The 57,671-nt window shown below is 39.4% G+C and carries 43 protein-coding genes, 5 pseudogenes and 1 other annotated feature (1 of these 49 running past the window's edge); of the genes and pseudogenes, 9 read left to right on the forward strand and 39 right to left on the reverse strand.

Annotated features, from left to right (window positions below; translation table 11 throughout):
• The 20 genes from H140_RS13935 to H140_RS0104875 form a co-directional block, all read right to left on the reverse strand.
• Nucleotides 1-297 (reverse strand): DUF6531 domain-containing protein (locus H140_RS13935; protein WP_228127156.1); only part of this gene is annotated, 297 nt, incomplete at its 3' end.
• Nucleotides 298-377: 80 nt separating this feature from the next.
• Complete coding sequence (locus H140_RS15085; protein ID WP_019672525.1) at nt 378-1,055, reverse strand: lytic transglycosylase domain-containing protein; 678 nt, start codon at nt 1,053-1,055, stop codon at nt 378-380.
• 136 nt (nt 1,056-1,191) lie between these two features.
• Entirely contained in the window at nt 1,192-2,235 is a 1,044-nt protein-coding gene (locus tag H140_RS13945; protein WP_019672526.1) for a TadE/TadG family type IV pilus assembly protein, read from the reverse strand.
• Nucleotides 2,232-2,576 (reverse strand): DUF192 domain-containing protein, encoded by a 345-nt coding sequence (locus tag H140_RS13950; RefSeq protein ID WP_167320785.1) that lies wholly within the window; start codon nt 2,574-2,576, stop codon nt 2,232-2,234. The genes H140_RS13945 and H140_RS13950 overlap by 4 nt, the downstream gene beginning before the upstream one ends.
• Nucleotides 2,577-2,589: 13 nt before the next feature.
• Complete coding sequence (locus tag H140_RS0104800) at nt 2,590-3,471, reverse strand: type II secretion system F family protein (protein ID WP_019672528.1); 882 nt, start codon at nt 3,469-3,471, stop codon at nt 2,590-2,592.
• Between the two features lie 7 nt (nt 3,472-3,478).
• Nucleotides 3,479-4,318 carry a type II secretion system F family protein gene (locus H140_RS0104805; RefSeq protein WP_019672529.1) on the reverse strand — a complete coding sequence of 280 codons (840 nt, stop codon included), beginning with the start codon at nt 4,316-4,318 and terminating at the stop codon, nt 3,479-3,481.
• A 13-nt stretch (nt 4,319-4,331) separates the two neighbouring features.
• On the reverse strand, nt 4,332-6,035 hold the full coding sequence (locus tag H140_RS0104810) for an ATPase, T2SS/T4P/T4SS family (RefSeq protein WP_019672530.1): 1,704 nt from the start codon (nt 6,033-6,035) through the stop codon (nt 4,332-4,334).
• Nucleotides 6,036-7,376: a type II and III secretion system protein family protein gene (locus tag H140_RS13955; RefSeq protein WP_019672531.1), complete on the reverse strand. Its 1,341-nt coding sequence runs from the start codon at nt 7,374-7,376 to the stop codon at nt 6,036-6,038.
• A gap of 19 nt (nt 7,377-7,395) precedes the next feature.
• On the reverse strand, nt 7,396-8,328 hold the full coding sequence (cpaB, locus tag H140_RS0104820; RefSeq protein ID WP_019672532.1) for a Flp pilus assembly protein CpaB: 933 nt from the start codon (nt 8,326-8,328) through the stop codon (nt 7,396-7,398).
• On the reverse strand, nt 8,325-8,528 hold the full coding sequence (locus tag H140_RS0104825) for a hypothetical protein (RefSeq protein WP_019672533.1): 204 nt from the start codon (nt 8,526-8,528) through the stop codon (nt 8,325-8,327). The genes cpaB and H140_RS0104825 overlap by 4 nt, the downstream gene beginning before the upstream one ends.
• A gap of 1 nt (nt 8,529) precedes the next feature.
• Nucleotides 8,530-9,147, reverse strand: a complete 618-nt coding sequence (locus H140_RS0104830) for a hypothetical protein (RefSeq protein WP_019672534.1) — start codon at nt 9,145-9,147, stop codon at nt 8,530-8,532.
• On the reverse strand, nt 9,144-9,881 hold the full coding sequence (locus H140_RS0104835) for a TadE/TadG family type IV pilus assembly protein (RefSeq protein WP_019672535.1): 738 nt from the start codon (nt 9,879-9,881) through the stop codon (nt 9,144-9,146). Before H140_RS0104835 ends, H140_RS0104830 begins: the two co-directional genes overlap by 4 nt.
• Nucleotides 9,878-11,266 carry a hypothetical protein gene (locus H140_RS0104840; RefSeq protein WP_019672536.1) on the reverse strand — a complete coding sequence of 463 codons (1,389 nt, stop codon included), beginning with the start codon at nt 11,264-11,266 and terminating at the stop codon, nt 9,878-9,880. The genes H140_RS0104835 and H140_RS0104840 overlap by 4 nt, the downstream gene beginning before the upstream one ends.
• An 81-nt stretch (nt 11,267-11,347) precedes the next feature.
• Nucleotides 11,348-11,632 carry a hypothetical protein gene (locus H140_RS0104845; protein WP_019672537.1) on the reverse strand — a complete coding sequence of 95 codons (285 nt, stop codon included), beginning with the start codon at nt 11,630-11,632 and terminating at the stop codon, nt 11,348-11,350.
• A gap of 251 nt (nt 11,633-11,883) precedes the next feature.
• Entirely contained in the window at nt 11,884-12,642 is a 759-nt protein-coding gene (locus tag H140_RS0104850; RefSeq protein ID WP_019672538.1) for an IS5 family transposase, read from the reverse strand.
• A gap of 169 nt (nt 12,643-12,811) precedes the next feature.
• Nucleotides 12,812-16,015 carry a tyrosine-type recombinase/integrase gene (locus H140_RS0104855; protein ID WP_019672539.1) on the reverse strand — a complete coding sequence of 1,068 codons (3,204 nt, stop codon included), beginning with the start codon at nt 16,013-16,015 and terminating at the stop codon, nt 12,812-12,814.
• Nucleotides 15,978-18,404 (reverse strand): hypothetical protein, encoded by a 2,427-nt coding sequence (locus H140_RS0104860; RefSeq protein WP_019672540.1) that lies wholly within the window; start codon nt 18,402-18,404, stop codon nt 15,978-15,980. Before H140_RS0104860 ends, H140_RS0104855 begins: the two co-directional genes overlap by 38 nt.
• Entirely contained in the window at nt 18,404-18,964 is a 561-nt protein-coding gene (locus H140_RS0104865) for a hypothetical protein (RefSeq protein ID WP_019672541.1), read from the reverse strand. The genes H140_RS0104860 and H140_RS0104865 overlap by 1 nt, the downstream gene beginning before the upstream one ends.
• Nucleotides 18,961-20,280 carry a DUF1376 domain-containing protein gene (locus H140_RS0104870; protein WP_019672542.1) on the reverse strand — a complete coding sequence of 440 codons (1,320 nt, stop codon included), beginning with the start codon at nt 20,278-20,280 and terminating at the stop codon, nt 18,961-18,963. Before H140_RS0104870 ends, H140_RS0104865 begins: the two co-directional genes overlap by 4 nt.
• A 62-nt stretch (nt 20,281-20,342) precedes the next feature.
• Complete coding sequence (locus tag H140_RS0104875; RefSeq protein ID WP_019672543.1) at nt 20,343-20,609, reverse strand: helix-turn-helix domain-containing protein; 267 nt, start codon at nt 20,607-20,609, stop codon at nt 20,343-20,345.
• A gap of 247 nt (nt 20,610-20,856) precedes the next feature.
• Here H140_RS0104875 and H140_RS15090 point away from each other — a divergent pair, with 247 nt between their 5' ends.
• Nucleotides 20,857-21,771: an XRE family transcriptional regulator gene (locus tag H140_RS15090; protein WP_156819085.1), complete on the forward strand. Its 915-nt coding sequence runs from the start codon at nt 20,857-20,859 to the stop codon at nt 21,769-21,771.
• A gap of 877 nt (nt 21,772-22,648) precedes the next feature.
• Nucleotides 22,649-23,122 (forward strand): annotated as a pseudogene (locus H140_RS16200) (IS3 family transposase); the annotation flags it as partial.
• Nucleotides 22,937-23,053 (forward strand) — a sequence feature (AL1L pseudoknot). (Overlaps the previous pseudogene by 117 nt.)
• 38 nt (nt 23,123-23,160) lie before the next feature.
• On the opposite strand, the pseudogene H140_RS13965 reads toward H140_RS16200, so the two are convergent.
• Nucleotides 23,161-23,685 (reverse strand): annotated as a pseudogene (locus tag H140_RS13965) (IS1 family transposase); the annotation flags it as partial.
• A gap of 105 nt (nt 23,686-23,790) precedes the next feature.
• Nucleotides 23,791-23,967, reverse strand: a pseudogene (locus tag H140_RS16480) (IS1/IS1595 family N-terminal zinc-binding domain-containing protein); the annotation flags it as partial.
• 224 nt (nt 23,968-24,191) lie between these two features.
• Between H140_RS16480 and H140_RS13970 the strand changes: the two are divergent.
• Nucleotides 24,192-24,383 (forward strand): excalibur calcium-binding domain-containing protein, encoded by a 192-nt coding sequence (locus tag H140_RS13970; RefSeq protein WP_019672547.1) that lies wholly within the window; start codon nt 24,192-24,194, stop codon nt 24,381-24,383.
• Between the two features lie 474 nt (nt 24,384-24,857).
• A complete protein-coding gene (purU, locus tag H140_RS0104905; RefSeq protein ID WP_019672548.1) occupies nt 24,858-25,760 on the forward strand; it encodes a formyltetrahydrofolate deformylase in 903 nt (300 codons plus the stop codon).
• Between the two features lie 211 nt (nt 25,761-25,971).
• Here purU and H140_RS0104910 read toward each other — a convergent pair whose 3' ends face one another.
• The 3 genes from H140_RS0104910 to dxs form a co-directional block, all read right to left on the reverse strand.
• On the reverse strand, nt 25,972-26,604 hold the full coding sequence (locus tag H140_RS0104910) for a hypothetical protein (protein WP_019672549.1): 633 nt from the start codon (nt 26,602-26,604) through the stop codon (nt 25,972-25,974).
• A 49-nt stretch (nt 26,605-26,653) separates the two neighbouring features.
• Nucleotides 26,654-27,487, reverse strand: a complete 834-nt coding sequence (locus H140_RS0104915; protein WP_019672550.1) for an inositol monophosphatase family protein — start codon at nt 27,485-27,487, stop codon at nt 26,654-26,656.
• 114 nt (nt 27,488-27,601) lie between these two features.
• The gene (gene dxs, locus H140_RS0104920; protein WP_019672551.1) at nt 27,602-29,779 is read right to left on the reverse strand and encodes a 1-deoxy-D-xylulose-5-phosphate synthase; all 2,178 of its coding nucleotides are present in this window, start codon (nt 29,777-29,779) and stop codon (nt 27,602-27,604) included.
• 862 nt (nt 29,780-30,641) lie between these two features.
• Between dxs and ribA the strand changes: the two are divergent.
• The 3 genes and pseudogenes from ribA to H140_RS0104935 all read left to right on the forward strand — a co-directional run.
• Nucleotides 30,642-31,295: pseudogene (gene ribA / locus H140_RS13975) on the forward strand (GTP cyclohydrolase II); the annotation flags it as partial.
• Nucleotides 31,296-31,508: 213 nt separating this feature from the next.
• Nucleotides 31,509-32,495, forward strand: a complete 987-nt coding sequence (gene hemF / locus H140_RS0104930) for an oxygen-dependent coproporphyrinogen oxidase (RefSeq protein WP_019672553.1) — start codon at nt 31,509-31,511, stop codon at nt 32,493-32,495.
• 142 nt (nt 32,496-32,637) lie between these two features.
• Nucleotides 32,638-33,087, forward strand: coding sequence for a c-type cytochrome (locus tag H140_RS0104935; RefSeq protein WP_019672554.1), 450 nt, complete (start codon nt 32,638-32,640; stop codon nt 33,085-33,087).
• Nucleotides 33,088-33,294: 207 nt separating this feature from the next.
• Here H140_RS0104935 and H140_RS0104940 read toward each other — a convergent pair whose 3' ends face one another.
• From H140_RS0104940 to pilM, 13 genes and pseudogenes are all read right to left on the reverse strand, one after another.
• On the reverse strand, nt 33,295-34,242 hold the full coding sequence (locus H140_RS0104940; RefSeq protein WP_019672555.1) for a mechanosensitive ion channel family protein: 948 nt from the start codon (nt 34,240-34,242) through the stop codon (nt 33,295-33,297).
• Between the two features lie 211 nt (nt 34,243-34,453).
• The gene (gene gloA, locus H140_RS0104945; protein WP_019672556.1) at nt 34,454-34,999 is read right to left on the reverse strand and encodes a lactoylglutathione lyase; all 546 of its coding nucleotides are present in this window, start codon (nt 34,997-34,999) and stop codon (nt 34,454-34,456) included.
• A 249-nt stretch (nt 35,000-35,248) separates the two neighbouring features.
• A complete protein-coding gene (locus tag H140_RS0104950; protein ID WP_019672557.1) occupies nt 35,249-35,893 on the reverse strand; it encodes a carbonic anhydrase in 645 nt (214 codons plus the stop codon).
• A 329-nt stretch (nt 35,894-36,222) separates the two neighbouring features.
• Nucleotides 36,223-37,641 (reverse strand): glutamate synthase subunit beta, encoded by a 1,419-nt coding sequence (locus H140_RS0104955; RefSeq protein ID WP_019672558.1) that lies wholly within the window; start codon nt 37,639-37,641, stop codon nt 36,223-36,225.
• A gap of 174 nt (nt 37,642-37,815) precedes the next feature.
• Complete coding sequence (gene gltB, locus H140_RS0104960) at nt 37,816-42,372, reverse strand: glutamate synthase large subunit (protein WP_019672559.1); 4,557 nt, start codon at nt 42,370-42,372, stop codon at nt 37,816-37,818.
• Between the two features lie 871 nt (nt 42,373-43,243).
• Nucleotides 43,244-44,266, reverse strand: coding sequence for a hypothetical protein (locus H140_RS0104965; protein WP_019672560.1), 1,023 nt, complete (start codon nt 44,264-44,266; stop codon nt 43,244-43,246).
• Nucleotides 44,267-44,348: 82 nt separating this feature from the next.
• Nucleotides 44,349-45,422: a 3-dehydroquinate synthase gene (aroB, locus tag H140_RS0104970; RefSeq protein ID WP_019672561.1), complete on the reverse strand. Its 1,074-nt coding sequence runs from the start codon at nt 45,420-45,422 to the stop codon at nt 44,349-44,351.
• A 68-nt stretch (nt 45,423-45,490) separates the two neighbouring features.
• The gene (gene aroK / locus H140_RS0104975; protein ID WP_019672562.1) at nt 45,491-46,045 is read right to left on the reverse strand and encodes a shikimate kinase AroK; all 555 of its coding nucleotides are present in this window, start codon (nt 46,043-46,045) and stop codon (nt 45,491-45,493) included.
• A 299-nt stretch (nt 46,046-46,344) separates the two neighbouring features.
• Nucleotides 46,345-47,841, reverse strand: a pseudogene (locus H140_RS0104980) (type IV pilus secretin PilQ); the annotation flags it as partial.
• Nucleotides 47,842-48,201: 360 nt separating this feature from the next.
• Nucleotides 48,202-48,864 (reverse strand): pilus assembly protein PilP, encoded by a 663-nt coding sequence (locus tag H140_RS15095; protein ID WP_019672564.1) that lies wholly within the window; start codon nt 48,862-48,864, stop codon nt 48,202-48,204.
• Between the two features lie 2 nt (nt 48,865-48,866).
• Nucleotides 48,867-49,682 (reverse strand): type 4a pilus biogenesis protein PilO, encoded by an 816-nt coding sequence (gene pilO / locus H140_RS0104990; RefSeq protein ID WP_019672565.1) that lies wholly within the window; start codon nt 49,680-49,682, stop codon nt 48,867-48,869.
• On the reverse strand, nt 49,679-50,347 hold the full coding sequence (locus H140_RS0104995; protein ID WP_019672566.1) for a PilN domain-containing protein: 669 nt from the start codon (nt 50,345-50,347) through the stop codon (nt 49,679-49,681). Before H140_RS0104995 ends, pilO begins: the two co-directional genes overlap by 4 nt.
• Nucleotides 50,335-51,645, reverse strand: coding sequence for a pilus assembly protein PilM (gene pilM, locus H140_RS0105000; RefSeq protein ID WP_019672567.1), 1,311 nt, complete (start codon nt 51,643-51,645; stop codon nt 50,335-50,337). The genes H140_RS0104995 and pilM overlap by 13 nt, the downstream gene beginning before the upstream one ends.
• Nucleotides 51,646-52,430: 785 nt before the next feature.
• Between pilM and H140_RS0105005 the strand changes: the two genes are divergently transcribed.
• The gene (locus H140_RS0105005; protein WP_019672568.1) at nt 52,431-55,205 is read left to right on the forward strand and encodes a penicillin-binding protein 1A; all 2,775 of its coding nucleotides are present in this window, start codon (nt 52,431-52,433) and stop codon (nt 55,203-55,205) included.
• A 188-nt stretch (nt 55,206-55,393) separates the two neighbouring features.
• Nucleotides 55,394-56,407, forward strand: coding sequence for an oxygen-dependent tRNA uridine(34) hydroxylase TrhO (trhO, locus tag H140_RS0105010; RefSeq protein WP_019672569.1), 1,014 nt, complete (start codon nt 55,394-55,396; stop codon nt 56,405-56,407).
• 347 nt (nt 56,408-56,754) lie between these two features.
• Here the strand turns inward: trhO and topA are convergent, their stop codons facing one another.
• On the reverse strand, nt 56,755-57,671 hold the 3' portion of the coding sequence (gene topA, locus H140_RS0105015; protein ID WP_019672570.1) for a type I DNA topoisomerase. Its footprint extends 1,741 nt past the window's final position; 917 of the gene's 2,658 nt are visible here — the last part of the coding sequence; its start codon lies off the right edge, out of view; the stop codon is at nt 56,755-56,757.

The raw sequence follows: 57,671 nt of genomic DNA on the forward strand, positions 1-57,671 counted from the left end.
TGAGTTGTAGTAACGATTCAGCCTTAGGGCGTATTCGCCGCCTGTGGCTTCTATGTCTGTTGCTGATTCAAACTTATTACCTGTGAGTAGGTTGATGGGGTTACCGCCTGCTCTGTTGGTATCTGGATTATCTTGATTGGTTGGGGTCGGTGCAGGACACATAGGTGTGCCGTTTGTACCTATTCTGTTACAGGCCGTAATAGTGTTCGAAGCGGCAGAGAGAGGGTTGGCGGCATTACTTATATTAGCAATAGCAAGCGATAAGAGAATACTGGCGGTAAGTGTCATTAATCGCATTGCTAAATTCTAACCCTTTTTTTAATTTTACTTAATATTACAAGGTTGTTGATGGGTTGTCAGATTTTTTATGCAATTAATTATTCATTAAGTGAGAGGTATAACACTCGGCTTTTATTTGAGTTATTAGTATTTGACTCAGCTTGTTGATTCATTTTAATAATCTTCTCTTTTGATACTCCTTTTGCTAATAGCGCTTGATCTAAATAACTATTGTACGATTTAAGCACATTTAAAACATAGTTTTGGGTTTCGGAAAATGGTGGTATACCTCCGTACTTAGCGACATTACCTTCTCCTGCATTATAAGCAGCTAAAGCAAGATGTAATTGGTTGTTATATTTATTCAGTAAATAAGATAAATGCTTTGTTCCTACAGCTATATTGTGTTGTGGATTAAATAAGTTGTATCTCCCATAACTGGCCGCTGTCGTTGGCATAAGCTGCATTAGGCCTCGAGCCCCTTTAGGAGAAACAGCATGAACATTGAAACCTGATTCTTGTTTAATGATGGCTTTTATCAAGTCAGGTGGTACATTATGTTGAGCTGCATAGTGATTTATTATATTATCTAATGGACTATATTTAATCTGCGGTTTGTTTGTACTGTCGTGTACACTATTTTGTACTGTCGCTTTAGTCTGATTAGTGCTTTTATTCATATCAATAAATTGTATGCCAGCAAAGCTAAGCGAACTAATACATATATTTAGTAAAAAAAACATTCCTTTTTGCACTACTTTAAAACTTAAGATCATAAGCCTACTCTATTATATTTATATCAATAAAAATATTTGATATGCCTTTACGATAGGTCAAACTAAGAACAACATGAAAATAATTAATAATTTATATAATTTAAAATTATAAAACTAGATAACTAATCGTAGGCTTTTAAAAATCTTGATTTAATATACCTTCATCTTCTGACAAATCGTAAGAACTCGCTCCTGCAGGGCACTGATAATTAGACTGGAAATCAGAGAATAAATCTGTGTCGAAGACGCTCCCAGACTCATCAATCCCCTCAAGTACATTATTAATTTGATCTGCCCCAATTGTAATAATACCTAGTGCTATTAAAATCTTAACCCAATCTCTATTACTAACACTCTCATCCTTACCATTTATCAGAATGTCATTAATAATCTCTTCTCTAGACATATTTTCATATTTGCCAGGAAGATTTACTTGTGTTAAGTCTGGGAGTTGATGCCCACTCGTTTGTGGGGAGTCAGTATTAGCAGGATCATATGACCCAGTTTTTAAACCATTTTGAACAGCAGGACTTAACATTTGGGAAGATACATCTACCACAACAGGAACTCTATTTGCTGCAAATAGCATAGTATTAAAAGCATCTTGTGGTCCTGATAACAAATCATAGGCTTGTGCAAACATATTACCTACTAAAGGTATCGACGGTTTATAACCATAGGTAATCCTAAGCTTCAATACATTTGCCTCTTCAATGGTAATACCTGATGTTTTACCTTGAGTGTCTTTTAGATTTTCAATATCGGTTTGTTTATTAGGTATGACTTTGTGATCTGTTTTTAATAATTTTTGTAAGGTTTCGTCGTTAAAGTCATCGAAAGCTTTTTCATTAGGATTAATAATTTCTACCTTCATAAAAGGTGTTTCGGAGGTTGTAATAGTTTGCAACAACCGTGCCGAATCAGAAACTCCTCCGTTAGAACCATTGCCTGCACTTAGATAAGGTAAAAACCCTTTAAGCAGACCTGCTTGAATAGCCTTAGGGTCAGCATTTTCGATAGCTCCTGCTCTAGCAGCTTCATAAGACGCATAGGTTAAGTTAGTCTTAGCATTGTACATTAGAGTATATTGGATACCAGTCATACCTAGAATAAATATTATAGGACCTATGGTTATGAACTCAGTTAAAGTAGCGCCCCGTTGTTTTTGATTAAGCTTCATACTAGATCCTCCGTGAACTTATGGCCAACTATATGAGGCTGAATGATTCCCCTTTTAGATGCTAACTCAATGACTTTTTTAGTTTTAGGTGGAGCCAGACAAATACGATTAGGTCTTACTTTATTTTTAACAGAAATAACAAAATCATCTTTATCAAGAAAGATAATATTAATAGAATACAGCATACCTATCGTATGAATAGAAGTACAAGGGCTTATTAAAATGCACTCATCAGACTCTAAGCTCTTAGTAAATAATAGCCCTTTTAGTCGTGATAAAAATGTAGTGGCTTGAATTATTTTCATACGCCCAATAACAGTTTCTTTAGTGATTACTTTCACAATATAGGCCCTTTTATAAGAAAGCATCTTTCATCATGACATAAACTGGGAATCCGATAACAATGAAGGTACAAGGAAAAATAAAAGCAACTAATGGAAAAAGTAATTTTACGGGCGCTTCCATTGCCATTTTCTCAGCTTTTTGAAATCGTTCAATTCTACGTTGTTCTGCTTGACTTCTGAGTATTGGTCCTAGATTCATACCCATCTTTTCAGCTTGAATAATTGAAGACACCAAACTTTTTACCGACTGATCATCAACTCTAGCGCTCATTTTTCTAAATGCTTCCGACCTACTTACTCCAGTTTTAATATCTCTCACAACTTTTTCAAACTCACTTCTAACAGGGCCATTAGGACTTTTATCCACAGCCTGTCTAATCGCGCCATTTAAATTTAACCCTGATTCCACGCTGAGAGTAATCATATCAAGAAAAAAAGGCATATCTTTGGAGATTTTATTATTTCTTTTTTTCTTTATTTCTTTAAGCCAAAGGTCAGGGTACATATAACCAAAAATACTAACTAAAAAAACCAAAATCAAATTTTGATTAAACAAATATAAAACTAATATGGCAAAAAAAGTAAGAAAAAAGCAACTAAAAATCTTACTCGCAATAATATGCGAAGGCTTAAACTGATATTCCACTCCAGCATGGATTATTTTCTTTTCATACCTCTCATATGTTTGTTCATTAACATAAGGTGATACATAGAAGGCAATAACATTTATAAAAAAACTAAAGGCTTTATAAAAGATGGGTGGGTCATCATAATGCTCTCTATCATCATTTGGTACGCGAAACATGAAGTAAAGCAAACACCAAACTAATACAAAGACTATTAGAGTAATAAACCCAATTAAAATATATATTTGAAGTGAATAATTCAGCATACTTAACCTAAATATCTATATTGACAATTTTTCGAATAAAAATAATACCAAGTACTTCAAATATAATTAAAGCTAATAGAGCCATATACCCCTCTTTAGTTGTCCATAATTGAGACATTGCCTCTGGCTCCATCTTTGATAAAACAATAATTAATAGTACAGGCATCAATCCGACTACCCATGCTTGCATCTTTCCTTGTGAAGTTAGTGCTCTTATTTTGCCTTCAGCTTGTTCGATACTTCTAAGTGTTCGTGCCACATTTTTTAGTGCATCTGACAACTCCCCTCCTGTTTCTACAGATGTTCTTATCACTGAAACTGTTAAAACTACAGAGTTTAGAGGCATTCTTTTTGCAAAGTTCTGTAAGGACTGATCAACTGAAACTCCAAGCTTTTGTTCTCGAACCACCATACTTACTTCTTTAGACAAAGGGTTTGGAAACTCTTCTGCGATCATTGAAAAAGCACCAGATAAACTATTCCCTGCTAATAATGAGCCAGCCATTAAATCAATAGCATCCGGAAGTTGTTTTTCAAATAAAGAAATTCTTTTATTTTTGATATGCTTAATAACAAAATAAGGGAGAATTAAAACAATAATCACAAATGCTAAAATTAAAACATAATTGCTTAATAAATAAAAAGCCAGAAAAATTAGACTAATAGCACCAGTTATATAGGCTATAAAATAGGTATTAACTCTATTTTCAGGAAGACTATAATCAATTGATTTAGATAGTATTGATATTTTTGATCTTGTAAAAGACCCTGACATATTTTTAGAAAAAAATATATAAAATATGTAGAAAATCACTGCAAGTAAAACAAAAAACCCAAAATAAAGCATGTGAATTCCCTACTTATATCTTAAAGTAATCAGTTTTCATATCAATACCACTATCAATCAGGTCTTGATAGAAAGCAGGGATTGTTTCAGTAGATCTATACACACCTTGAACAACTCTGTCTTCATCATATCCATTTTTTTTATATTCAAATATATCTTGTAGTTGAATCGTATTTCCTTCAATCCCAGTTACTTCAGTAATATGAGTTATTTTCCGACTACCACAAGCAAAACGAGTCTGCTGCACTATAATATCAATAGCTGATACTATTTGCTCTCGAATGGCTTGTAGAGGTAAGTCCATACCTGCCATTAAAACTAAAGTTTCTAGTCGAGATAGTGCATCCCTAGGCGTGTTAGCATGCAATGTGGTTAAAGAACCCTCATGACCTGTATTCATAGCTTGTAACATATCTAATGATTCGGCACCTCGACACTCACCTACAACGATTCTATCAGGCCTCATCCTTAATGAGTTTTTCACAAGATCACGGATAGTTATTGAGCCTTTACCTTCAGCATTCGCAGGCCTAGATTCTAATGCAATTAAGTGATCATGGTCTAACTTAAGTTCTGCCGCATCCTCGATAGTTATTATCCTCTCACCATTAGGGATAAAGTTTGACAAAACGTTTAGTAATGTTGTTTTACCAGATCCAGTTCCCCCTGAAATAATAATATTTCGCCTATGTTTAACACAAGACTCAAGAAACTCTGCCATATTCGACGAAAGACTATCCATTTCAACTAAATCTTTAACTTTTAATCTCTTTTCTGGGAACTTACGAATCGTGATTGTAGGCCCCTTTAATGCTAATGGAGGTATGATTGCATTTACCCGAGAACCATCTTTTAATCGAGCATCAACCATAGGTGAAGACTCATCAATTCTTCTTCCAATAGGCGAAACAATTCTTTCAATAATATCAAGAACTGCTTGGTCGCTACTAAAAACAGAGCCTGTTAGAAGAATACGACCTTTTTTTTCAACATATATCTCACTTGCAGAGTTAACCATAATCTCAGAAACATCTTTGTCTGCTATTAAAACCTCCAAGGGCCCTAGCCCAATCGCTTCATTTAACACTAAACTTTTAATACGCTCTATATTTTTTCTATCTACTGTTAAATCGTTTTCAATTATTTTATTTAAGCAATTAAGTGTTGTTTCATATAGCTCTTTATCAGACATTTTAGAAACGTCTTGCCGCTCTAAGTCCATAGTCTCAATTAACTTTGCATGCAGCTGTTTCATAAGCTTCATTTCTTTTTCAAGCTCAGCTTTACTATCCACATATTTAGTGAGACCAGTTTCAATAGGCTGGCACAGAGGTTCTGTCTCTTTTCCCTTGAAAGAGCTCTTCATAGGATTAACTGTAGAATCGAACATATCTTCTTTTTTCAATTCATACGATAATTCCTCAGCATCTATACTTAGAATAACAAACCTATACTTTCCAATATCTATTTTATCCCCTTCTTCTAAGGGACCATACATATCGACTTTAGAACCATTAACATATGTACCATTAGCACCTCGATCAAGATCTTCGACTACATAACCAGCAGGCAGCTTTTTAATTACTGCATGCTCATTCGATGTCAACCAACCTTTTATTTGCAGGTCAGCCTGTAAACTTTTACCTATAACTATTTCATCATTATCGAAATCAACAATAGACTCCTTATCTTTATAAAACACCTTAATCTTTAACATTTATTTTTGTCCCTCTTCAAAATAAACTCTATTATTTTCACTCTTGAAAAAGTCTACTGGTAACAGTTTATTATCCATATTTAAGCTCTCTACCATTTCACTAGCTTTACTTGTAATGGAATTAGAAGGGTTCTGTTTTTCACTGTAGATAAATGGCGTAACTATAAATAATAATTCAGTTTGTGCGTTTACTTTACTTTCGTTTTTAAAAAGCCTACCTAAAAACGGCGTTTTATGAAGTCCTGGAACCTGTGAATTAGTATCAGACTGTCTATTATAGTTCAATCCGCTCAATACAAGAGTTTCCCCATTTTGTAAGCTAAAGTCCGTTGTTGTTTTTCTAGTCAATAGTCCAGGTACATTATCAATTTGAACCGCATGATCAATTTCACTTATCTCTGATTTTATATTTGCTAATATACTTCCATCATTTTGTATAATAGGAGACACATCTAATTTAATACCATAGTCTTTAAAGTCAACTGAGGGAGTACCAGTAGCTGAAGCACTTGAATACGGCACTTGTCCACCAGATAAAAACTCCGCATTCCCACCATTTCTACATGACAAGACAGGGTGTGCAATGAGCTTAGCCGTTCCTTCACTTTCCATTAAGTTGATACGGCTTGTAATAGAAGATATTAAACCAGCATAAGTTTGAAATGGTCTTATATGTGGCCCAGGAGGGATGCCGTCAAAATCAATCCCTCCAGGTTGTGATTTATAAGCTTTACTTTTCTTAAACTCTCCAATAACACCTACTCTTGGACCATCTACTTGTGATGACCACTCAATTCCTAAATTTTGACTAGCACTTCTGGTTACTTCAACAATTTTAACGTCAAAATACACCATTCTTGTATCATTCGAATCAGCAGTTTGATTATTAGCACGTGTAAGATTTGTAATATATTTATACTGCGATAAAAAGTTATCAATTTTACTCTTATCGAACTCACTAATATTCTCTCCCTCTACAACTATTGTATCACCAACAATATTAGCAGAGATCTGTGGATATTTAGCAATAAAGTATTTGATCTCATTAAACATTCTGGGCAGATTAGCAGGATATACATGAGTATTTATACTTTGAACAGAGTTTTTTCTCCAAACTTTAATAGTTGTATCACCATTTTTTATTCCTGTTAATAGCACACCTTTTTTACCAATTGGTAAAGCATTAATAACCTCATCACTTCCAACAGCAACATTAGTAATACTATTATCATTAATGAATTCAGATTGGCCTACATATAGTGTCATAACCCCACTGTTGACATCTGCTAGTGCGAAAGTCGATATACCTACTAAAATGGTACAAATTGATTTTTTAAACATATTTTACTCTTTGATAATACTAATTTTTTAGATGTCTATTTCCATATATTACGTCAATAGATGGTTTAGGGGTGGGGGCAACTTCTACATTAGTCTCTTCAGTATTTTCTTTTAACTCGAACATTTTTTCATTTATATCTTCTACATATGAGTCAGGTATCGAAGGAGGAGAAGGAGGAACAAAAGTTTCAGGTTTATCGAATGTTTTTAAATTTAGTTCGCGTTGTAAAGTTTGTAGGCTAACAACATTATCTGTATAAGTCATATCATTAGGATTTCTTAATACGGCTGATAAACGTCCCAGCTCTAGTGCTGTTGTAATCTTAGAAACGTCGTCTAAATCTAGATCTAAAGTAATAGTTCTAAAACTATCATTATAATTTGTGTCTGTAAGGTAACTATTACTAGTACTTAGTGAATCACCTGTTGCTAATACACGTACATTTTGCATTAATGGAGCAGCAACAATATTACCATTTTTTTGATATGTAAGAATAAGGTCAATATGGTCATTAGGTTTTAGCATTGATGATATCGAGCTTTCATCATCAACAGGTATAGTTAGAGCTCTTCTCCCTGGGGATAATCTACCTGATAACTGCCTACTCTCATCAGTATCAATAGACATCCATGTTAAAACATCACCTCTCTTAACATCATTCAACAACAATGCACCCTCAATATTTTCAGCTTGATCAGGAGTAATTGCAGTAGACTGCGCAAATTCTACTGGTATATCGTTTCTTACAGCAAACTGAGAACTATCAAAAGGGTCTATGATTGTTCCTTTTGGCAAGTCATTATTAGCTACAATATAACTAACAGTATCAGTGCTCAGAGAGGACTCTATTTTTTTATCAACAATTACTTTGAGTAATACCGCACATATTAATGCAAGTAATATCGACAATAATAACGCTATAACGTTTTTATTTAATTTAATTTTTTTCATTTTCTCTCTGTATCTGTCAGTGCATCAACATCATCTAAGTGACTAATTGATTTAGAATAATTTGTATGTCGAGTTTGAAAAGCCTCATGCATCATGCTCCACAAGTTTTTATCTCCTACCTGGATACCAAATACAATAGCTATCACTACTAATGTTGCTAAGAGGTACTCAACTGCAATATTACCTTTTTGACTTTTCATGTTATTTATTAACCTCAATATTAATCATAAAGTCACCACGATAACTTAGTTTAGATATTTTAATAGATTGTTTAAACTTAGGAGTTGATATTTTATAATCAGTAAACCCAACAATGTTTTTTTTGCTAATAGCAATCTTATTGAGTTGGCTTACCAAACGTGCGTACTCTGATTTTGTATAGCCTTGAAGATTTATAGTACGGGAAATAGTTTTATAATCTTCAGTTTGAAGATCCAATGAAGCTTTATTCATAAAAAGATGAAGAGGGTGAGTAATATACTGTCTGTTGTCAGTAGAAGAACAAGTCAAATAACCGGATATAACTTGGTTACCAATAGATTCAAACGTAAGGGTTGCAACACTTGCTTTATCAAATACTGATAGAACGTTTCTATTTAGAGAGTAAGATATATTTTTATTCTTAAGTTTTGCTTTTAAGCAATCAATATTACATTCGCTGCTAAAGGTATAATAATCTAAGGGTTTATTGTTAATAATAGCATTCTGAAACAAATGCGAAGATGAGAATCCTTGTATAACTCTAATGTTATTGCATACATGGCTAAATGCGGGAGAGGAAACCAGCACACATAAAGCAAAAGCTATAAGTCTATTCATGGTTTAAACTCTACAAGTCGGTCATCTGGAACTTCATTATGGTTAACTTTTACATCTTCAACCTGATGATCGGAAAAGACACTATCTATCCAGCCAGCACTTAAATCTATTCCTTTTATAATAGTGTTATAGAATATATTGGTAGCTTTCTTTTGTGCATCATTGTTATAAGGAATAACTATGTCATTAAAGTTATCCATGTTATCCTGTATTTCTTTTTGATCCCTAGCGGTTAAGGTTTGATTATCAACGTACAAGCTTTTTTTGATAGTTAATGACTCTACTATTTCAGGTATAACATTTAAATTCTCTAAAGGTAAATTGATGCTGACAGCCCCTTTTTGATCATATAAGCCAAATTTATATAGATCTTCAATCTTATTCCATGAGTCATCGCTATTATCAGGAGCGTAGTTTATAGTGACTGTGTTATTTCTATATATTTGCTGGTTATCCTTTCCCTTTCCTAATTTTGCACCTCGATGATTAAGTTTTTCATTATCTACAACCAACGCTGTTTCACCAAAATATCTATCACTAACTTCTTGACTAAGTAGCTCATTATTAGTATTACCTTCCCGTACCCGCCAAGCAGCATAATCTAAAGCTTGAATACTCATTATATTTGCATTCGCTATTTTAGCTAATATTGGAATAGCCAATACTAAAGCTATTAAAACGCTTACCGATACTGCAAATTCTACTGCCGCTTGCCCTGACTCGTTTACTTTCATCGTGTTCTTCCTTCAGCGATAGCTTCTGGACTATTATTAATCAGTCTGACTTGCCAATAAGGATTTAACAAGCTAGCTTTTTCAAATTTGCCATTATTAAGAAAGGTAGATGATCCACGCCTATCTTGAAGTGGACGCTCAAAATAAACCTCTGCTGATGAAATAGCGGATATATTATCATTTGAAACGATATCAAGCTCTCTCCCGACTTTAAATTCTGCGGCACCACTAGTAGTATCAAGCAAATCTGAACCCTTAGTGATACGTATAGATAAAGGCAAAGTTGGCTCGTCTTGAGCTAAAAATTTTGGATCCAAATCCCAAAAACGTGGAATTCCAGTTTCTCCCCAACCTATTCTGTTATTTGATCGAGCATCCCAACTCGGAGTAAATTGATGGCTTCTATTAGAAGCATCCCTATTCTTTAAGACATTTGAATAACCTGCTAGATTTCCTCTATCATTATCACCACCATCATTACGAACCAATGCACTTCCGTAACCTATTTGGTCTTCACGATGTTTCCAACTTAATCCAGTCCATTTAATTTTTAACTTTTCATAATGAAGAGACATGGTATCCACGCCTTTCCATTGATTTAAATCATTACTAACCTCCGTTCCTCCTCTTCTATGTAGCTCAAAACCTTTTTTATTCCATGTACGAATCCATCCAGGTAAGTTCCATTGACTGTCTACTCTTCGCTCTCGAGTAAAAGGGTCTCTTGAAGCTAAAACCACATCTTTTAGTCTTTGACGACCTTCATAAGGATCAGAGCTATTACCTTGATATTGCTTAATAAAGTTACCATTAAAAGGGTCGTTTACAGAAAAATGAGAGGATAAAGGTAATGCTTCAGCTTTGAAGTCAGTTCCTATAGAAGAGTTTTGCAATGTCTTAGTTGGTATTTTACGGATCTCTATAATAGACGTATTATTTAATAAGTTTTGTTGTTCAGATACACTCTTTGTGGCTACATTGTTAGCAATAATAAAAGGTGCAGATGCTTCTGATGCCTGCCCTAGCGAATTAGTAGCAGTTACCAATCCTGAATATATGGTATTACCATAAACGGGTATTAAATTGATCCATTGTGTATGCTCTGGAATAGGCTGAAAGTGTTCTGCCCAACTTGCAACACTTACCGCCTGAGCCGTAGCTAATTGATTTGCAATTTTAGCTTTATTCATATAAGCATTGGCATTAAGGAGTTGTGCCTGCTTCACAGCTGTATTATAGGAAGCATGATCTGCAAGCACTTTTGCCTGGGTACGTTCTGCTAAAAGCTGAGATGTATTAAATAAATAGATAAGAGCTATAGCTAATACTAAAGTAAAGGCTAACATTAGTACTAATGTTTGTCCTTGTTGTTTAGATTCATTCATCGCTATACCTGTTAAATAATCAATACTTTCTAAAAGCTGCTTTTAGTAACATTTCTTACTTAAGTCTAGCTGCTTATACTACTACTGACCATTATTAGTAAAATCAGCCATGCCTTTTTCTTCTTTCCCTTGAGTTCTAGCTTTACCTGCCGCAGTCTTAGCGTTATTAGTATCAGACGCACCATCTTGACCTGCTAACTCCTGAGCAGCAGCTGCAGCTTGACTACGTGCTGTCTGACCAAAGTACTTAAAAGAACCAATTGCTGCAATTGCAATAAGTGCTACTATGATAATGTATTCAGTCATACCTTGACCACGTTGTGACTCTGGATTAAGGCGGCGTAATTTTGGATTAGAATACTTCATTGCTAACTCTCCGAAAGTTAATGTAATTATTAGGTGATGCTATATTGCTTAACTGATTTTATTTTAAAACTTAAAACTATTCAACAATTTTTTAAAATAATTAACTATTTATATTTTTTTAAATATAATAGAGCTTACGCACTATCATAACAAAACAAGTTATGATAGTAAGAGCTTATACTTAGGTCTCAAATGAGACCACTGGTTATCGACCAAAAAACAAACGTTTGCAACAATAGGCCTAAACAGCTTCAAATAAGTGGCAGCCAGATATAAACACAAGCAAGAATAACAGCAGCTTCATAACTGGCTTTAAGCTTATCATAGCGAGTAGCTATTCCTCTAAAGTGCTTTAATCTAGCAAATGCATTTTCAACTAAATGGCGGCAACGATATAAATACCAGTCCATATTTTCATTACTGCTTTTTGAATTTGATTTAACAGGTATAACCACTGTAGCATTATAATCCATAATGCAATTTCTAATATCTTGGCTATCATAACCCTTATCAGCAACAACTGCCTCAGTATCATCTTTGATCGCTCGTTTGATGAGAACATTTGCCATTTGTGAGTCATGCAGTTGACCACCAGTCACTTCAATATGAACAGGATTGCCACAAGCATCAACCACTAGATGAATCTTGCTGCTGTTACCAGCAACGCTTTTACCAATGGCTTCATCTTGATGACTAGTTGCTCCAGAACTGTGCTGATGCGCTTTGACGACACTACCATCAATAAACAACCATTCACTATCGTAGTCTTGCGTTATTATTGACATAAGCTTTTGCCATTTACCTGTAATACGCCAGTAGCGATACTGTTGATAAATAACGTACCATTTACCAAAATACTCTGGTATATCACGCCAGGGACAACCAACCCGTATTCGGTATAACATTGCTTCAACGGTCACTCTTAAATTAGGCTTGTCATATACGTTTATTTGACGCAAAATAGTACGTAGCTTGTGCCATTGTTCATCTTTGAGCATAGTGCGAGTCATAAGCAATACCTTTGTTTTTGTTGTGGTAAACATGAACTTGAGGTGTTGCTTATCTTTTTTCAATATCCCAACTCTATACATGCCCTAAAACAAAGTCATACCAAAATATGATAATACTGACTTTGTTAATCTATTAATTAAATCTACTCTCTTTATAAACATGGTCTGTTTAAAGTAAAACCATTAACACATAACCTAAATATTTAAGTACACCCGACGACGCAAGATATTCACCGCTAACAGCTAAATTTTTGTCAGATCTTTTATGCTTTTTCTGAACAACTTTCACTTCAAACCCATGATAGTTCTTACGTACCCCAGTACGTATCCTATTATCTAAACTAAGTTCTCGTTTTAAATCAGTAACAGCCTTCTCATCTGATGCTCTAACCTGCCAGCGTGATGGGTTAATAAGCTTACACCCTATATGCATAAACTGCTTTAGCATGTCTGTTTGATTGGGCTTAACTCCAAAATGCAGGAATGAAGTGTTTAAACTATGTTTATTGGAGAATATCTCCATGAAAGTTCTAAGTGCCTCCGGTTCATTAATAGACATCTGATAAGCTCTATCCAGTGCTTTAACTAAAATCTCTTGATTTGACTTGCCCCGTGGTGAACTAAGCAATAACCTATCATCATCAAATATAGACTCTGCTTTTTTGTAGATTGTTTTGGCTTGATTTATATTGATACCATGGCGCAAAGCAATCTCATCAAGTTTACTGGTTCTACTTTCTGGCATAACACACTGCATCTCTTCTAAAAATGCAATCACATCATCATACTTCGCATGTATATAAATAGATGATTTTGGCACAGTCATATCTGTAGACTTTAGAATATCTTTAGGCTGGCAGGTGACACCTCTTTCACCGCTACTGAAATTATTAACAAACAGTTCATCAACTTTAGATGATAGCTTTTTAATTAGATGATCTCGTATCCTATCTAGCCTTACCTGCTTAGTGCTAGCATCATAAGCGCTTTTATCTTGTCTATATACTGTTTGATAATCAATGCCAGTTACCATTTCAAATATTGTTAAAGGCAGCTCCAGCTTTGATTGACTGATTTTCTCACCTGCCAGCAAATGGGCAGTATGAATATAGTATTCGAAAGTTGTATCACACATCAGATGCCCAGCTAAACTAGCTAGCCCAAACCATGCCCCTTGATACTCATTGCTGGCAAGTACGCCTTTCCTAATTCGTTCACAATGCTGACTGTCATAATCTGTCATTGCTTGCGCCAAAGGTGATTGTTTCAGCACCAAAGCCAGCTGGCTAATAGCAGTATGCCGTAAGCTATGAAAAGTAAAGTCATGCTCACCTAATGATCTATCCCAAAGCTGTTTAACTAAATTACTAAAAAATGTGTCAGGTAATGGATGATCGCCATTACCTAATGAGAACAAATAGCGACGTTTAAGCCTCTTTTGTTCATGATATAAACTGACAAAATCTTCAAGCTCTTTTGCTTTAAGCAAGCAGTGAATAGGAATACAGCGTTTTGCACTGCTACTCTTTAGTCTACGGTGACGGTTGGGTTTAAGCCATATAACAGGTAAGGCTATTGGTTGGTTTTCATGATAACTATATATATCTGCAATATCATCTAGCTTAATACCAATAAGCTCTCTAATTCTCATACCCGTTTGATATGCTAAACTCAAAACGACTAGGCAGAGCCTTCTTTGCTGGATATCTAAATTTGATTTATAAATATCATCTCGCATGGCTTGATAAACTATAGGCGAGACAATGTTAGCTTTAACCACTTGACGATTATTGCCGTAAGGGAAGTACACATACGGAGCATCAAAGTGCTTGCGTTGATGATCATGAAAATCACGAAGTCTGCCATAAGTGAATTTTTGCGTGTCTTTAAACTTGTCGAATATCGAAAGAGTATCAATATCTTCTACTTTATCAGCATCTTTATTGTCGTCTTCTAAATCAAGATTGTCAGCTACAAACTCAGAGTCCTTTTTTAAAATCGAACGCTTACGCCCATCTTTTATTTTACTAAGGATGATTTGTTCATAGATACTTTCAAAATCTTCATCCTCCCAAAACTCTAATGACTCATTCATAGTCAACATTAGCCAATCACGTCCGATACAACCAACATATTTATCAACTGTGTCTAATCGCTTACTGTTATCTGTTAATAATTCTGACGCCCAACTGAGCAAACGTTGTGCATTAGGCTGACTAAACTCTTCCAATAACCTGTCAACTGTACTAATGGCTTCTGCTCTTGTCCCTTTTAAAGCATCTTGTAAGCTTTTGACTAGGTTTTTACTAAAAGCTGGGTAATCTTTAGGTACCGCCCTACTCTCTTTACTATGGCTATAGTCAGTAGATAATAAGTTATCCCATATCAGTGGTTCATGCTTTCTAAAAATCGTCTCTCGATTATAAGTAAATAACTTCTGTGGTGGTAATGCTGTGGTTTTAACCTGATTCTGCATCACAACAGACAAAGCACCATCAATATTACACCTGTCTGTTTGTCGCCATTGATAGTTAGCATATTTGATTAGTTGTGAAAGGTTCGGTTTTTCAATATCTTTGTGTTCAAGCTTTAACTTTTTAGATAAACCTTTAATATTAGTATTGAAGTGTTTTATATTTTTCTTGTTAATGGTTTTATTAGCTAACGCATAGATAAAGGTTAAAGTAAGATCGTCAGGAATATAGTTTAGATAGCGCTCTAATCCATCGTCTAAAGCGCTTTCATCTGGTTGGCAACCATAATTTGCATCCTTGATGGCCAATAGTATAACGGCAACCTTTTTGAATTTATTTGGCGCGATTGCATCGTTGGTAAACTCATATGGCATTTGTATATAGTTTAAGCTCTGTTCACTAAGCAACCAGTCATAGAAGGCCTTTAATCCTTTAATATCGTTTAGCCCGCCATAGACAATACTGCAATAGAGCGCCCCCTCTATTAAATCATTGGCGGTGAACTTCTTCTTATGTGACCAAATATCTAGCATGGTTTGTATACTATTAGCCACCTGTGAGCCTTTTACAAACCAATCATATCCAATCGTTAAATCATCTCGCTCTGCTATGATAGGTAGAACGGGTTCATCTAAGTTAAGGTCATACTTCTTGTTATAACTACGTATACACTCTAAAAAACCTTTTCGTGCTAGGTAATACTGGTGAGCCGTATCAAAGTTTTCTTCTAACTGCTCATTTATTGCTTGATAGTGTTCTGATAAATCTGTACTTGAAGATATCGATAAGCAATGTTCATCAAAGTACTGCATAACTATTTGTTTAGCATCATCCTTGATATTCTGATGCGTCTGTTTTTTATTATGTAATCTTAGTTTGTGTGCGACGATCTTGTGCATACAATGTTACCTCAACTTGTTTAAGATTTAATTGAATGGCAACGTTATCTAAATGAGTAGATAAAGCTTTTAGCTCGTTTATAGATAATGATGACATTGGATGCATAATTTCTTGATCTGGGTGCTCGTGACCGTATAGGCCAAAAATGAGATGCTCTGGTACTTTATCAGTGAGCATAGTCCTGAGTTGATGTCGTAACCAATTATCCTGATGAGTCAGAAACTCTCTAGTCTGATAACGCACTTTACTCGCATTAATACCAGCGAATTTTCTTGGATTTCTATCAAACAACATAATCAATGGTTGTTTTGAGTTCTTTATCTCATCGAAGGGGAACTTATGATTTGTATAGAAAGTGTTATGTATCGCAGAGAATTCTGCTAAGTAAACAAGATAGTTTTTGATAGCTGTGAGTAGAAAATCGCTCAAGGGAATCAATCGTCCGCAAGCTTGATTGTTACGTTCTTCTTTATCTGATATCCACATCAGTTTTCGAGTAAAATCGATTTGATTTAAGACACCTGGTGCATGAACAGCAGGGCGCATACCCGTTTGAATAATAATGATATACCACAGCCAAACACTGTAGCAGTTAAACTGTTCAATATACCTGTCATGTCGAATATCCAAGCCATGCCTTAGTTTTCCGTTATAACTCTCTACAGCAGAAGCTAGCCTACCGAAAAATGCTTGGCAAGTATTCAACCTTAACGGCATGTTACTTCCCACATATTGTTTTAAATGATTACTTCTAATGCCCTGTTTAGTTAAAAAACGTAGCTTGTTCTTACTTTCATCATCGCAATACTCAGTTAAAAGACTTATAGCATGGTTATAAGTCTTCTCTAGATTTTTTGTACTAATACTTATGTAATAAAGTGGTGAGCTGTGTCTAACATCAACACCAGTGATAATGTCAGCGTGTAGTAGCTGATTGAGATCGTTTCTAATAATAGTGTGTAAGCTGTTGTCGATATGCTGATTACTAAGAGCTGGCAGGCTAAGTTGTACTTTTAAATCTTTAAGCAGTTTATTCACATCTGAACTATCAACTACAAACTTTTCTTCAATCACTGACTGTAACTGTGATGGTAACGGTAATTTAAATTCGTTATCCTTACTTTGTCTATGCTCCATTAAATGACTACGACGGTTTGCAGTGACATCAATAGTAATACTCAATATGTAGTTGTTTAATCTCTGCCCACCTTTCTCATAGGCTAACCACTCACGTTGACTTACCTTTAGTTGTAACTGCTTAATCACCTCTTGAATACTGCGTCCACTTAATAGCGATAATATTAATACCGCATAAACTTGTCGCTCTTTATCACTTACTACCAAGAATAGTGACCAAACTCTAGCAAACAACATCTGATAACTTAACAAACTTAGCTGGCGAGTGTTGGTTGGAAATGCAAATTGGTTACGTCGGGCATGGCGATAATTACTCTTTAAAGACCACTGCTGTAATTCAGAGGATTTAGCAGTGTTTTTACTCGGTTTAAAATCATTATCTAGTAATGCTAGCGGATAATCATCTGCAAAACTTTCAGCTAACGCAACGTTATCATGTTTATGTTTAGTAGGATAAGACTTTGTCAGTAATGGCTCATCATCTGTCTTTAAAGAAAGCTTTACTTGTTTATTGGCTTTAACTCTATGTTTTGCTTTTTTATTACTACTGAATCGATTTTTGCCATGAAACTCTTTATCCTCAGCAACAACTTCATAAGCCCGTCTTATTTGGCCAATTTTACTCGTCAAATTATTGTTATATCGCTCACCAATTTTCTCATTTTTCTTAATCGTCTCCTCATATTGTTTCAAGCTAGCCAGCACGCTCTCTAAACTCTCGTGTTTAACATGTATATCAATAAGCGTATCTAATATTTGAGCTTGTGGACTGCCATGCTTCAGTCCCATGCGAACTCGAATGCCAAGCCGGTCAATCTTGGCGTAATGCTTGTCATTCCTAGAGGTAATCATAAATATAATTTGCAGGTAGCTACTCATAAACAGCCACGCATCACTACCTTTTCTTACTTTACCGTGAGCTTCGTAAAATACTACCAGCATATACGTGACTGCCCAGGTATCGCTACATTTATTTCTAATAATATCTTTACAAATATCCTGACAACCTTGAGTAGTCAATATATCTGTATTAATAACATGTCGATGTTGATCAACTATAGCGCCTAGATAAGTTAACGAACATTCTGATAGATAATTTGATAGACAAAAATCAACGTTTAAGTTGATGGCAGCTAAAAATAAACTTTGAATCACTTCACAGCTTGGCGAGTCTGCTGGCACGAGTTTATTGATGAGTGTTTGTATCTCATCACTCTTCAAATAAACTTTATTTATTAAAGAGTGACTCACTACGATACCTCACTTAGCCAATCCATAGACGTCGGCAACCCTATCAAGTCTTCTTCGGTAGCTGTTCGGTACTGTTGATACTCGTAATGATGTTGGCTAATACCAGCAAACTGGCAATAGTTTTTAATACTTAACTCTGATAATCCCATTAACTCGCAAATTATTTCCTTGGGTGCCAATTTTTTTAAAGCGTTATATAGGTCTGAATGATGAATGTTTGCTAAATGACATAGCTGAAGAACCTCACACCATGCTAACCGAAGTATATCTTGACTATATTCAGGTGTGATTAAACAGGGGTGACTGATACTCTCCTCGAAGCGTAGAATTTGATGCACTCTATTAAAGTCATTTATAAAACAATAGTGCTCTTGTTTATCAAGCACTAAACGCAATGGTGGGCGATAGAATTTATCTAACTCTTGTAGGTTTACATAAGCCATTAGTGGTCTACAACGTTGCCAAGCTGCTAATGCTTTCTCAGCATCTTTATGCACGCTAAGATTGAACTTGTTGAAGCTTAGTAGTTTTTGCTTTGGTTTTAAATTATTACCTTTCATCTTAAATCAACCCTGCTTGAACAATTTCCTGCTGACACTAATCTGTCGTATGTTTCATCTTTCGACTCTCCAGCTGCTTGATGTTTATCAATATAAGCGTATGTTTCGTCGGAGGTCATTTCAGGTAATACTGCTTTCCTGCATCCATTTAGTACAACCTCTGTCTTAGGATTAAATTTAGATGAGTTATTCTGAGGGCATGAATGACTGGGATGATAACCATCACCCATAAATTGCTTAGCATTTTGGTCTGTTAACTTATTAGCTGGCCATGCCTCGTTATCGATGTTAAAGCGTTCTTTAACTTTTTCTTTATTACCATCGATCGTTTTGTTGTTCTCAATTTCACGTTTAAGCCATTGATGCCATCTAGTTATTCTTAAGTTTTCTGTAGTTAAGGGCTTGCCCTGTCTTGCTTTGTCAGAGTAATATGCCTTGAAGTTTTCAAGCTCTAAAACATACTTCTTTTCTGTCATATCAAGCTTTAAATCTTCTTGTAATAGCCTTTCCCTCATAATATCGATAGAGGGTGAGGTCCAGTTCTCAATTCCAATATCCTTCGTAGCCAGGTCACCTTTATCTGTACTTGGGCAAGTATACGAATTAGCTGAGATACTAGAATTACTCCTATCCGTGTTTTGTGTGTGTGCCTCTCTCTCAATGGTTATTTGGTTATTCGTTTCATGTTCTGGGTTACTGTTTATAGCTTCTTTTTGCGTGCCTATTGTGTGACACTCTGTGTGACTCACTGTGACCTCGTTGCATGATAACTTAGCATCATCTAGATGTTGATTATAAAGCTTTGTTAGCTCTTTTAGCCCCTTAACGCCTTTATGATCAACCCGTGCACCTGTTAGATATTTACGCATTTCTTGCTCTTTTGCGCGTGACTTAGCTTTTCTTTCAGCAGCTGTTAAAGGTGTATTATCCTCAATACCATCATTTTTGGTTGTGACATTCGTGCCGTTTAAGTTTTTGATATCATCATCCCAATGCTTAGACCTATAGTTTTTTAAAATACGATCCCAACTTGGGTGTTTATAGGTTTTTGATCGTTTATCAAGCTTAAACTTATCTTTTAATATAAGTTCTAATGCCTGTTTATCATCATCACTTCTACAAGATAACCTATGCTCAAGTAGCTCTATATCAGAAGTAAAGGGTTTACCGCCTTTTAAATAGTTCGTACGCATATCAAGATAGACGCTTTTTTGTACACGCGTCATATGTTTCGTTTCAATCTCCCAGTCTCCGAAATTGTGCATGATATAATGCATAACTCCAGAGCCAGTAGATAATGCTTGCGAATTGCTCATTGCTAGTCCTTTTTAAAAAAATCTATATTCAAGTTCAGTTTACTAATCCATGTCAGAAGCATTTAGTTTGAAGTACATGACTTCTCGCAACTATCAAGATATGCATCAAGATGCTTTTTACGATACATAACATGCCTGCCCACTTTGCTGTATGTAATTCCGTTTGACTGATGACATCGCATGTGCTGCAAAGTGTGCAATGATTTTCCAATGTATGCCGCGGCAAACTCTGGAGAAAACGGTGTGTTTTCATCCGCCTCTGCAACTTTTTGCTTCAGAAGCTCTTTTTCATCATTTGTATATTCTGACCAATTCTTTTTACGTAGCATGATTTAATTCCTGACAAATATAGGAGGTTATGTTTAATAGCACACACATACAGTTTACTTAAGAAACTTTTAATAACAATACAAGTTTCTTATAATTACATAAAAACAACAAACTATGCGTAAATCTGAGATTCCCCCCTAATATCTATAAGAAAGACTTAATGCAAGACCTTTTAACTGTTTCTCCGATAAGTTTCTTATGATATAATCTCTTAAAGAAACTTTTCGGTACTTGTGGAGTGATATCTTGAGTAATGATTTAAAGCAGATTGCTAATAGAATTAGACAATGCATGAAAGAAGAAGGACTTAAGCAGGTTGATATTGTAAAAACAACAGGAGTCTCTAAGGGGAGTGTATCGAAGTGGTTATCTGGAAAAGCTAAACCAAGTGGAGAGTCTTTACTGCGTCTTTCGCAAGTTTTAGATACATCAGAGTATTGGCTATTACACGGTGAAGATCCTTATACAGGGTATTCAAATATTGACGATGCTCAAGATTATTTCAACGCATTAGATGAGAATAATAGAGATCTTTATATTAAGGAGCTAGGTTTAGACCCAAAGCTTCCGTATAGCATCAGATTTCTTAAACAACAGTATGAGCAACTTGATAGTGATCGTCTTGATGAGATTGAGGCGGCCTATACGAAGTCGCTTGAGCAATTAGAACCATCTGATGAACAAATCGCGGAGCTTGAAGATAGGGATTGGGATTGGGAACTAGAAAGTGAAGATGATTTTAAAAATAAAGAAATTCTTGATCGTATTAAAAACCACTCAACTGTAGATGACTTTATAGATAACTATCAATATTCAGATGAACTAGCTCAACCACAGTCGCAAGTTGCGCGTCGTGCTCATGCCCGTTTAGAAAAAACTCTATTTTATAGACAAACAGACCGCAGTATGGAACCTATTATCACAATTGGTGCACAGTGTTCCATTGATTTAACAAGGCGCCAGATTAACAATGGTCAGCTATACCTAATACTAAGACATGACTTCCTAGGTATAAGAACTTTGTTTATCCAGTCTGATGGTAGCTTGCTACTGAAACCTAAGAACTCAGACTATCCAGACGAGAGCATTTCAAAATCAGAAGTTAATAGCTTGCAAGTGATAGGGCATGTATATGCTTGGACTAATATCAATCCTTGGTAAAGTCTCTTATGGGCATTTATCAACTATAACGTGAAACTGTTACTTAAGACTATATAAAAGATGGCAATAATTTCTTAGATACTTACGGCTTAGTTGTTATCTATATTGGATACAGACAACATGATTAGAGTTGTGTTTAGGTTACACTTGAGTTGTGAGCATATTATGGATACTTAATCACGGTTTCTTTTATTTTAGTTAAACGAATTTTATTACTAAGAGATGTCGTCTGCCTGTATATTTAAATGGCTTTTTTAGTATTCTTAACTAAATAATAGTCCGTCGTATGAATCATCTGCACTATACAATTACTAATACCAAGTTTCATAATTAAGCTTTGAATAATGTATTACTCTTTATCTTGATACTTTTTTGATACTTGAAAAATATTGTTACATATTTTTATTTATAGGTTAAAGTTGCTAGTTACACTATAAGTATTTGATTATTAAATATTTTTACACCCAATAATTGATTGTTGTCGTTAGGTATAGCTAACTATATTAATCAACTAAAGGATTCAAAATCCGTTGCCTTTAAAAGCGTGTCGGTTCGAGTCCGACCACCGGTACCAATATTAAAAACCCTTACAGATTATAGTCTGTAAGGGTTTTTTATTGCCTGCTGTTTTTTTAACGCTCCTCATTAGCAATGTACACCGTGGTTTCACTCGGGCATAGCTCTTGTCTCCCGCGTGTGCTCCGCACAGTTGCTTATCCACACTCATATGCCAAAGATTATTGAGAGTGTGAAAGATATTTATGACGTTGATATCTCAATTAGCTTCGTTTCAAGGGTTACGTAGAACATCTTAGATGATATTACAGTGAACCGCCCCGAGATTGTCGGAGACTCAACGCTCCAAGAGAATACGACAATGAAAACACGAAACTATACCCCCGAAATGAAAGAGCGAGCCGTCCGAATGCTAATTGAAGCTAAAGACGACTACCCATCCACCTGGTCATCCATCAAAGCCATAGCGCCTAAATCCTAAAAATTAGGATAGGTTGCACGCCTGAGACACTACGATCATGCATAAAAAGCACATAGATAAAACCATTCCTGCAAATATTCAAGCTCAAAGCCAAGCCGAGCGTATCAAAGCGCTTGAACGTGAGAACAGAGAGTTAAAGCAAGCCAATGAGATTATAAAGAAAGCTGCCGGTCTTGAAGCCCAGGCGGAGCTCGACCGCAAACCCAAATAATGGTTGATTTTATTGACGATCACAAACAACAATATGGAGTCGAGCCAATCTGTAGAGTATTACCGATTGCTCCATCCACATACTATCGTGCTAAAGAGCTAGAATTGAGTCCTGAAAAACGTTCACAGCGTAGTCAGCATGACGACTTCTATCTGGTGGTGTTTCAAAAAGTATGCCGACATTAGACATACCCATAATTGATGTAAAAGAACAGCATATCGAAGGTCTTAAAATGGTTATCGAGCTTTTTAGAGAAACCACAAGTTTTTCTAAAGGCTCGTCTTAATCTTTGTCTTATTCGGCAGTTATTGCCTTCAATACCGATAGTATGTTTTTTACCAATTCGTTTATTGTCAGCTTTGAAAGCAGTGATAAAGCTGTCCCAGTTGTCCATAGCTATATACCCATAGTCAACTTTAAGCTGCATGAGATGGGCTCTAAGCTTCTTAGCTGTCTTTAAGTTACGCTTGCCCCATACATAAGCTACTATCTCACCTGTGCTACGGTCATAGGCATAAATGAGCCAAACTTTACGCTTCTTCTTGCCTACATACGTCCAAAACTCATCGACTTCAAGTCTTCGGTAGTACTGTCGCTTCGGGGTGAGTTGGTATGTCCAACCTTGTATTGTGTTTAGTATCTTACCTATGCTCACAGTAGCTATTTCAGCAATATCTCGAATGCCGCAGCCTCTAACTAATACCTTTTCTAAAAAACAACCTATCTTTGCCAAACTTGCTAAACCTACTATTTGTAGCATTTGTACTCGTTTTCCTCGATATCTTAATTTTCAGATTTGGTATAACATTAACCTAATTCTGCTTTCTATGGTTGAATGACAGCCTTGATAGGTTAAAGCATGGTCGCCAATAAATTGGCGTTTACAACTCTTACATTGGTAGTTTTGCTTACCATAGCTTTTTTTACCGTTTTTCTTTACACTTGTACTGTGACAGTCGGGGCAGTTAAGTTCTATTTGTGTCTTCATAACCTCAAATATAACATCTGCTTTGGCTGTCACAACTTCTTTTCTACTTCAGCATACTTTTTGAAACACCACCTTTTTATGAACTCACTAGCAATAAAGAGTGTAGTTTGTTGAACATAATTTACTCCCACTCTAGACACCCTATCCCCACTTGATATAATTAATCTACCTACTTTAAGTAGTATTCTTTTTATAATTTAACGATTGGTTATAGGATGAATGGTATGAAAAAAGTATTGATGAGCACACTTTGTTTTGCACTATTATCAATAAGCTTTTCTGCACAGGCAGCTAGAGTTAAATGCGCCGACTTTAAGTCGCAAAAAGAAGCCCAGGCCTATTTTGATGCAAAGAAACCTGGGTATAAAAGCCTGGATCGAGACAAAGATGGTATCGCTTGTGAAGCACTGAGATAGAACCAGTCATATCATTGATTTTTAATATCAATACCCCACTCTCAACTAATTACAATCCCATGTAGGCTGGTGCTTTTAGCCCAGAAAAACCTAATTATAGCTAAATATGCTGGGCTAAAGCCACAGCCTACGCAAAGAGTTGAGATTGGGGTATCAATATAACCTACTCGATGAGTGGGTTATTTGATTTCTAAGCCTAATCAAATACGACAAGTAGCTTATACCAAATCTAAAAATTAAGCTATCGAGGAAAACGAGTGCAAACGCTACAAGTAGTAGGTTTAGCGAGTTTGACAAAGATAGGTTATTTTTCAGAAAAGGTATTACTTACTAACAACGCCATATCTATCAATTGCTGGTACAATATAAGGATAACTTACCAACTTATTTATTATTAACAAAGTAGTTTTTAGTGGTATTAATCTTAAATTACTTCTGCTATTCCCTCACATAATCAATTAACACGAGTAAGATATGTCAAAGCTCATCTCAAATGATAAAAAGTCAAACAACAATGCTAACGCTTTCGATACCGCAACTCTCTTAATAAAATGCCGCGACCAAGCGGGTATCGTCCAAGCGGTATCTGAGTTTATATTCCGTTACGGTGCCAATATCATCACCTTAGATCAATACTCGACCGCCCACGAAGGCGGACAGTACTTTATGCGCTTAGAGTTTGCCTTATCTGGCCTAAGCGATATTATGGAAAACTTTAAAGCCAGCTTTGATCATACGGTTGCCAAGCGTTATGAGATGGAGTGGCGCTTGCATAACAATGCCATCAAAACCAAAGTAGGTATCTTAGTCTCCAAGTTTGACCATGCCCTACTAGATCTGCTATGGCGTCATCAACGTGGTTTATTAGATTGTGATATCACCTGTGTTGTGAGCAACCATGAGGATCTACGTCAAGCGGTAGAAAACTTCGGTATCCCCTTCCATCACGTGCCAGTCACCAAAGCGACAAAGGCAGAAGCGGAAGAGAAAATCCATCAAATTATGGCTGATAATGACTTATTAGTGTTGGCCCGTTATATGCAGATTTTATCTGAAGATTTTGTAGATCGCTGGCCGATGCAGATTATCAATATTCACCACTCTTTTTTACCTGCTTTCGTTGGAGCTGATCCCTATCGTCAAGCCTTTGATAAAGGAGTTAAGCTCATCGGTGCAACTGCCCACTATGTGACAGCCGACTTGGACCAAGGTCCTATTATTGAGCAAGATGTGCATCGTGTTACTCACCGCCAAGGCGTGACCGAACTGCGTGCCATTGGTCGTGATGTTGAGCGCAATGTGTTGGCACGAGCGGTCAACTGGCATGTGCAAAATCGAGTGATTGTAGCAGGAAATAAGACAGTAGTGTTTAATTAAGTTTAGAACTTACGTACGAGTAGATATTATGGCAACTGGTAATCATTTATGAATCCTCTGAAGGTAGAGAAAAACGCTCCATAAATAATAACCAGTCGCTTTTAAAGCCTTAAAATCGTATTTTTGGGTAAGTCCTAAAGTTGTGTTTCATCAAGTGATGATAAAAAATAAGCCCTGCTTTAAAACAGGGCTTATTGTTGGTATTTACAATCTAAATATAGCGACTGCCGTTAGCTGGCTCAATTAGCAAGCGTACACCCATTTCAGAGACATCACAGACATAGACCTGATCATTGATGACGATGACCGTACGTTGTGGTTCTTTTTGCATAACAAAGCCAGATACTGCCTCGTTAATCAAATCCGACACTCTGGCGCTGGCTTCTTTTTGACTAAGCTTAGAGTTTAGGGACTGTGCAGAAGCGGCAACCAGTTGAGTTAAGCGAGCCGCCTCTTCAGAAATGGTATCGTCAAAAGGCATGGTATAGGTGAGCTTTTGTAACTTATCTGTTTCGCTACTTTCACCGACCATGCTGATTTTATATGAATAGTCACTAATAAAGACGTTATCCGACTCACCCTCAACCACTTGCGTCAAGGTTTCACCTTCAAAGTCGGTACCAGCTAGTAGCTCGCTGACTTTATTACCATAGTCAGTGATACTAATGTCAAAGCTTGGTTTGACATTAGCATGAGCGTCATTTTTATCAGTTGCATCATGCCCATGTGCGACAGTAGGTGCTTCACTTTGTGCCTTGTCTGTATTCACATTATTGTCAGTTTGCCCACAGCCAACAAGCAACGAGCTAGCTGTGATGAGTATGGCTAAGATGGCTTTTTTCATGATTGTGTCCTATTTGCCTCTTGAGTGTAACAATAATATTCTACATCACTTAACCACGTACCGCATTGCCCCACGTTGGTACAACCATTTTCATCAATGGTTTTAATAACTTCACATTACACGCAAAGATAGAGCCTGTTTGCATGGCGTTATGAGCACCATTATGATCGACCACGACACCACGTGCTTCATTGACAATAAGCTCGCCAGCTGCAATATCCCAAGGCTTTAACTTCATTTCAAAGTAACCATCAAAGCGGCCTGCTGCCACATAAGCCAAATCTAGAGCAGCTGAACCTAAACGGCGCACTTGCCCACCCTCTTCAGCAATCTTTTGCAAGGTTGCAAAATGCTCTTTGGCATAAGACACCACTTTATCACCTTCTTGGCGCTCTAGAGGATGGCCCGTTGTAAATAGACCACCTTCAATAGTTTTGCGTTGACTGACTTGTAAGCGGCGTTGGTTCAAACGCGCACCTTTTCCACGGCTGGCAGAAAACATCTCATCACGAATAGGATCATAAATAACACCATGCTCAGTCACGCCATTATGCTGTACGGCAATTGAGATACAAAAGTGAGGGACACCATGCACAAAGTTATGAGTACCATCTAGTGGATCTATAATCCAACACCACTCTGCATCACTGCCTTGACCTTGTTGCAGACCAAACTCTTCACCCAAAAATGAATGGTTTGGGTAATTGTATTTTAATGTCTCTATTGTCAACTCTTCACTAAAGCGGTCAATCTTAGTGACAAGCCCCTCAAGACCTTTTGACTCTGTATTAAGTTCAATTTTATGACGATTGTTGTGTGCTTTTAATAGCTCAGCACCAACTTTTTCAGCAGCACGAGCTGCTATGACGACCATGGGTTCCATAATTTTCCTATTTACTTTGACTAAAACAGTTGAAAGCTTAGCTGCTAATGGCAGCTAAGGGTTGTTGATTGAATGCTTAAGATTTTATACCATCAATTTAAGTCGCTTGTTGAGTTAAGTCGCTTGTTGAGTTAATGTATGCAGATTGAGTAAGGACTGTAAGCTCTTAATAACACCCACAGCGTCCAAACCACAGTCTGCTAACTGCTGCTCATGGCTACCATGGGCAATAAACCTATCAGCAATACCTAGATTGCGTACCTGTGTCTGATGCAATGTTGTCGCATTGTGATTCAGTAGATACTCATTGACGGCACTACCAGCACCGCCCATGATTGCATGCTCTTCTAAAGTCAAGATGTACTGACATCCTTCTGCAAGTAGACTATCGATAAGATCAGTATCTAGTGGTTTCACCCAGCGCATATTAACCACAGTGATTTCAATTGGCATATCACTTACAGTGGTCTCAATAAAAGATTGGGCCGCTGTATTTGCAGTCGCAACTAATGGCCCAAAGGCCAGTAAAGCAACTTTTATTTGCTGTGCGTCAGACCCAGTGCTTGAGGACTGATGCACAGCGTCGATTTGTGCTTTACCGATTGGATAGACTTGTACTGGCTTGCTAACTGCCACCCCTGGACCAGTACCACGAGGATAACGCACAGCAGCTGTACCTGGGTAGTCATAACAGGTGTTTAATAGCTGGTAACACTCATTTTCATCTTTTGGCGTGGCAATAATAATATTTGGCACACAACGCATATAAGCCAAGTCAAATACACCTGAATGGGTCGCACCATCTTCGCCAACCAAGCCAGCGCGGTCTATCGCAAAAGTAACATCCAAATTTTGCAGTGCAATATCATGGATCAACTGATCATAGCCCCGCTGTAAAAAGGTAGAATATATAGCTACAATTGGTTTCACACCTTGGGTTGCCATACCGCCCGCCAAGGTAACCGCATGCTGCTCTGCAATCGCAACATCAAAGAAGCGATCTGGGTACTGCTGAGCATACTCTGTCATACCAGATCCTGACTCCATCGCAGGTGTGATAGCCATTAAGTTATCATCAGTCGCGGCCTTGTCACACAAGAACTCACCAAACACTTGTGAGTATTTCTTTTTTGGCAATAGAGTAGTTGACTTACTGGATGTCGCTTCTGTTTTTGTACCGCTATTGGTGGCTAACTTACTAATGGCATGATAGGTAATCGGATCTCCTTCGGCTGGGATAAAGCCCTTACCTTTAATGGTATAGACATGCACCAACACTGGACCTGACACCTGCTTAGCACGCTCCAAAACTCTGAGCAATTCAGGTAAATCATGGCCATCAAAGGGACCAAAATAGCTAAAACCTATGGCTTTAAATAGATTATCTGCGACTTGAGGAATATCGCGTACTTGCTTGTGACGAGCTCGGCGATCTGATAATGGAATTTCAGGACGGGGGACAATATTAGGCTTGCCTTCAGTGGTAATATCGACTTGATAACCAGATTCCCATAACATGGCAAGATGACGTGAAAAGCCACCAATCGAGCAAGAAATGGACATATCATTGTCATTGAGGATGACCATTAAGTCTGCGTTTTGTTGCACTGCATCATTCATGGCTTCAAATGCCATACCCCCAGTCATAGCACCATCACCCACCACACAGGCAACCTTGGCATCTTGCTTTAGATGACGAAGCGCCAGACTCATACCAAGACCTGCAGAAATGGCAGTTGAAGAATGACCGACACCGAAGGTATCATACTCTGACTCTTGGCGCTCAGGAAATGCAGTCAGTCCATCTTTGGCGCGAATAGTAGTCAAACGCTCTCGGCGACCAGTGAGCACTTTGTGTGCATAAGCCTGATGCCCAACATCCCATACCAGTTTATCTTCAGGAGTATCTAGTAGATAGTGTAGCGCTATGGTTAACTCCACCACACCTAAGTTTGCCCCAAAATGCCCACCACTTTGCCCAGCACAATACAGTAAATAAGCACGCAACTCATCAGCTAAAGTTAATAGCTGCTTACTATCTAATGGCTTTAAATCAGCAGGCGAGTCTATGCTATCTAATAAAGGGGTCACAGGGCGCGATGTAGGAATATTGCTAAATAGACGCATGGTGGCTGACGCTGTACTTTCGACATCAGTCGCCTTATCAGTGTCTGGCTTGACTGACTGTGAGCGCGCTGGCAATGAAGCTGCTGGCAATGAGTCTTCAGAATATGAGTCCACTTGTTGCGAGGGCGCAGGCTTGGGCGTAGTTGAGTTTGAATATTGCTGCATAGACCTTACAAAACCTACTAATCTTAGTATATAGACGCTGCCTATTGGGTAAATATCAGCCGATTGGATAAGTATTAACCGATAGCGTGAGCATCAAAGTGAGTGAATATGGGTGAAAATAATATATCTGACTATCTACATCCTAACGACAAAAGCACATCTCTTGACTGTAAGTTCATTAAATTTTTAGTCCGTTACTACTTTTTAGTCCGTTGCTACTTTTTAGTCCGTTACTATAAGAAGCATTGAAAGTCTTTAAGCAGTATTAAGGAACTTTGAACGTTAAAAAACTTTAAGTGTTTAGAGTGACTTTAAGTGTTAAAAGTATTGAGCCTATTCATACAATACGATATCAGACCTGTGCATCTTCTGCACAGATAAAAAACGGATGACTGTCTTTTTATACTTTACCAGACTTGTTCTACTACTCTTGATATTTCGCTATTTGTCATCATTAACCTAGCTAGGATAGGTTATAATCTTTACAGGATGAGCTATAAGCTTAAAACGCTGTCTGCAAACCTTGCCTTAAACGTAGTTCCACTGTAGCAAACACTGTATCTGGATTAAGAGTATGGCATAATAGCATTTTTTTTCATTTAGCGCTTTATTCATCCTGCTCCCTATGTGAATTTTCTATGTATTTAGTTTACCTATGTTATTGACAAGGGTATGTTATTGAATGGGACGTGTCTTTATTTTGAAAATAGTAATAAAAACAATTGTACGAATTAAGGACACACCCGAGTGAGTGAATTCTACGACTCTCAGTGCTACTTGTCACATAGACTGTACGTCACATATAAATAATCTACCAAACTAATATCAACTTTATTCACGAATATGACTCTTTAGGTCTGTAATGTCTCAACAAATCACTAAAAATGCCAGTCCATCACCCTACAAATTTGTCAGTAAGGCCAAGTTGCCTACCGCTCACGGTGAGTTTGAAATACATGTGTTCGAAAACGATGAGCACCAAGAGCATGTGATGTTGACTTGTGGCTTGCCCCTTAGCGACACCAAAGATCAGAAGGATGCTAACAATGATAGCAATGCCAAAAAAGTACCACTCGTACGTATCCACTCTGAATGTTTAACTGGTGATGCATTTTCGTCATTAAAATGTGATTGTGGTCCACAATTAAATGCCACCATGCAAGCCATACAAGAAGAAGGCTGTGGCGCTATTTTGTATTTGCGTCAAGAGGGTCGTGGTATCGGCTTAACGAACAAAATTCGAGCTTATGCCTTACAAGACCAAGGTCATGACACCCTCGATGCCAATTTATTATTAGGCTTACCTGCCGATGCCCGTACTTACGAGATGTGTAAACCCATGCTCGATCATGTTGGCATAACCAAACTACGTCTAATGACCAACAATCCAGAAAAACTTAGCTATCTTGAAGACTTAGGCTTTGAGGTGGTTGAGCGAGTTCCTTTAGTAGTGGGGTTAAATCCTTTTAACCTCGATTATTTAGCTACCAAGCGTGAGCGTATGGGACATCACTTAGCGCAAAATATTAGCACACAGTATTTTAAGCCAATGCCAAACAGCAACCTTAACCGCACAAGCAACAACAATATAGACAGCTCAATCACAACGAATCTAGATGGCTTACATAATACAGACGACCCAGGTATCTCAAAAGGCTCAGATAATCCAAATAAATAGCTCACAATAAAGCCGATTACTCACACTTATCAGCAAACGGAAACGCATTTGATGACCTCACAAGATCGTGATCTAAACTCTATCGAACTACCCCCACCCAGTGGCCAAGATATTGAAAAAGTACGTCAATTTTTAGTACAGCTGCAAGCGTCTATCTGTCAGGCTCTTGAAGCACAAGAAGCCGATGGTGGTGGCTCAGCAACCTTTATCGCAGACGACTGGGATCGCCCTGAAGGTGGCGGTGGTCGCTCTTGCGTTATGGCAGGTGGTAAGGTCATTGAAAAGGCAGGCGTCATGTTTAGCCACATCCATATTAACAACCTGCCCGCCTCTGCCACTGCCCGCCATCCAGGCATCGCTGGACGCAAAGCACAAGCAATGGGGGTATCTTTAGTAGTACATCCTCGCAACCCTCATGTACCAACCAGTCATGCCAATGTGCGTTTATTTGTAGCAGAAAAAGACGGTGAAGATCCAATATGGTGGTTTGGTGGAGGCTTTGACTTAACCCCTTTTTATCCTGTATTAGAAGACTGTGTACATTGGCATCAGGTGTGCCATGATCTATGCGCCAACTTTGGGGATAATGTCTATCCTGAATTTAAGCAATGGTGTGATGATTATTTTTACTTACCTCATCGCGATGAGCAGCGTGGCATTGGTGGATTATTCTATGATGATGTGAATAGCGATACTCGAGGCTGGGATTTTGAGACCTGCTTTAAGTTTATGCAAGCAGTGGGTCAGGGTTACTTAGATGCTATCCTACCAATTTTTGATAAACGCAAACAAAGTCCTGTCACCGAACAGCAGCGTCAATTCCAACTATACCGCCGCGGCCGCTATGTAGAATACAATCTAGTGTATGATAGAGGCACCTTATTTGGCTTGCAAAGCAAAGGGCGTATTGAGTCTATCTTAGTGAGCTTACCGCCGTTAACTGGCTGGCACTATCGCTATGAACCAAAACCTGGAACACCCGAACATGAACTGACTGATTTTTATCTAAAACCTAAAGATTGGTTAAACTTAGCCTAGTCTCTGTTTACAAATGCTAATGAGCTTTTAAAAAAGTTATGTTACAATTAGCGGATAACCGTCTCGGTTAACCTCTAATTTTTTGTATTGCCATCAATAATCAATTGATTGGAATAAAAAACAACCTAAAAAGGACTTAGCCATGCAATTAAAATCTTTATTGCTAGCCACTGTACTTCCTCTTAGCTTAATCTTAGCTGCTTGTAATAGTGGTCCAAGTGACTCTGTAAAAGCCCGTCAAGGTGATATGAAAAACTGGAAAGACGCTACTGGTGTCATGAAAGATATGGTAGAAGCACCAGAGACCTTTGACGCTGATAAATTTAAACAAGAAGCTGACTTTTTGGCAAAAGATGCCTCTAATCCATGGCAGTACTTTGATGATGAAAACGATACAGGTGGTGCTGAGCCAACTGTTTGGTCTGACTCAGAAGGCTTTAAAGCAGCCGCTGAACAATATAAGCAGGCCACTTTAGAGCTTCAAGCTGCGGCGCAAACTGCTACGTCAGTAGAAGACATCTTGCCAGCCTTTAGTAAGGTCGGTGAAAACTGTAAATCGTGCCACGAAGGCTTTAAAGCACCCCAAAACTAATAACCGATCAACTCATACAGGCAATGAGACACATGTTTAATGAAATATGAGTGCCATTAATGAAATATGAGTGCCATATTAGTTTAATAATCAACTGCCATAATGTGTTAAAAAAACTTTGTTTAATTTGCACCAAACCCATAAGTTGGACACAGCTTATGGGTTTTTTTATTGGCTATTACAAATTAAGAACACGTCCTAGACGGCTTAATGTGAATGTAAGTTTGTATCTTGCTCTTGCATCACATCCTTTACAACTGCTTTTGCTGAGCCATCACTAAAATCAAGGGTGCGAATCGGAAAGGGAATGTTAATACCAGCTGCATCAAGATAATCCTTTATAACGACAATCACTTCATGAATAGAAGCCACTTTATTGGCTTGATTACCATCGTCAATAAACCATCTAACTTTTAAATCAATACTTGAGTCCCCAAATCCTGTGGCGATCACCGAAGGTTCCGCTAACTTAGAAACCGTTTTTGCACTGTCCAAAGCGGTTAATATTTGTTGTTTTGCCTCACGAATATCATCGTCATAACCAATACCTACACTTAGCTCAAGACGACGGCGTTTATAAGCGGTGTTAACTGTTAACGCATTGGTATAAAGCTGCGAGTTAGGAATCACGACCTGTCGGCCATCATAAGTACGGATAGTTGTTGCCCTTACTTTGATGTCCTCTACCGTACCTTCATACTCCCCTGAAATAATTTGATCACCTATTTTGAATGGTTCCGCTAACAGCAATAAAATACCAGAAAGTAAGTTTTGAAAAATATCCTTAAACGCAAAGCCGATAGCGACAGAACCAATACCCAATGCCCCAACTAATTTTGACGGTGTGAACCCTGGTACAGCAATAACCATCGCTATCATAAAACCAACAAACAAGATTAATGCGCCACCAACCCGCTGAAACACTCGAACCAAATTACGGTGAGCATGGCTTTTGCTTAAAATTTTGGTAACAACTCTTTTAAATACATAGGATAATAACCAGAAGACAAGTAACACAACCAGAGCAATGACAAAATAAGGAACACGTGCCAAAAAGTCATCAATCATTCTATTAACAGATGACGCAATGGTCTGATACTCATCAATTTTTTCACTTACCTTGTTGCTAATGTCAGTCACGTTATCTGTTGGCATATAAACTTCCTATCCAAAAATGAGGTGTGTATGAGGGAGTAATCCCATATCAAAAATGTAAAAACAAATATGAAAAAATTAAAACATAAATTCCACTAATAAAAAAGCAGCGCAAACGTTACCATCTATAAGTTAACGTTACACGCTGCTTGTTTTTTGTTACATAGCAAAAAGCTTGTCTAGGGCTGAGTAAGCTTTCTGTTAAACGCTCTTAACCCATTAAATCGGCTTGTACTATCTCAATCCAGTAGCCATCCACATCTTTGATAAAGGCAATATTTTTCATCTTACCCTCTTCTGGACGCTTCTTAAATTCAACCTTATTTTGATCAAACCAAGCTACCGCTTCTTCTAAGTTTGGTACGCTAAAGCAAATATGACCAAAACCCTGTGGCTGCGCATTACCATCGTGATAGTTAAAATCTGCTTGGTCTTCAGTGCCATAGTTATGCGTCAATTCTAAAATACCACGCTGACGGAAAGTATAAATTGCTAACTCCTCATCTGCGGGTAAGTTTTCACGCTCTTCATCAGTTAGCTTAGCTAGGAAGTATAAGTCGAACTCCATTTCTGGGAATTTCTTTATCGCCAACAGCGTCATACCCAAAACACCGGTGTAAAACTCTAAAGACGCTTTTGGGTCTTTTACACGCAACATAGTGTGGTTAAAGGTATAGCCATTGGTTGCAGAAGCAATGGGCTTTACTCCTTCTACTGTTAATGAATTTTTTGGCTGATCAATATAATTAGTAGACATGGTCATTTCCTTTATTAGTTAACAAAAATGAGTAGGTTAAATCTAACACGAGTAGGTTAAATCTACCATGAGTAGGTTAAATCTAACATGAGTAGTTTTTCAGGTATTTCAACTGATGCGGAATATGCTTAAAATAAGTCTTTAATATATAGATGGGCATTAAACTGATGATTTCAAATCACTTGTTTTTTAAAACTTACCAACCACAACGCAACAGGTTACCACTAACTGGTAATCACTAACCAAGCGTTAATCCTCCAAAAACTCAACCACTCCTGTGGTGATATCGTACTCTGCTCCCACAATTAGTAGCTCGCCACTACGATACATATCTTCTAATAAGCGTGAGCCATGTTTTAATTGACTGACTGACATCCGTACATTGGCACTGATCGAACGATCTACCAGCTCTTGGGCGTCAATATCTACGCCTGTCGCAGTTGCCAACTCATGCAGGTTATACACACTTGGACGAATACGATCTACAATCGACTGCAAATTTGGCGTGTAGTACTTCTCAGGATTTATCAAGGCATCCACACAGGCTGTCACCGCACCACAGTTTGAGTGACCCAAAACCACTACCAAACGTGTACCAAACTTTTCGACCGCAAATTCAATCGAGCCAATTTGTGAGGGCGCAACAATATTACCAGCAACACGAATTACAAACAGATCACCCAAGCCCTGATCAAATATTATCTCAACTGGCACACGTGCATCTGAACAGCCTAAAATGATGGCAAACGGATCTTGCTCCTCAACCAAATTAAGATTATTTTCTAATTTGTCAGATTCCAGCAGGTTTTTGACATAGCGCTGATTACCTTTTTTTAGCCATCGTAGCGCTTCTTCGCCAGTTATTGGCCTCGGTAATAAAGGTTTTGAATTCATAAGGTTAATCTCTTGATTAGGGACTATATAGAGTAAAGTTGATATTATTCCCTATTATCATTGTCTTAAAGTTATGGGTTATAAAGGTGTTAATTTTAGCATACCCCTCACTAGATCCTGCCATCATTGCGACTTAATTTACACAGCATCTACACTTATAAAAAAATGCTCTTAATTCAACGCTTACTTTACAGCGTCTCATTAAGAGCATTGTTGATAGATACAGATTTAATACCAATAAAAGGTTTACGTCCAATAAGCGCAATAATAGAAGGTAGCTGTTAAAGAGTGATAATACTAGACCTTTAAACAATTACACCTCTAAACAATTACACCTCTAAATAATCTAAAATACCTTTTGCTGCTTCGCGTCCTTCCCAGATGGCAGTCACTACCAGATCAGAACCACGCACCATATCACCACCAGCAAATATTTTTGGATTATTGGTTTGGAATTTAAAGGTCTGTTTTTCAGCTGCCAACACACGACCAGAGTCATCTAACCCAATATCAACTGCTGTAAACCAGTCGGCAGGGCTTGGGCGAAAACCAAACGCCATAATCACCGCATCACAATCGATAATCTCTTCTGAATTTGGAATAGGCTCAGGACGCTGGCGGCCTCTATTATCTGGTTTCCCCAGCTGAGTGGTGACTACTTTCACCCCAGTGACCTGACCATTTAAACCAATAATCTCAGTCGGTTGACGATTGAATAAGAACTCAACACCTTCTTCTTTGGCATTTTTTACCTCACGCAATGAGCCTGGCATATTCGCCTCATCACGACGATAGGCACATACCACACGCTCAGCACCTTGGCGGATGGCGGTGCGGTTACAGTCCATTGCGGTATCACCACCACCTAGTACCACTACCTTTTTGTCTTTTAGATTAATGTACTCTTCTGGATTGGTTTCCCAGTCATTGCAGCGGTTGACATTGGCAATCAAATAATCGAGCGCATCATATACACCGTCTAACTCTTCGCCTGGATAACCACCACGCATATAAGTGTAAGTACCCATGCCCATGAATACTGCGTCATAATCAGCAAGTAGCTGCTCGATGGTAATATCGGTGCCAATCTCAGTATTTAAACGAAATTCAACACCCATGCCTTCAAATACCTCACGGCGATTACGCATGACCGATTTTTCCATCTTAAATTCAGGAATACCAAAGGTTAACAGGCCGCCAATCTCAGGACGCTTGTCAAATACCACAGGCTTCACGCCCGCACGTACCAAGATATCCGCGCAGCCAAGACCCGCAGGACCAGCTCCGATAATAGCCACCTTCTTATCCGTCCACTGTACATCGCTCATATCTGGCCGCCAGCCTAAGGCGAAAGCGGTATCATTGATGTACTTCTCAACATTACCGATAGTGACCGCCCCAAACCCATCATTTAAGGTACAAGCACCTTCACACAGTCTATCTTGTGGGCATACACGACCACAGACTTCAGGTAAGGTGTTGGTACGATGGCACAGCTCAGCGGCTTGAAAAATCTGACCTTCCGTTGCCAGCTTGAGCCAGTTTGGTATATAGTTATGTACTGGGCATTTCCACTCACAATATGGGTTGCCACACTCAAGACAACGGTGAGCCTGCTCAATAGCTTCTGATGATTCAAACGGGGTGTAAATCTCTACAAACTCAGTAGATCTAGTAACGATGTCCTTTTTTTCAGGCTCACGGCGTGGCACATCTAAAAACTGGAAATTGTTGTTTATACGCTTCATTCGGGTTTTGTCTCCTTAAGTTGGTATCACAGGTGGCGTCAGCCAGGCAAGTCATTAATTTCAAATAAGCGTATTTGCTATGACAAGAATACTTGCTGTCTGTTGTTGCTGCCTATGATACCTGCCACAAGATGGATTGCTTACCCACTTGGACAAAATATAGGTTGTGGGTCTTTATTGTGGATCTGCTGTCGTACTACGCAGCAATGAGGCTATATTGGCAGCTTTTGGTTTGACCAAGAATACTTTGCGCACATAATGCTCAAAGTCTGCCAGAATTTGACGCGCCCACGCACTGCCCGTTTTTTCAATATGGGTTTCGATAATCTGTTTTAGATAAATACGATGCTCTTCGGTCTGTTCACTAGAGATACGATGCAAGTCGATCAGCTCATGATTACAACGATCAAAGAAAGTATTATCTAAGTCCAATACAAAGGCAAAACCACCGGTCATACCTGCCCCAAAGTTAAGTCCAGTTTTACCAAGTACCGTAACCACACCGCCTGTCATATACTCACAGCAGTGGTCACCCACGCCCTCAATGACTGCATGTGCACCTGAATTACGTACTGCAAAGCGCTCACCCGCTGTGCCTGAGGCATACAGCTTACCGCCAGTAGCACCATACAAACAGGTGTTACCGATAATCGCTGTCTCATGAGTGGCAAAGATAGACTCTTTTGGTGGATAAATCACAATTTCACCACCAGCCATACCTTTACCCACATAATCGTTGGCATCGCCTTCTAGCTCGATATTTAAACCGCCAGCATTCCATACCCCTAGGCTTTGACCCGCAGTACCTGCCAAGTGTAGCTTAATTGGCATATCTTTCATACCTAGGTTACCCCAGACTTGAGCAATCTCACCAGAGAGACGTGCACCGATAGAGCGATCGCAGTTACCGATCTGATAGCTATAAGTACCGCCCTTGCCTTGGCGAATGGCAGCAATCATGTCATCGACCATTTTTTCTGCCAACAACCCCTTATCAAAAGGCTCGTTACGCTCCACTTGGCAAGTTTGTGGCTTACCTTCACTAGCAGGATGGCTACGTAACAAGGGAGATAAGTCTAGATTGCGCTGTTTGTCTGTCTCACCTTCTAATAGCTCAAGTAGATCAGTACGACCGACCAGATCTTCCATGCTACGCACACCTAAGAAAGCCAACCATTCACGAGTTTCAGTGGCGATAAACTTAAAGAAGTTAATCAGCATTTCTGCTTCGCCAATGAAGTGCTCATCACGTAAGCGGGCTTTTTGAGTGGCAACCCCTGTTGGACAGTTGTTTAAGTGACAAATGCGTAAGTACTTACAGCCAACAGCGATCATAGGCGTGGTACCAAAGCCGAAGCTTTCTGCACCTAAGATAGCAGCTTTTACTACATCCAAGCCAGTCTTCAGACCGCCATCGGTTTGTACTCGAACCTTGTCACGCAGACCATTGACACGCAGTGATTGATGCGCCTCAGCCAGACCAAGCTCCCAAGGTGAACCCGCATGATGAATCGATGATAAGGGAGAGGCTGCCGTACCACCGTCATAACCTGAAATGGTAATCAAGTCTGCATAGGCTTTTGCCACACCAGTCGCAATCGTACCAACACCAGGGCGTGATACCAGCTTGACCGACACTAGCGCATCGGGATTGACTTGTTTTAAGTCAAAGATTAACTGTGCCAAATCTTCAATCGAGTAAATATCATGGTGTGGCGGTGGTGAAATCAAAGTCACACCCGGTACAGAGTAGCGCAGACGTGCAATTAAAGAGTTCACTTTACCACCAGGCAACTGCCCACCTTCACCAGGTTTTGCACCCTGTGCCACTTTAATCTGCATCACTTGCGCTGAGCGTAAGTAAGCTGGTGTCACGCCAAAACGACCTGAGGCAACTTGCTTAATTTTTGAGTTACGTATGGTGCCATAACGGGTTGGATCTTCACCGCCCTCCCCCGAGTTTGAACGTCCGCCAATGGTATTCATCGCCATCGCAATCGCTTCATGCGCCTCTGGTGATAACGCACCTAATGACATGCCTGCTGAATCAAAGCGTGGTAGGATATCTTCAATACCCTCAACTTCTTCAATATCAATGCTATTACCCTCTTTAAGCTTCAATAAATCACGTAGCATTGCCACTGGACGCTTATTTACCAACTCAGCATATTCACGGTAATTTTCAAAATCTCCAGTGCGTACCGCTTTATGCAAGGTATTAATTACATCTGGATTAAATGCATGGTATTCTTTGTTAAATACAAACTTGAGCATACCACCTTGATCAAGTGGAGTACGGCGACTAAAAGCATTTTTTGCTAATAAAGCTTGGTCGTGCGCTAAGTCGGCAAAGGTAGCACCCTTGATACGGCTTTGTACCCCTTTAAAGCACAGCTCAACAATCTCTTCTGATAAGCCCACCGCTTCAAATAACTGAGCACCGCGATAAGAGACAATGGTAGAAATACCCATTTTTGATAAGATTTTTAATAAGCCCTTATCCAAGCCTTTGCGGAAGTTGGCACGCGCATGCAATGGATCACCTAGTAGCTCACCTGAAGCAACCAAGTCTGCAATTACATCATAAGCCAAATAAGGATAAACACAGGTTGCACCAAAGCCAATTAATACCGCTACTTGATGCGAATCACGAGCGACCCCAGTTTCAATAATCAGATTGGCATCGGTACGCAAGCCTTTGTCGATGAGGTAATGATGCACCGCACCAGTGACCATGATGGCATTAGCAGGCAGTTTGCCCTTTTCAATACCTTTATCAGATAAGATAATAATGGTGTTACCATCGATAACTGCCTGCTCAACTTGCTCACAAATCTGTTGAATAGCAACATCTAAACTCAGTGATTCATCATAATTGATATCAATGCGCTTACTAATAAAAGCAGGATCTTCGAGCGCCTCTATCTGCTGCATCTTGCTCGGTGACAACACAGGCGAGGACAGGATAATACGGTGCGCATCACGTGGTGTTGGATTAAAGATGTTAGTTTCTGCACCCAAGCAAGTTTGTAGTGACATCACAATCGATTCACGCAATGGATCTATCGGTGGGTTGGTCACTTGCGCAAACTGCTGACGGAAAAAATCTGCCACGTTGCGTACTTGCTTCGACAACACCGCAACTGGCGTATCATCACCCATTGAGCCCACTGGCTCCTGACCGTTTTCGGCATTGGGACGGATAATCTCAGTGCGCTCTTCGTTGGTGATATTAAACATCTTTTGCAATGCTTTTAACGGCTCACCACGCACGCCTTGCTCAAGCAGCTGCTCTTCGGCCTGCTCATTATCACGCACACGCATCGCCTCGTCACGCAACCACTTGCGATATGGATGGGCTTTTTTTAGACGGTTACTGATGATCTGATCATCTAACACTTCACCGTTTAAGGTATCAATTACCAGCATTTGACCCGGTCCAACTCGACCTTTGGCAATCACATCTTCTGGATCATAATCCCACACACCAACTTCTGATGCGACAGTGATATAGCCATTTTTAGTTGTCACCCAGCGAGAGGGACGCAAACCGTTGCGGTCAAGCATACAGACGGCATAACGGCCATCTTGAATGACCAGACCAGCTGGCCCATCCCAAGGCTCCATATGCTGCGAGTAAAACTCATAAAATGCCCGTAAGTCCATATCCATACTGTCAACGTTTTGCCAAGCAGGTGGCACCAAAATAGACATGGCATGGAATAAGCTCATACCTCCAGAAATTAGCACTTCTAGCATATTATCCAAGCTAGAAGAATCAGAGCCTGTACGGTTAACCAATGGATGTAGCTCGCTGATCCTAGGTAGCTTATCTGTTTCAAGCTTAGGGGTACGTGCCACTGACCAGTTACGGTTAGCAGTGATGGTATTTAGCTCACCATTGTGCGCCAAATAACGGAAGGGCTGTGCCAACGGCCAGCGTGGCAAGGTATTGGTTGAGAAGCGCTGATGGAATACAACAATATGTGACTGCAAACGACTGTCTTGCAAATCATGATAAAAAGTTGGTAAATCAGCAGGCATCATCAAGCCTTTATAAATAACGGTCTGACAGCTCAAAGACGTCACATAAAACAAAGGATCTTCAGTTAATGCTAGCTCTGCTTTTTTACGCGCCACATACAGTTTGCGGTTAAAGTCTTCTGCGCTTAGCTCATCTGGCGCACTAACAAATATTTGCTTAAATTGCGGCAAGGTCTCACTGGCAATCTCACCGACAATGGATAAATCTACTGGCACCTCACGCCAACCAGCGACAGTTAAGCCTTGAGCCGCCACTTCCTTGTCCAGCACTTGCTGGCTGTGGGTCGCTAATGATTCATCTAGGTTTAAAAATACCATGCCAACGGCATAGTTTTCGCCTAATTCAAAGCCGAGCTCACTGGCAACCGCGTTAAAAAACTCAACTGGTTTGGCCAACAACAAACCACAACCATCCCCTGTTTTACCATCAGCGGCAACACCACCACGGTGAGTCATACAACTTAAACTGTGAATCGCGGTTTTAACAAGATGATGACTAGGTTTGCCTTCAATATGAGCAACAAGCCCAAAACCACAGTTGTCTGAAAATTCTTCTGGTGAGGCAAGATAAGTAGTGCTATCAATAGAGCTTTCAATCGAGGTATTATGAGGAGGTTTGCTATCGTGGTAGTTGGTTACTGAGGTTAAATTAGAAGGGGTAGGATTGGCTATAAAAGTCTGGGTCATGGCATGTCCTTTATTTATGCAGTGCGGACTTGCACTGCTAAATGAGTGTTCTATATAAGCAGTATATTTAGACTGGCTTGGGTCAGCTTAATGCAAACCTATCGAGTTTTTAATAATAAAAACAAATCAGGTGCCAAGCCTTAATATCTGCGTTGTGGAGTAAGCCAAAAAATAAAGATAAGGGTTTTCAGGTCACTATATCTTCTATGACTATTACGCTTTTTAACGTCTGTTTGGCTCAGGTGACATGAGTTGCGATGCACTCACCAACACCTGATCTGATAACAATGATAATGAAATCACAACCAATATGAACAAAAAAGATATCTATAATAGTGGAACTATCTGATCTGCTAATACTGATACTGTGGGTCTTAACAAAAAGCGTTAAAATTCTTGACCGACTCATTACTCGTGATACAACCGTTAGCTGGTCAATGCCGCCTAACTAAGGATTAAAACAATGAATGGCTGGGATAAAGATTACTCTTTTAACCATTACTATTAAATGAATTATCTAAACACTTACCTAAATCACATCGTTGTCAATTAAGTAAGTTGTCAATTAAGTAAACTGTACAACTGGCAACTTAATTAATTATTAACAAAACAATTCATTAACTTATCAGTTAAACCATCAATAAAAAAAATACCTGCGATAACATTGCTAAACATCACACACCCATATTAGAGAAACCTGAGGCTAAAATCCAGCAAAATTTGCTGACTAACTTGTTTTTTTCATAACCCCAAAGCTACTAACCTTCCTCTAACTCATTCATAATACACAAGTTCACTACTATTGAAGATAAAAAAGGACACCCTGTTTGCCAGAATGCCCTGTATTAACTTTACTTAGTATCAGCAGCTGTTATTGCTGAGTTTTTTCATCAATCAGCTGCTTAATAGGATCTACATTTGTATTATCAGCTGGCTTTGGTGGCGTTGCTCTTTCTGGCTCATCTACTTTTGGCCTAGTTGCACCTTGTGGCTCTGATGTGGACGCCTGCCCATTAGAAGCTGTGGTTGATGTCCTATTTTCTTGATGCTGACTATCAGGCACGACGACTCGGCGTTGCTCTTGCACTGAAAGCGTATCACTGCTGTCATTAGAGGTCTTAATATTACGCTCCGTTGCTAGTTGTTGCCTATCTTGCTCTGCGCTTTGGCGATGTGAGTCTTCAAGTTGTTGTTCTTTTTCTCGACGACGTGCTGCCAGTTCACTCTGTGTCGGTTGCAACTTGACCTGTCTGACTCGATTGCTAGACAAGTCTTTAATTGGTACCGACAACTCATAGTTTTCGATTACTTCCAAGTAAGCATCCATTTTTTCGGGAATAACGTGTACATTGGCTGGTAACTCAAAATCAATATTTGCCATCTCTGATTTTGCCACAGTCTCACTACTCATCACGCCATAGGTTAATAAATAGCGTGGCTTATCATCAACATCACGATAGCGAAAATAAGCAAACTTTTCTCTGTCCTCACGCAAATTTAAATAATCGCTGATGATGTCATGTTCTGAGACATCCATCACTTGCAGTGTCCATTTGCCTTTATTTTTCTTCAGATAAGTTGCATCTTTAAACTCTGGCGGATAATCACGCAAGTCACGAATCAAAGCATCATAAGATATCGGATGTACATCCTCACTAAGCTCGTCTAACTTATCAATTTGTGTTACTTGACCGATATTAAAGGCGACAACCTCTGGAGTTGGCTCTTGTTGCTGTGCCTCACTGTCTTCTGGCGCTATGGTAAACATCCATATCGCTATGGCGGCTGCACCAGATACTAAAGCCATAATCAACCAGAAGCCGGCCACAGCACGACCTTTTTTGATGAATGATTTATAAGACTTATCTGAGGCAGGGCTTTGTGTGATTGCCATAAAGCAAATCCAATAAAAATAAAAAGATAAATATCAATAAATACAACAAATAAACGAACTAAGCTAACCAAAACAAGTTAGCTTAGGGACTGTTTAGTACAGCTTCTAGTAGTGCCTGATCAAAATCAGCAGTCACCACAGCGTCACCTAATGATTTTAACAAAATCAAGCGTACTTGTCCTGACATAACTTTTTTATCATGTTGCATTAAATCCAGCGCCACTTGGCTGTCAATGGCTGGAGGGTCTATCGGCAACTGAGCAGCTTGTAATACTCGGCTAATGCGCTTAACATCGTCTTCGCTTATCCAGCCCATTTTTTGCGACAATTTGGCGGCTTGTACCATACCAGCTGACACCGCTTCTCCATGTAGCCATTGCCCATAGCCTTCATGCGTTTCAATTACATGACCAAAGGTATGACCAAAATTCAGCAATGCTCGGCTGCCCGTCTCACGCTCATCTCGTGCTACAATATCAGCTTTATACTGACAGCATCTTGCCACCGCTTCAGCCAAGGCTTTTTTATCCAGCGTCATTAAGGCAGTCATATTTTCTTCTAACCAAGTTAAAAACTGCGTATCCATAATCAACGCATACTTAATGACCTCTGCCATTCCAGCAGACAATTCGCGCTGTGGTAAAGTGGTTAAGGTGTGCATATCAGCCAGTACCATTTGCGGTTGCCAAAATGCACCTATCATATTTTTGCCTTTCGGGTGATTAATACCAGTTTTCCCACCAACACTAGAGTCAACTTGTGACAACAAGGTCGTTGGTATTTGGATAAATTTCACCCCACGCATAAAAGAGGCTGCCGCAAAGCCAGTCATATCACCCACTACGCCACCACCAAGCGCCACTAAAGTCACATCACGGCCACAGTGCGCATCCATCAAAGCATCATAAATACAGTCAATGTATTGTTGCGTTTTAAACTGTTCGCCATCTGGCAACACCACGGTATGCACCTCAAAGTTGGCTGCTAACGAGGCTGCTAATTGCTCCAAATACAGTTTTTCTACTGTGGTATTGGTGACTATCATTACCTGCTTACCTTTAATATAAGGCGCAATTTCCACTGCCATATCACACTGGCTGGTGATGATAATTGGATAATCGTGACTTTGGGTATGTACGGTCAGTTTGACTTTCATAAGCTTCTCACAGATATAAGGTTCTCACAGGTTATGTTATGGTGATATCAGTTCAGCTAGGGCATAAATCAAGAAGAATGCTTTTCAATCACATAGTGTGGATAATGTTGTTTTAACGTGGCGATAATCTTTTTGAGCATATACCGAGGATAGCCCTCTCCAGTCTCCACCACAATATCTGCTACTTCACGATACAAAGGATCGCGCACTTCAAACAAAGAATGCAATACCGCCTTAGGATTTGACGTCTGTAATAAAGGTCGGGACTTGTCCTTGGATGTACGCTTCAATTGTACATCTACACTGGCTTGCAAATAAATAGTAATGCCACGCTGCTTTAAATACTTCCTGTTTTGCGCTTGAATTACCACACCGCCACCAGTAGCTAGCACAATATTGGGCAAGGCCGTCAGCTCTTCTATCGCACGTGCTTCACGCTCTCGAAATCCCGCTTCACCTTCTTTTTCAAATATCCAAGGAATATCAGCACCAGTTTGCTGACAAATATAGTGATCACTGTCTATAAAGGAACGTCCTAAGTATTTGGCCAATAGTTTGCCAACCGTAGTCTTCCCTGCTCCCATAGGGCCTACAATAAATAATGACGGCAATGATGATTGCATTCTTATCTCTCACATAAATTCACAAATTATACAGACATTTACTCACTTAATGCTAATTCCAATTTAATTGCTGTTTTTTTAATTATAGTAGCTGATGCTTACTTTAGCCACCGCTGGATTTGGTCTATTTTAATAAGTACAAACAAGACTTGTGACTACAAGTGGCTTATAAAATTCATTTGTTACCCCAATATCAACTCTTGACAAGGCTGTGGCTTTAGTCCGTCATCTATCATAAAATTTATTCTTTAGCTGGGCTAAAAGCACCAGGCTTGTATTTATATTTATCAGGCTTATATTTATCTCAGTGTCTGCGCCATTTCTACTTCTGCCGCTAATAATGCATTATCCATTAACTTAGGCGTAATAAAAATAAGTAGCTCCTGTTTATCATTTCTGCGCAAATCACGTTTAAACAAACGACCAACATAAGGAATATCACCAAAAAATGGGACTTTTTCTACATTATTAAAGATTTGATTGCGGTAAATACCGCCTAGGACAATAGTTTGACCTGCTGCCATCGTTACATTGGTGCTTAGCGTATCCGTATCAATTAATACCACACCACCGCTGACGGGACTGGGCCTACCATTTTCAATATGGATTTGTAGTGAGATCTGATTATCTGGAGTAATGTTTGGTGTCACTTCTAGGCTAAGCACTGCCTCCTCAAATTGAGTAATAGTACCACCACCTTCTGACTCTCCGTGATAGGGGATTTTTGTACCAGAAGATACTTTTGCCGTTTGCTTATCAAGGGTTAAAATTTTGGGCGTTGAAATCACCTCGCCACGACCTTCTGCCTGCATGGCCGACAGCTCTAAGTCTATCATCAAATCTGATAAACTTAATAAGCCAAATGCAATACGCCCAGCTGCATTAGCCACTCCCAAATCTACATTCAAGTTATCAGGGCGGGTAATATTATAAGTGGGTTTGACAATTGGCTTACCATTAAAAGTTGAGTTTTGTAATGTAAACTGCTTTAAGTCTGCCAATGTTTGATCACTACCACCGACCAGCAAATCATTATTGGTCGCTACCCCTTGCGATAAAATTCCCCACTTAACCCCTATTTCTTTACTAAAGCTATCTGAAGCACTCACTATACGCGCCTCTATCATCACTTGGCGCACAGGAATATCAACCTGAGCAACCAATGCTTTAATATTATTAATGCTGACAGCGGTATCTTTGACAATTAAGGTATTGGTACGCGCATCCACAGCAACCACTCCTCGCTGAGACAGCAAGGTTGCTGGATAGTGTTGTATTTTTTGGTCGGGTGCGATTACTTCAGTAGCCCCAAGCCCATTTGTTACACTTGCTATATTTGACACATCAAAACCCATATCAGGGTTTTGATGACTGCCTGTTAACAGTATATTTGGTGTCTCTGGAGTCGCTCTTGCTATTGGCTTATTTGCAGCTGTCTTTGATGTGCCACGTGATTGGCTGGCCTTAGTGATGAGCGTCATTATATCTGCTGCTTTGGCATAGTTTGGACGTATATAGGCACTATACAAAGGCATTGAAGCCTCATCATGTTGCTGCGTCATCTGTGCTAATGGTGTAATAAAAATCACATTGCCTTGTTGCTGTTTCCCCAACTGTTTGGTAGTCAAAATGACGTCTAATGCTTGATCCCAAGGCACATTGGTCAAATTTAGCATAATGGTGCCTTTTACCTCATCACTAGCAACAATATTCAACCCAGTGAACTGAGATAACAAATGCAATGCGCTGCGTACCTCAACATTTTGAAAGTTAATAGAGATAGGCTCACCATGATACTCTGTTATTACAGGATACTTCACTGAAGTAGCGTCAATAGCAGCTAGATGAGCATCAGTCGGATTAACCAGATCTACTTGAGCAAAAGTAGCAGTGGATACCGTTGCCGCTAGCATTATGCATACTCTAAATCCTATCAGTATCTTAAATGTTGCAAATAACTGTGGCACAGAGCTTGGCATACAACTAATCGTGATCGATTGATAACCGCGATTAAACTGGTTGGGGTTGTTTATGTTATTTATACTATTATTATCTAACTTCTCTGACCTCTGTATTCTCATTTGTTATCCATAACTTATCGTATTAAATGGCACATGAATCACTTTTTGATTACATAACCAAACTAGGAGCTGTACCTAATAGCTTGCAATAGGCGCTATTAATGAAGCAGGTGCTAAGACATATCCTAGCTGTGGATTAAAAACTGTCTGCACCAAGTTAATCTGAGTGGCAGTAATCTCAACCACACGACCACTATACCCACCCACATACTGACCTATCTGCACCTGTTCTACCAGCCCATCTGGGCGCTCAACCAAACCATATCTTTGATTACGAACTATCATCATACCTCGATAAGTCAGCTGGTTGAGTGCATAAGCTTCTAGTGCCTGTCTAGGACGGTCGGCATCTGGTGGTAGCTCTGGCTGTACTCGTGGTGGCTCCTCTGCTATCACCTGACTTTCAGGTATATCCTGTATTAATGTTGGCTCTAAGCCGCTGGACTGAGCGCTGGACTGAGCATCTAGCTGACTGTCTATTTGTGTTTGCACTTGAGTAATAGCGCCTAGCGGTACAAATGGACTGCGCAGTGCTACCGCCTGATACACATAAGGTGCTATCACCTCGGCCTTGGCTAGTGGCTCGATGGCTTCTGCTGTCATCTGTCCTTGCTGTTGGTCCAGTTGCTGTGCCAACTGCTGTGATGGATCTCCACACGCAGCTAGACTCAACAAACTGACACTGACTAAAGCACTACATAGCCTTATCCTCATATTGATCACAAACCATAACTGCATGCTTATGGCTCCTGTCCAATAAATAAAGGTGTGGCCTCTTTTTCTGAGGGTAAATGATATACCTTAGTATGTAGCAACAATGACAGCTGCTTAGGATCTAGCAACAAAGGGTTGGCGTGTTTCACTGCAAAGCCTTGAATACTGATGGCTTGTGGTAGAGCAGACAACCCAGTAACAAATAAGCCCAAATTGTGATAACCACCGATGACTACCATATCAATGGGCTGCTCTGTATATAAATATGAGGCTGGCACTTGTTCTGGTAACTGTGTGGCAACTGCTGACTCAACCCTTGCTATATCTGCTGTATCTGTGATTGTTAAATCTAAGTTTTGACCTAAAATTTTCTCGCTTTTTTCAGCTAAAGCAATATCTTGCAATACCACACCACTGCTGAGCGCCACTTTATTTATTGCTGCTAATAGCTTGCTACTTTCACCGTCTGCGGTTAACCGTCCAAACTGCTGAATAAGCTGCTGCTGTGCTTGCTGGGTTTGTTGAATATAAGTCTGTTGAGTTGCCGCTTGCATTGATTTTTGTTGATAACTTGCCAATAACACCTGCTGCTGTGCTTGTTGTGCGACCAACTGTTGCTGTTTGGCTCGAATTGGAAGCAAATAGGCGACAAAAACAATTAATAACAAAGGTATTGCGATAACTGTTAGCTTGATAGCAAGTGGCCAGCTACCATAATACTGACTATCTAAGCTTTGTAAGCGATACCAGTAATGCCGCCATCTGTATTGCGATTTGTATTTTGACTGATGTTTTAGCTTATGTTGCTGAGAAGAGTTGCGCTGTATGGTTGGTAGTGTCATGGCGCACCCCTATCATTAATTGCAGGACTACTATCAGCTTGCATAGAGCTATCAGCTTGCATAGAGCTATCATCTGCAACTTGCACTTGCATTTGTAGCAATACATCTGCAACTTTATTAGCGCTGATTGGCACCGCCGTTACTACAAAGTCATAAGTGTAACTAAGGCTCGCAGGCTGCTGGCTTTGTTTGACATACTGCAGCTGTGCTTGTTGTAACCAAACACTAGCTGTTAAGTCCTGAACCCAAGTAGTGACATCTGTAGTTTGTGTAGCACTACCACTGAAAGTGATTACCCCATCGTGCTGTTTAAATTCTGTTAAATACAAACCACTTGGTAAGCTATACGCCACATCATTCCATAAGTGTGACAATACGCTACGCTGATAATCGAGCGCCTCAATCCAGTCTTGCTGAGCTGCAATCACATCTAATTGTGACCTGGATCGCTCAATATCAACAATAGCTAAATCGAACTGCGCAATCTTATCCTTTAAGTAAGCCGCCACTGCTAACTGCTGGCTTTGTAAGTAATGCAAATAACCCCAAACACTAAGTGCAAGCAGCAGACCTACCCCAATACTTGCCAGTAGCGCCTGTTTGAACTGTTTATTTTTTTGTTGACGCAACTGCTCACGCCACGGCAGTAAGTTTATTTGCGCCATAATCCTCTCTTTCTTGAGTGCTGTACAGACTGACAGGCTCGCAAGCTTAGACCACACGCCGTCATCAAGCGCGGTGCATCTTGTTGTAATTGCTGTTTATCTATACCTAGGCGAATAGACATACCGTCAAAAGGATTGGCTATGCTGACTGGCAGTCCAAGCTTATCTTGTAAAATGAGATCTAATTGCGACAAAGCAGCACTGCCACCACATAAGACAACTTGTTCTATTTGTGGTGCACTATCTAAGATGGGTTTTGGCTCGATTTGTGAGGGGTGTTGCTGATTATCAAGAGTAGATTGTGATATCTGTGGTTGTGGCTGAAAATAAGCCTGTAAAGCTTGTTTAATATGATCTACTAAGCTATCAGCAAACGGCATTAGATGCTGAGCCACATACTCTTTGTCTAAGTTATCTATATTTACATCCTGTACCTTTTCTGGCCAGTTTGTTTTGACCTGTTGTGCCTGCCCTGTATTTAACAGATAGTTAGTTTGTAGCGATTCTGTGAGCTGACTACCCCCAAATAGTTGCTCATTTTGATAGACAAATATCCCTTGGTGGGCTACATAGACTCTGGTGCGACTATGTCCAATATCGATTAATGCAACTACTGCAGGATAACTTGATGGTTGCTGGCAAATCAGCTGCCAAGCACGTTCAATAGCGTGGTTATCAGCTTCAATAAATTGTGGTTTTATATCTGCAAATCTAAAGGTGTCAATCAGCTGCTCAATATGGTGACTTAGACTTGCTACTAATAATACCGTAACTGCCTCTGAGCCGTTGCCGTTAGCTCTACTATTTCCGTTAGCTATGTTTGTGTGATTGCTGTTTGTGTTACCGCTGTTTGCTTTGTTTTGGTTATATTGGATGTTTTGGTCATGCGCTGTTGCCACAAACCTGAGCACTTCAAAATCAAAGCTAGCTTCAGCGATCGGGTAAGGAATGTATTGCTCAGCATCGATATAAATCTGCGCTTCAATTTCAGCTTCTGATAACCAAGCAGGCATTGTTAGATGTTTGGTAAGTGTTAATGCCTGTGCTATTGCAGTGGCTGCTTGTGTTGGTTGCAAATGAAGACGCTGCATAAGCTCAGCAACAATATACCCCATTTGCTCGACATCAATGATTTCATTATCTACCATCTCTGCACCGCTTAGCTCTGTGATGCCATAGTGCGTAAGCTGATAATGACTGTGCTGCTGACTTAGAGCCACCATCGATACAGCCGTATTGCTGATACTAATGCCCAGTATAGAGGTCGTTGAAGACAGTGCCGCTGGCAATAAACGCAAAATAATTCCTTTTATTTTGGGATGATATGTTATGGCGTATGACGATATGTTGTGGTGTATAGAGGTAGAGACTTATTAAAATATGCATTAAAGTGCAGGTTAAAATATGTATTAAAGTACAGATGCCAAATAACTCAAACTTATATCTATTAAGTTAAGGTCTGTTAATTCAATTTTTATTGCGGCTATTACAGCCTTCTCTTGCTAATTTCCATCTCTATTTTCTATTTATTGCCACCTTTATTACCATCCTTATATTATTACCCTATTTACTTAACCTTTATTTGTCAATAGTATTTTTAAATTTTTCTAACTTATATTCTACTCTTAGCTTATTAACGTTTGCGGCAGGCTATGGCTTGTGCCCAGCATATTTGATTAAAAAAATACGTTTCGCTAGGTTAAAAGTACCCACCTACATTGGATTGTAATAAGTTGAGAGTGGGGTATTCACTTAGATATCATTAACAAAATCAAACCATATACGCTAACGGCCGCTTTTTGATAAAATAGCCATTAATTATGTTATTAAATTTAAGTTTAATATTGTGTTTGCATGTTAGCTGTATAAGATATGGCTCATTTGCTTTATAATTGTCCGTATCAGCTTATTGTCATCATCGGCTTTGCCCCCATTTATTGTTACAAAGTTAGCTATTAGCCCTACCTATATCAGCATGATCATAGCTAAAGTGTGGTAGCCAACTTAAATACACTTAATATAAATAAATGGCAGCTGAGAATATCTATATCTAATATTTCAGTCTTTAATTAATAGAGTCATTATGCCGCAATTGCCTGCTATTTCTCGCCTTATCCATTATATTGTATCTATTTTGCTAGCCATTATTGCCTTTGCAATTATTTTGGTGCTTGCTTTTCCAATTGGATTTTACGGGATGGCTATGTATTTAGAGCCAGAGTTACCTAGCATCTCCAAAATACAAACTACCAGCCTAGAGATGCCACTGCAAATTTATAGCAAGGATAACAAATTAATTGGACAATATGGCAACCGCATGTCCTTGCCTGTCAGCTATGAAGAGATACCACCTACCTTTATCAATGCATTTTTGGCAGCTGAAGACGCCTCATTTTATGAGCATAGTGGTATTAGTATTAAAGGACTTGGGCGTGCAGTCACCGAAATTATTACCGATGATGACGGACAAACTGGTGGATCTACCATTACCATGCAGGTAGCAAAAAACTACTTTTTATCACCTGAACGTACCTTTAGCCGTAAGCTCACTGAGCTGTATCTGGCTCGCAGCATCGAAGAAGAGTTAACTAAAGAAGAAATATTAACCTTATATGTCAATAAGATTTATATGGGTGAAGGCGCTTATGGTATTCGTGCGGCTGCCAAAAAATACTTTAGCAAATCGCTAGAGAACCTAAGCATTGCAGAGATGGCAACCTTGGCAGGTCTGCCCAAAGCACCGTCTCAAAACAACCCTGTATCTAATCCAGAGATGGCACTAGAGCGGCGCAACTGGATTTTGGGACGTATGTTAGATCTTAACCATATCTCACAAGCTGAATATGAAGACGCTGTAAAAACCCCCCTTACTCTAAAGGTTTATAAGGAGCAACTGGACGTCAATATGCCATACTTGGCAGAAATGACCCGCCGCGCATTGGTGAATCGTTATGGCGATGAGGTCATGAATGCTGGTTGGCGAGTTAAGCTTACTGTCGATAGTAAAGATCAAATTGCCGCTGATACTGCAGTTAAAAAAGGCTTAATTGGCTATGACAGGCGTCATGGTTGGCGCGGTGCAGAAGCTCACGGCGAACCGCTAGAAAACTTTGTTACTTTTGCCAATATGGTACCAGCCAAAGTAACTGAGGTAGCTTCTCGTAGCTTTAAAGCGCAATTAAAAAATGGCGACATCGTTACTGTCCCTTGGTCAGGTATGAGCTGGGCTAAGCTATATTTAGATGCTAACCGCATTAAAGGCTATCCAAGACATGCTTCTGACTTGGTCAAAAAAGATGATATCGTACGCTTGATAGCCAACGAAAATCAGACGTCTTGGCGTTTAACTCAGGTACCTAAAGTACAAGGCAGCTTAGTTGCACTAAATCCAGAAACTGGCGCTGTTGAGGCCTTGGTAGGTGGGTTCGATTACCGGCACAGTAAATTTAACCGTGCAACTCAAGGTTGGCGTCAGCCAGGCTCTACCATTAAGCCATTAAATTATGCCGCTGCCTTAGAAAAAGGCTATCGTCCAGACAGTTTAATTTCTGATGGGCCTTTACGTATTGGTAGCTGGCGCCCAAGAAACTCTGATGGCCGCTATTATGGCAGTATGACCATCCGCCAAGGACTTATTCTATCGCGCAACTTGGTATCGATTCGCCTGCTGCAAGCGGTAGGCACAGAAGATGCCCGTCAACTACTCGATCAATTTGGACTAGATAAAGATAAGCTGCCAACCACCTTGTCACTGGCATTAGGTGCTGGTCAAGCAACGCCGCTACAAATGGCAACAGCCTATGCAACCTTTGCTAATGGCGGTCATCGTATTCAACCTTATTTAATTGACCAAGTATATGATTATAATAACAATCTATTATATTTGGCCAATCCTCAACGTGCTTGTGCGTTATGCTTCAATAACCAGCTTGACAGAATTAATGCCAACTTAGAAGCCGAATATGAAAAACAAGCAGAAGCGGAACTCAAACAACGTAAGACAGCACTTGCAGCATTAGAAAAAGACCCAACCTTAGCATCTAAGACCAACGCTCAAGATGATATCCAAAATAGTGATGGCGAAGACGGCGATGTCAAAGCAACAAACAGCGGCAGCTTGCAAGCCTCAATAGATGCTATCCGCTATGATGCATCGCCACAAGCAGATCGTCTAAAACCAGCCATTATTCGTTATAGTCCAGCAGAGCAAGCGCCGCGTATTTTATCTCCAGCTGTTTCGTATGAGATGGCAGGTATGATGCGTGATGTTATTCAGCGTGGTACTGCCAAACGTGCTCGTGCCTTGGGTCGCAATGATATCGGCGGCAAAACTGGTACCACCAATGAGATGAAAGATGCCTGGTTTGCAGGCTTTCATCCAACGCAAGTGGCCATCGTTTGGCTTGGATTTGACCAACCCTCTACTCTTGGTCGAGGCGAATACGGTGGAGTCGCAGCCTTGCCTATGTGGGTTGACTATATGCGCTCTGCTTTAAAATCTGTGCCTTATCAATGGGTCAGTCTTGATAACAAAGCCAAGTCAGAAGCCTTTAAGCAACAGGTGGTGACTTTAAATGAAGACTCAGATGATGCTAATGACCAAAAAACAGACTCTAAAAATGATAACCGAATTACTAACCAAAGAGTCACAGGCAGTGGCGCTGGGCAACCACCAAGAGCTGCGCTCAGCGAGCGTAAGCTACCAGAACTGCCCAAACCACCTGCTGAGACACCTAATACAGATGCAGCGACCACAAATAATCAACGTGCAAGCAATACAACACGTAATACAGCAAATGATATGACCAGTAGTACAACTGGCAACACACCAACCCAAAATAACACCGATAGCGAATAACGAACAAGACTCATAGTTTTTGAGTTTGATTCTAAAACCTAGAGGCTGTACGACATAATTCAACTATGTTTAGTCCATATTAAGTTCATAGTACGAATGAAAGATACGCCCTAGCGCTTTTACCCTTACTGTCAAACGACAGATTTAATCATGCACTAGGTTTACGACCTAGCTAGCTGGAGAAAAACATGACTACCTCAACCTCAGGCTTAACCACCGCCAACGCAGGCGATATCGTGGTAACTGCTTTATACAAATTTACACGCTTTGCAGACTATGAAGCCTATCGTGAGCCTCTACGCCAAATCATGCTTGATAACAAAGTACGAGGTACCTTATTACTAGCATCAGAAGGCATTAACGGCACCATCTCAGGTGAACGTACGGGTATCGATACAGTATTGGACTATATTCAAAACATTCCTGCTATTGGTGTTGTTGAATACAAAGAGTCCTTTACTGATACCCAGCCATTCTTTCGCACCAAAGTGAAGCTAAAAAAAGAAATCGTCACCATGGGTGTTGAAGGCATTGATCCACTACAATCAGTGGGACGCTATGTCAAACCAAGTGAATGGAATGACTTAATTAGCGACCCAGATGTTCTGCTAATAGATACCCGTAACGACTATGAAGTCCAGATCGGAAGCTTTAAAAATGCAGTAAATCCAAAAACCGAAACCTTTCGCGAGTTTCCAGAATACGTCAAAAATGAGCTTGACCCTAATAAGCACAAAAAAGTCGCCATGTTTTGTACTGGTGGTATTCGCTGCGAAAAGTCAACCGCCTACTTGCGTGAACAAGGCTTTGATGAAGTCTATCATTTAGAAGGCGGTATTTTAAAATACTTAGAAGAAGTACCCGCCAATGAATCTTTATGGCAAGGCGACTGCTTTGTATTTGATAACCGAGTGGCGGTCAATCATAGCTTGGAAAAAAGCGATTATGATCAGTGCTATGCCTGCCGTATGCCGATTACAGATGCAGATAAACAGCATCCAGCCTATGTCAAGGGGGAGTCTTGCCCACACTGTATTGACAAAGCTACCAAAGAACAACGTGCCCGCTTCCGTGAGCGTCAACGTCAAATCAAACTGGCCAAAGCACGTGGAGAAGCACATATCGGCTCTGAAGTGAATAAAGTTATTGAGGCGCGCAAACAACAAAAATTAAAAGCTAAATTGGATCAGAAAAAAGATTGAGGTCTATTCAACACTCATTTTTCAAGGAAAAGTTTAGTCATTTTTTACTTGAATGCTCAAAAACGATCACACTGATACCACTACTTAAAATGAATAACTAATCTTGAAGTTAATCTATATAGGAAAGAAGACGAGTGCAAATGCTACAAATAGTAGGTTTAGCGAGTTTGACAAAGATAGGTTTTTTTCAGAAAAGGTATTACTATTTTATGCGTCGAGATGACTAAAAAATAGTCTCTGTCAGTTCCGTAAATCAATTCTATACCGCCCCTAGAGTCTGTTGAAAATAAAAAGCCCTGTTTATATTTTAAACAGGGCTTTTTATTGATGCTGACAGCTAACAGGGGTTACTGCTCAACCCACTCACCGTTGCGCCAATATAAGCCCCAGCGTGTTGCCTTGCCAGTCTTTAAGCTCTCTGAGCCGATATACTGCTCTTTTTGCTTACGTGACCAACGCAAAATGGTTGGATTACCGTCTGGGTCTTCGTCTGGACCATGAAATAAGTACTGGAATTTATCTTCCATTTTATCTTTAACCGCACGTAATTCCGCCAATTTTGGTGGTCTGGTTTCCCGCACTTTAGGGAACTTAGACGCCGCCAAAAACAAACCAGCCGCCCCTTCACGCAAGATAAAGTGGTCATCATGCTTGGTTGATTTTAATTCAGGCATATCAATAGGATCCATGCGTGGTGGCGCAGGCTCACCATTTTTCAATACTTTGCGTGTGTTGTCACACTTATTACAGGCAAAGTAAGGGCCAAAACGACCCGTTTTCAACTCCATTTGCCCATCGCATTTATTACAGTCTATGGTTGGTGCATCAGAGCCTGGCACTTCAAACTTACCTTCTTCAAGTAGGTAACCGTCACAGTCCGGGTTGTTACCACAGATATGTAGCTTTAAACCACCATCGACAATATAGCCATCCATTGCAGTACCACACTTAGGACAGCGCTTTTTCTCCATCAACTCTTTAACTTCAACGGTATCATCAGTTTCACTGTCATCAAGATTTGCAAAGGCCTCTACTGGCATTAGATTTTTGGTACCTTTACAGCGCTCTTTTGGTGGTAAGTTATAGCCAGTACAGCCCAGAAATACTCCAGTGGTACCATTACGCAGCTGCATCGGTCTGCCGCATAGGTCACAATGCACATCCGGCACGTCAGTTGGATCATTCGGGCGCATGCCGCCATCTTTTTGTTTGGCATGCTCAAGCTTGGTTTTGAAGTCGCTATAAAACTCATCAAGCACCGCTT

It is taken from the genome of Psychrobacter lutiphocae DSM 21542, assembly GCF_000382145.1.
Classification (GTDB): domain Bacteria; phylum Pseudomonadota; class Gammaproteobacteria; order Pseudomonadales; family Moraxellaceae; genus Psychrobacter; species Psychrobacter lutiphocae.

Excerpts from the sequence above, each read along its gene's own strand:
- H140_RS13970 (WP_019672547.1), top strand. The coding sequence starts at position 24,192 with ATGAAAAAAGTATTGATGAGCACACTTTGTTTTGCACTATTATCAATA.
- H140_RS0104995 (WP_019672566.1), bottom strand. The coding sequence starts at position 50,347 with ATGGCGCAAATAAACTTACTGCCGTGGCGTGAGCAGTTGCGTCAACAA.
- cpaB (WP_019672532.1), bottom strand. The coding sequence starts at position 8,328 with ATGAAAAAAATTAAATTAAATAAAAACGTTATAGCGTTATTATTGTCG.
- gltB (WP_019672559.1), bottom strand. The coding sequence starts at position 42,372 with ATGACCCAGACTTTTATAGCCAATCCTACCCCTTCTAATTTAACCTCA.
- H140_RS0104805 (WP_019672529.1), bottom strand. The coding sequence starts at position 4,318 with ATGCTTTATTTTGGGTTTTTTGTTTTACTTGCAGTGATTTTCTACATA.
- H140_RS0104940 (WP_019672555.1), bottom strand. The coding sequence starts at position 34,242 with ATGCCAACAGATAACGTGACTGACATTAGCAACAAGGTAAGTGAAAAA.
- purU (WP_019672548.1), top strand. The coding sequence starts at position 24,858 with ATGTCAAAGCTCATCTCAAATGATAAAAAGTCAAACAACAATGCTAAC.
- aroB (WP_019672561.1), bottom strand. The coding sequence starts at position 45,422 with ATGAAAGTCAAACTGACCGTACATACCCAAAGTCACGATTATCCAATT.
- H140_RS13955 (WP_019672531.1), bottom strand. The coding sequence starts at position 7,376 with ATGTTTAAAAAATCAATTTGTACCATTTTAGTAGGTATATCGACTTTC.
- H140_RS0104825 (WP_019672533.1), bottom strand. The coding sequence starts at position 8,528 with ATGAAAAGTCAAAAAGGTAATATTGCAGTTGAGTACCTCTTAGCAACA.
- H140_RS0104810 (WP_019672530.1), bottom strand. The coding sequence starts at position 6,035 with ATGTTAAAGATTAAGGTGTTTTATAAAGATAAGGAGTCTATTGTTGAT.
- H140_RS0105005 (WP_019672568.1), top strand. The coding sequence starts at position 52,431 with ATGCCGCAATTGCCTGCTATTTCTCGCCTTATCCATTATATTGTATCT.
- gloA (WP_019672556.1), bottom strand. The coding sequence starts at position 34,999 with ATGTCTACTAATTATATTGATCAGCCAAAAAATTCATTAACAGTAGAA.
- H140_RS0104830 (WP_019672534.1), bottom strand. The coding sequence starts at position 9,147 with ATGAATAGACTTATAGCTTTTGCTTTATGTGTGCTGGTTTCCTCTCCC.
- H140_RS15085 (WP_019672525.1), bottom strand. The coding sequence starts at position 1,055 with ATGATCTTAAGTTTTAAAGTAGTGCAAAAAGGAATGTTTTTTTTACTA.
- H140_RS13945 (WP_019672526.1), bottom strand. The coding sequence starts at position 2,235 with ATGAAGCTTAATCAAAAACAACGGGGCGCTACTTTAACTGAGTTCATA.
- H140_RS0104845 (WP_019672537.1), bottom strand. The coding sequence starts at position 11,632 with ATGAAGTATTCTAATCCAAAATTACGCCGCCTTAATCCAGAGTCACAA.
- H140_RS0104870 (WP_019672542.1), bottom strand. The coding sequence starts at position 20,280 with ATGAGCAATTCGCAAGCATTATCTACTGGCTCTGGAGTTATGCATTAT.
- H140_RS0104955 (WP_019672558.1), bottom strand. The coding sequence starts at position 37,641 with ATGAAGCGTATAAACAACAATTTCCAGTTTTTAGATGTGCCACGCCGT.
- H140_RS0104855 (WP_019672539.1), bottom strand. The coding sequence starts at position 16,015 with ATGCACAAGATCGTCGCACACAAACTAAGATTACATAATAAAAAACAG.
- H140_RS0104850 (WP_019672538.1), bottom strand. The coding sequence starts at position 12,642 with ATGACTCGCACTATGCTCAAAGATGAACAATGGCACAAGCTACGTACT.
- pilO (WP_019672565.1), bottom strand. The coding sequence starts at position 49,682 with ATGACACTACCAACCATACAGCGCAACTCTTCTCAGCAACATAAGCTA.
- H140_RS15095 (WP_019672564.1), bottom strand. The coding sequence starts at position 48,864 with ATGCAGTTATGGTTTGTGATCAATATGAGGATAAGGCTATGTAGTGCT.
- H140_RS0104935 (WP_019672554.1), top strand. The coding sequence starts at position 32,638 with ATGCAATTAAAATCTTTATTGCTAGCCACTGTACTTCCTCTTAGCTTA.
- H140_RS0104965 (WP_019672560.1), bottom strand. The coding sequence starts at position 44,266 with ATGGCAATCACACAAAGCCCTGCCTCAGATAAGTCTTATAAATCATTC.
- dxs (WP_019672551.1), bottom strand. The coding sequence starts at position 29,779 with ATGCAGCAATATTCAAACTCAACTACGCCCAAGCCTGCGCCCTCGCAA.
- H140_RS0104910 (WP_019672549.1), bottom strand. The coding sequence starts at position 26,604 with ATGAAAAAAGCCATCTTAGCCATACTCATCACAGCTAGCTCGTTGCTT.
- H140_RS0104950 (WP_019672557.1), bottom strand. The coding sequence starts at position 35,893 with ATGAATTCAAAACCTTTATTACCGAGGCCAATAACTGGCGAAGAAGCG.
- H140_RS0104800 (WP_019672528.1), bottom strand. The coding sequence starts at position 3,471 with ATGCTGAATTATTCACTTCAAATATATATTTTAATTGGGTTTATTACT.
- H140_RS0104915 (WP_019672550.1), bottom strand. The coding sequence starts at position 27,487 with ATGGAACCCATGGTCGTCATAGCAGCTCGTGCTGCTGAAAAAGTTGGT.
- H140_RS0104835 (WP_019672535.1), bottom strand. The coding sequence starts at position 9,881 with ATGAAAGTAAACGAGTCAGGGCAAGCGGCAGTAGAATTTGCAGTATCG.
- trhO (WP_019672569.1), top strand. The coding sequence starts at position 55,394 with ATGACTACCTCAACCTCAGGCTTAACCACCGCCAACGCAGGCGATATC.
- aroK (WP_019672562.1), bottom strand. The coding sequence starts at position 46,045 with ATGCAATCATCATTGCCGTCATTATTTATTGTAGGCCCTATGGGAGCA.
- hemF (WP_019672553.1), top strand. The coding sequence starts at position 31,509 with ATGACCTCACAAGATCGTGATCTAAACTCTATCGAACTACCCCCACCC.
- H140_RS0104840 (WP_019672536.1), bottom strand. The coding sequence starts at position 11,266 with ATGAATGAATCTAAACAACAAGGACAAACATTAGTACTAATGTTAGCC.
- H140_RS0104875 (WP_019672543.1), bottom strand. The coding sequence starts at position 20,609 with ATGCTACGTAAAAAGAATTGGTCAGAATATACAAATGATGAAAAAGAG.
- H140_RS0104865 (WP_019672541.1), bottom strand. The coding sequence starts at position 18,964 with ATGAAAGGTAATAATTTAAAACCAAAGCAAAAACTACTAAGCTTCAAC.